Source organism: Nocardia sp. CA-120079 (genome assembly GCF_050955745.1).
Lineage (GTDB): Bacteria > Actinomycetota > Actinomycetes > Mycobacteriales > Mycobacteriaceae > Nocardia.
In genome coordinates, this window is the sequence record NZ_CP192088.1 from 7,893,455 (window position 1) to 7,951,125 (window position 57,671).

General features: G+C 64.4%; 53 protein-coding genes and 1 pseudogene (2 of these 54 running past the window's edge). 27 read left to right on the forward strand and 27 right to left on the reverse strand.

Annotated elements, in window-relative coordinates:
- Positions 1-823: the 5' portion of a zinc-dependent alcohol dehydrogenase gene (locus tag ACQPYR_RS35980; RefSeq protein ID WP_433623522.1), read on the reverse strand. 278 nt of this gene lie to the left of the window's left edge; 823 of the gene's 1,101 nt are visible here — the first part of the coding sequence; the start codon lies at positions 821-823; its stop codon lies off the left edge, out of view.
- A gap of 237 nt (positions 824-1,060) precedes the next feature.
- On the opposite strand from ACQPYR_RS35980, the gene ACQPYR_RS35985 reads away from it, so the two are divergent.
- Positions 1,061-2,407 carry an amidohydrolase family protein gene (locus ACQPYR_RS35985; RefSeq protein WP_433623524.1) on the forward strand — a complete coding sequence of 449 codons (1,347 nt, stop codon included), beginning with the start codon at positions 1,061-1,063 and terminating at the stop codon, positions 2,405-2,407.
- Positions 2,404-4,542, forward strand: coding sequence for a bifunctional 3-(3-hydroxy-phenyl)propionate/3-hydroxycinnamic acid hydroxylase (locus tag ACQPYR_RS35990; RefSeq protein WP_433623526.1), 2,139 nt, complete (start codon positions 2,404-2,406; stop codon positions 4,540-4,542). Before ACQPYR_RS35985 ends, ACQPYR_RS35990 begins: the two co-directional genes overlap by 4 nt.
- 14 nt (positions 4,543-4,556) lie before the next feature.
- Here ACQPYR_RS35990 and ACQPYR_RS35995 read toward each other — a convergent pair whose 3' ends face one another.
- Genes ACQPYR_RS35995 through ACQPYR_RS36005 form a run of 3 tightly spaced genes read right to left on the reverse strand, consistent with a single transcriptional unit; the run spans position 4,557 to position 7,263 of the window.
- Positions 4,557-5,462 carry a LysR family transcriptional regulator gene (locus ACQPYR_RS35995; protein WP_433623528.1) on the reverse strand — a complete coding sequence of 302 codons (906 nt, stop codon included), beginning with the start codon at positions 5,460-5,462 and terminating at the stop codon, positions 4,557-4,559.
- Between the two features lie 45 nt (positions 5,463-5,507).
- The gene (locus tag ACQPYR_RS36000; protein ID WP_433623530.1) at positions 5,508-6,443 is read right to left on the reverse strand and encodes a dihydrodipicolinate synthase family protein; all 936 of its coding nucleotides are present in this window, start codon (positions 6,441-6,443) and stop codon (positions 5,508-5,510) included.
- A gap of 34 nt (positions 6,444-6,477) precedes the next feature.
- Positions 6,478-7,263, reverse strand: coding sequence for an SDR family oxidoreductase (locus tag ACQPYR_RS36005; protein WP_433623532.1), 786 nt, complete (start codon positions 7,261-7,263; stop codon positions 6,478-6,480).
- Between the two features lie 265 nt (positions 7,264-7,528).
- Here ACQPYR_RS36005 and ACQPYR_RS36010 point away from each other — a divergent pair, with 265 nt between their 5' ends.
- Together ACQPYR_RS36010 and ACQPYR_RS36015 are read left to right on the forward strand one after the other, a co-directional pair.
- Positions 7,529-8,608: a zinc-dependent alcohol dehydrogenase gene (locus ACQPYR_RS36010; RefSeq protein WP_433623534.1), complete on the forward strand. Its 1,080-nt coding sequence runs from the start codon at positions 7,529-7,531 to the stop codon at positions 8,606-8,608.
- The gene (locus ACQPYR_RS36015) at positions 8,595-9,752 is read left to right on the forward strand and encodes a DUF3500 domain-containing protein (RefSeq protein ID WP_433623536.1); all 1,158 of its coding nucleotides are present in this window, start codon (positions 8,595-8,597) and stop codon (positions 9,750-9,752) included. The genes ACQPYR_RS36010 and ACQPYR_RS36015 overlap by 14 nt, the downstream gene beginning before the upstream one ends.
- 58 nt (positions 9,753-9,810) lie before the next feature.
- On the opposite strand, the gene ACQPYR_RS36020 is transcribed toward ACQPYR_RS36015, so the two are convergent.
- Genes ACQPYR_RS36020 through ACQPYR_RS36035 form a run of 4 tightly spaced genes read right to left on the reverse strand, consistent with a single transcriptional unit; the run spans position 9,811 to position 13,468 of the window.
- Positions 9,811-10,086 carry a hypothetical protein gene (locus ACQPYR_RS36020; RefSeq protein ID WP_433623538.1) on the reverse strand — a complete coding sequence of 92 codons (276 nt, stop codon included), beginning with the start codon at positions 10,084-10,086 and terminating at the stop codon, positions 9,811-9,813.
- A 51-nt stretch (positions 10,087-10,137) separates the two neighbouring features.
- Positions 10,138-11,724, reverse strand: a complete 1,587-nt coding sequence (locus tag ACQPYR_RS36025) for an FAD-dependent oxidoreductase (protein WP_433623540.1) — start codon at positions 11,722-11,724, stop codon at positions 10,138-10,140.
- Entirely contained in the window at positions 11,721-12,617 is an 897-nt protein-coding gene (locus ACQPYR_RS36030) for an alpha/beta fold hydrolase (RefSeq protein WP_433623542.1), read from the reverse strand. Before ACQPYR_RS36030 ends, ACQPYR_RS36025 begins: the two co-directional genes overlap by 4 nt.
- Positions 12,617-13,468 carry an alpha/beta fold hydrolase gene (locus tag ACQPYR_RS36035; RefSeq protein ID WP_433623544.1) on the reverse strand — a complete coding sequence of 284 codons (852 nt, stop codon included), beginning with the start codon at positions 13,466-13,468 and terminating at the stop codon, positions 12,617-12,619. The genes ACQPYR_RS36030 and ACQPYR_RS36035 overlap by 1 nt, the downstream gene beginning before the upstream one ends.
- Positions 13,469-13,545: 77 nt before the next feature.
- Here ACQPYR_RS36035 and ACQPYR_RS36040 point away from each other — a divergent pair, with 77 nt between their 5' ends.
- Positions 13,546-14,289, forward strand: coding sequence for a TetR/AcrR family transcriptional regulator (locus ACQPYR_RS36040; RefSeq protein WP_433623546.1), 744 nt, complete (start codon positions 13,546-13,548; stop codon positions 14,287-14,289).
- A 144-nt stretch (positions 14,290-14,433) separates the two neighbouring features.
- Complete coding sequence (locus ACQPYR_RS36045; RefSeq protein ID WP_433623548.1) at positions 14,434-14,865, forward strand: type II toxin-antitoxin system Rv0910 family toxin; 432 nt, start codon at positions 14,434-14,436, stop codon at positions 14,863-14,865.
- 17 nt (positions 14,866-14,882) lie between these two features.
- Here ACQPYR_RS36045 and ACQPYR_RS36050 read toward each other — a convergent pair whose 3' ends face one another.
- The 14 genes from ACQPYR_RS36050 to ACQPYR_RS36115 all read right to left on the reverse strand — a co-directional run bounded on the left by ACQPYR_RS36050 (position 14,883) and on the right by ACQPYR_RS36115 (position 27,362).
- The gene (locus tag ACQPYR_RS36050; RefSeq protein ID WP_433623550.1) at positions 14,883-15,500 is read right to left on the reverse strand and encodes a hypothetical protein; all 618 of its coding nucleotides are present in this window, start codon (positions 15,498-15,500) and stop codon (positions 14,883-14,885) included.
- Positions 15,501-15,538: 38 nt separating this feature from the next.
- A complete protein-coding gene (locus ACQPYR_RS36055; RefSeq protein WP_433623552.1) occupies positions 15,539-16,507 on the reverse strand; it encodes an MlaD family protein in 969 nt (322 codons plus the stop codon).
- On the reverse strand, positions 16,504-17,541 hold the full coding sequence (locus ACQPYR_RS36060) for an MlaD family protein (protein ID WP_433623554.1): 1,038 nt from the start codon (positions 17,539-17,541) through the stop codon (positions 16,504-16,506). The genes ACQPYR_RS36055 and ACQPYR_RS36060 overlap by 4 nt, the downstream gene beginning before the upstream one ends.
- A 68-nt stretch (positions 17,542-17,609) precedes the next feature.
- On the reverse strand, positions 17,610-18,683 hold the full coding sequence (locus ACQPYR_RS36065; RefSeq protein WP_433623556.1) for an MlaD family protein: 1,074 nt from the start codon (positions 18,681-18,683) through the stop codon (positions 17,610-17,612).
- Positions 18,684-18,712: 29 nt separating this feature from the next.
- On the reverse strand, positions 18,713-19,756 hold the full coding sequence (locus tag ACQPYR_RS36070; RefSeq protein WP_433623558.1) for an MlaD family protein: 1,044 nt from the start codon (positions 19,754-19,756) through the stop codon (positions 18,713-18,715).
- The gene (locus ACQPYR_RS36075; protein WP_433623560.1) at positions 19,744-20,751 is read right to left on the reverse strand and encodes an MlaD family protein; all 1,008 of its coding nucleotides are present in this window, start codon (positions 20,749-20,751) and stop codon (positions 19,744-19,746) included. The genes ACQPYR_RS36070 and ACQPYR_RS36075 overlap by 13 nt, the downstream gene beginning before the upstream one ends.
- Positions 20,748-21,824, reverse strand: coding sequence for an MlaD family protein (locus ACQPYR_RS36080; RefSeq protein ID WP_433623562.1), 1,077 nt, complete (start codon positions 21,822-21,824; stop codon positions 20,748-20,750). Before ACQPYR_RS36080 ends, ACQPYR_RS36075 begins: the two co-directional genes overlap by 4 nt.
- Positions 21,825-21,829: 5 nt before the next feature.
- Complete coding sequence (locus tag ACQPYR_RS36085) at positions 21,830-22,696, reverse strand: ABC transporter permease (protein ID WP_433623564.1); 867 nt, start codon at positions 22,694-22,696, stop codon at positions 21,830-21,832.
- Positions 22,696-23,493 (reverse strand): MlaE family ABC transporter permease, encoded by a 798-nt coding sequence (locus tag ACQPYR_RS36090; RefSeq protein WP_433623566.1) that lies wholly within the window; start codon positions 23,491-23,493, stop codon positions 22,696-22,698. Before ACQPYR_RS36090 ends, ACQPYR_RS36085 begins: the two co-directional genes overlap by 1 nt.
- 66 nt (positions 23,494-23,559) lie before the next feature.
- Positions 23,560-24,258: a TetR/AcrR family transcriptional regulator gene (locus ACQPYR_RS36095; RefSeq protein WP_433623568.1), complete on the reverse strand. Its 699-nt coding sequence runs from the start codon at positions 24,256-24,258 to the stop codon at positions 23,560-23,562.
- Between the two features lie 384 nt (positions 24,259-24,642).
- Positions 24,643-24,840 carry a ferredoxin gene (locus tag ACQPYR_RS36100; RefSeq protein WP_433623570.1) on the reverse strand — a complete coding sequence of 66 codons (198 nt, stop codon included), beginning with the start codon at positions 24,838-24,840 and terminating at the stop codon, positions 24,643-24,645.
- 13 nt (positions 24,841-24,853) lie between these two features.
- On the reverse strand, positions 24,854-26,038 hold the full coding sequence (locus tag ACQPYR_RS36105) for a cytochrome P450 (RefSeq protein ID WP_433623572.1): 1,185 nt from the start codon (positions 26,036-26,038) through the stop codon (positions 24,854-24,856).
- 20 nt (positions 26,039-26,058) lie between these two features.
- Positions 26,059-26,415: a DoxX family protein gene (locus ACQPYR_RS36110; RefSeq protein WP_433623574.1), complete on the reverse strand. Its 357-nt coding sequence runs from the start codon at positions 26,413-26,415 to the stop codon at positions 26,059-26,061.
- Between the two features lie 278 nt (positions 26,416-26,693).
- Entirely contained in the window at positions 26,694-27,362 is a 669-nt protein-coding gene (locus tag ACQPYR_RS36115; protein ID WP_433623576.1) for a TetR/AcrR family transcriptional regulator, read from the reverse strand.
- A 324-nt stretch (positions 27,363-27,686) separates the two neighbouring features.
- On the opposite strand from ACQPYR_RS36115, the gene ACQPYR_RS36120 reads away from it, so the two are divergent.
- The 16 genes from ACQPYR_RS36120 to ACQPYR_RS36195 all read left to right on the forward strand — a co-directional run bounded on the left by ACQPYR_RS36120 (position 27,687) and on the right by ACQPYR_RS36195 (position 44,034).
- Positions 27,687-28,208 (forward strand): flavin reductase family protein, encoded by a 522-nt coding sequence (locus ACQPYR_RS36120; RefSeq protein ID WP_433635335.1) that lies wholly within the window; start codon positions 27,687-27,689, stop codon positions 28,206-28,208.
- Between the two features lie 53 nt (positions 28,209-28,261).
- Complete coding sequence (locus tag ACQPYR_RS36125) at positions 28,262-29,113, forward strand: fumarylacetoacetate hydrolase family protein (protein WP_433623578.1); 852 nt, start codon at positions 28,262-28,264, stop codon at positions 29,111-29,113.
- Between the two features lie 43 nt (positions 29,114-29,156).
- Positions 29,157-30,353, forward strand: coding sequence for an acyl-CoA dehydrogenase family protein (locus tag ACQPYR_RS36130; protein ID WP_433623580.1), 1,197 nt, complete (start codon positions 29,157-29,159; stop codon positions 30,351-30,353).
- 170 nt (positions 30,354-30,523) lie between these two features.
- Positions 30,524-31,120 carry a TetR/AcrR family transcriptional regulator gene (locus ACQPYR_RS36135; RefSeq protein ID WP_433623582.1) on the forward strand — a complete coding sequence of 199 codons (597 nt, stop codon included), beginning with the start codon at positions 30,524-30,526 and terminating at the stop codon, positions 31,118-31,120.
- A 341-nt stretch (positions 31,121-31,461) separates the two neighbouring features.
- Positions 31,462-32,709, forward strand: a complete 1,248-nt coding sequence (locus ACQPYR_RS36140) for an MFS transporter (protein WP_433623584.1) — start codon at positions 31,462-31,464, stop codon at positions 32,707-32,709.
- A gap of 262 nt (positions 32,710-32,971) precedes the next feature.
- The gene (locus tag ACQPYR_RS36145; protein WP_433623586.1) at positions 32,972-33,820 is read left to right on the forward strand and encodes a glycoside hydrolase family 27 protein; all 849 of its coding nucleotides are present in this window, start codon (positions 32,972-32,974) and stop codon (positions 33,818-33,820) included.
- 3 nt (positions 33,821-33,823) lie between these two features.
- The gene (locus ACQPYR_RS36150; RefSeq protein WP_433623588.1) at positions 33,824-34,204 is read left to right on the forward strand and encodes a hypothetical protein; all 381 of its coding nucleotides are present in this window, start codon (positions 33,824-33,826) and stop codon (positions 34,202-34,204) included.
- A 415-nt stretch (positions 34,205-34,619) separates the two neighbouring features.
- Entirely contained in the window at positions 34,620-35,570 is a 951-nt protein-coding gene (locus ACQPYR_RS36155) for a fumarylacetoacetate hydrolase family protein (protein ID WP_433623590.1), read from the forward strand.
- A 71-nt stretch (positions 35,571-35,641) separates the two neighbouring features.
- The gene (locus ACQPYR_RS36160; protein ID WP_433623592.1) at positions 35,642-37,420 is read left to right on the forward strand and encodes an FAD-dependent monooxygenase; all 1,779 of its coding nucleotides are present in this window, start codon (positions 35,642-35,644) and stop codon (positions 37,418-37,420) included.
- Positions 37,421-37,576: 156 nt separating this feature from the next.
- Positions 37,577-38,920 (forward strand): PucR family transcriptional regulator, encoded by a 1,344-nt coding sequence (locus ACQPYR_RS36165; protein WP_433623594.1) that lies wholly within the window; start codon positions 37,577-37,579, stop codon positions 38,918-38,920.
- 321 nt (positions 38,921-39,241) lie between these two features.
- Positions 39,242-39,367, forward strand: coding sequence for a hypothetical protein (locus ACQPYR_RS36170; RefSeq protein WP_433623595.1), 126 nt, complete (start codon positions 39,242-39,244; stop codon positions 39,365-39,367).
- Positions 39,364-41,271 (forward strand): acyl-CoA synthetase, encoded by a 1,908-nt coding sequence (locus ACQPYR_RS36175; RefSeq protein WP_433623597.1) that lies wholly within the window; start codon positions 39,364-39,366, stop codon positions 41,269-41,271. The genes ACQPYR_RS36170 and ACQPYR_RS36175 overlap by 4 nt, the downstream gene beginning before the upstream one ends.
- Before the next feature lie 36 nt (positions 41,272-41,307).
- Positions 41,308-41,622, forward strand: coding sequence for a hypothetical protein (locus ACQPYR_RS36180; RefSeq protein ID WP_433623598.1), 315 nt, complete (start codon positions 41,308-41,310; stop codon positions 41,620-41,622).
- A 334-nt stretch (positions 41,623-41,956) separates the two neighbouring features.
- The gene (locus ACQPYR_RS36185; protein WP_433623600.1) at positions 41,957-42,928 is read left to right on the forward strand and encodes a fumarylacetoacetate hydrolase family protein; all 972 of its coding nucleotides are present in this window, start codon (positions 41,957-41,959) and stop codon (positions 42,926-42,928) included.
- Complete coding sequence (locus tag ACQPYR_RS36190) at positions 42,925-43,563, forward strand: VOC family protein (protein WP_433623602.1); 639 nt, start codon at positions 42,925-42,927, stop codon at positions 43,561-43,563. Before ACQPYR_RS36185 ends, ACQPYR_RS36190 begins: the two co-directional genes overlap by 4 nt.
- Positions 43,564-43,566: 3 nt before the next feature.
- Positions 43,567-44,034: an FAD-dependent oxidoreductase gene (locus ACQPYR_RS36195; RefSeq protein WP_433623603.1), complete on the forward strand. Its 468-nt coding sequence runs from the start codon at positions 43,567-43,569 to the stop codon at positions 44,032-44,034.
- On the opposite strand, the gene ACQPYR_RS36200 is transcribed toward ACQPYR_RS36195, so the two are convergent.
- Complete coding sequence (locus ACQPYR_RS36200; RefSeq protein WP_433623605.1) at positions 43,970-44,452, reverse strand: Lrp/AsnC family transcriptional regulator; 483 nt, start codon at positions 44,450-44,452, stop codon at positions 43,970-43,972. The genes ACQPYR_RS36195 and ACQPYR_RS36200 overlap by 65 nt on opposite strands.
- 262 nt (positions 44,453-44,714) lie before the next feature.
- On the opposite strand from ACQPYR_RS36200, the gene ACQPYR_RS36205 reads away from it, so the two are divergent.
- Together ACQPYR_RS36205 and ACQPYR_RS36210 are read left to right on the forward strand one after the other, a co-directional pair.
- Entirely contained in the window at positions 44,715-47,057 is a 2,343-nt protein-coding gene (locus tag ACQPYR_RS36205; RefSeq protein ID WP_433623607.1) for a transketolase-like TK C-terminal-containing protein, read from the forward strand.
- A gap of 30 nt (positions 47,058-47,087) precedes the next feature.
- Positions 47,088-48,146 carry a 2-oxo acid dehydrogenase subunit E2 gene (locus ACQPYR_RS36210; RefSeq protein ID WP_433623609.1) on the forward strand — a complete coding sequence of 353 codons (1,059 nt, stop codon included), beginning with the start codon at positions 47,088-47,090 and terminating at the stop codon, positions 48,144-48,146.
- A gap of 400 nt (positions 48,147-48,546) precedes the next feature.
- Here the strand turns inward: ACQPYR_RS36210 and ACQPYR_RS36215 are convergent, their stop codons facing one another.
- Positions 48,547-49,281: a TetR/AcrR family transcriptional regulator gene (locus ACQPYR_RS36215; RefSeq protein ID WP_433623611.1), complete on the reverse strand. Its 735-nt coding sequence runs from the start codon at positions 49,279-49,281 to the stop codon at positions 48,547-48,549.
- On the opposite strand from ACQPYR_RS36215, the gene ACQPYR_RS36220 reads away from it, so the two are divergent.
- Together ACQPYR_RS36220 and ACQPYR_RS36225 are read left to right on the forward strand one after the other, a co-directional pair.
- Positions 49,261-50,628 carry an FAD-dependent oxidoreductase gene (locus ACQPYR_RS36220; protein WP_433623613.1) on the forward strand — a complete coding sequence of 456 codons (1,368 nt, stop codon included), beginning with the start codon at positions 49,261-49,263 and terminating at the stop codon, positions 50,626-50,628. The genes ACQPYR_RS36215 and ACQPYR_RS36220 overlap by 21 nt on opposite strands.
- Before the next feature lie 67 nt (positions 50,629-50,695).
- Positions 50,696-50,937: pseudogene (locus ACQPYR_RS36225) on the forward strand (cyclohexanone monooxygenase); the annotation flags it as partial.
- A gap of 427 nt (positions 50,938-51,364) precedes the next feature.
- Here the strand turns inward: ACQPYR_RS36225 and ACQPYR_RS36230 are convergent.
- Both ACQPYR_RS36230 and ACQPYR_RS36235 read right to left on the reverse strand, forming a co-directional pair.
- Positions 51,365-53,200, reverse strand: a complete 1,836-nt coding sequence (locus tag ACQPYR_RS36230) for an acyl-CoA dehydrogenase (RefSeq protein ID WP_433623615.1) — start codon at positions 53,198-53,200, stop codon at positions 51,365-51,367.
- A gap of 207 nt (positions 53,201-53,407) precedes the next feature.
- Complete coding sequence (locus ACQPYR_RS36235) at positions 53,408-54,619, reverse strand: TetR/AcrR family transcriptional regulator (protein ID WP_433623617.1); 1,212 nt, start codon at positions 54,617-54,619, stop codon at positions 53,408-53,410.
- A gap of 294 nt (positions 54,620-54,913) precedes the next feature.
- On the opposite strand from ACQPYR_RS36235, the gene ACQPYR_RS36240 reads away from it, so the two are divergent.
- A complete protein-coding gene (locus tag ACQPYR_RS36240) occupies positions 54,914-55,828 on the forward strand; it encodes an alpha/beta hydrolase (RefSeq protein ID WP_433623619.1) in 915 nt (304 codons plus the stop codon).
- Positions 55,829-56,782: 954 nt separating this feature from the next.
- Here the strand turns inward: ACQPYR_RS36240 and ACQPYR_RS36245 are convergent.
- Positions 56,783-57,671, reverse strand: partial view of a cytochrome P450 gene (locus ACQPYR_RS36245; RefSeq protein ID WP_433623621.1) — the 3' portion only. Its footprint extends 335 nt past the window's final position; only the last 889 of its 1,224 coding nucleotides appear in the window; its start codon lies off the right edge, out of view — the gene reads right to left on this strand; it ends in the stop codon at positions 56,783-56,785.

A 57,671-nucleotide genomic window follows, 5' to 3' on the forward strand; every position in this document is an offset into this window, starting at 1 on the left:
GCACGACTTTGCCGGACCGCTTGGCCATATGGATCGCCTGATCCACTGCGGGCCCGGCACCCGAACACTCGAGGACGATATCGGCGCCGAACCCGCCGGTGTGGTCGCGTACCGCGGCAACGGCGTCCTCCGCGCGCGAATTGAGCACCAGGTCGGCGCCGAACTGCTCACCGAGTTTCAACCGGCTTGCCCTGGTGCCCACCAGAGCCACCTTGTCAGCGCCGAGTTGGCGTGCGACCTGAACAGCAAGCAGCCCGATGGGCCCGGGACCGATCACGGCGACACTCGCGCCGACAATGAGAGAACCGAGAACATCGAACGCGTGCATGACCGAGCCGACGGTGGTGAGAACTACCGCCGCATCGAAATCCACCGAAGCCGGAAGCAGATGCAGCGTGGACACATGGTTGTTCACATATTCGGCGAAGCCGCCGTCGACCGTCATCCCCTGCGACCTGTGCCCCTTTTCCCGCTTCCCGGAATTCAGGCAATCGGTATATGAACCCGCCAGGCAATTGACGCATCGCATACAACCTCGATGGGCCTCGGCCACGACCCGATCACCGACCGAGAACTCGTCGACATTGCCGCCCACCGCAGCCACCACACCCGCGTACTCGTGGCCGGGGACAAAGTTTTCAGCAGGCGGCCCGCCACCGCCGAAGAACTTGTGACTGCGAATTTTTAGGTCCGAACCGCACAGCGACGCCCGGCGGACGCGGACCAGGACGTCGTCCGGTCCCACCTCGGGCACAGGCAACCGCGTGGTTGCGATCGTCCCCGGCTCGCCGAGTACGGCAGCCAACATTGTCTCAGAGGGCATCTGCAGCCTTTCAGTTCGAGCAGAACACCAGTTGGTCCTTGATTGTGTTGGCCCCGTAGTCGGCAAGTCCAAGACCAGAAGCGCGAGATACGCATAGGCAACGCCTATAGAGGTGCAGATCGCCGTCACCCGCTTCCGGCTCTTCCACCATTGACAGCGGGCATAATAACGGCAACACTGTGTCCATTATGGTGGATGTGCTCTACACCTCACCCCAGGTTCCGATTGGAGGCGTTCATGAATTCTGACGGTCGCTTGCTGCTTCGCGGCGGAATCGTCCTCACTATGGACGAAACACTGGGTGATCATGAACGCGGCGATGTGCTTATCGAGGACGGCAAGATCGTCGAGGTGGGTCAGGATTTACAGGCCGATGCCCAGGTGCTCGATTGTGCGGGCAAAATCGTGCTTCCCGGCTTCGTGAACTCCCACCACCACATGTTCCAGACCGCCTTGCGCTCGTACTGGGCCGATGCGACAGATCTGGACTATTTCATGCAATCCCGGACGGGGGCCGACGCACTGTTCCACCAGTACACGCCCGAGGACGTCTACTGGGGACAATTCGGCGGAGCACTGGAGAACCTGGCCGCGGGCACCACGACCGTCGTCGACACATCACAATGCTCATACACCCCCGAACACACCGACGCCGCGCTCGAAGGAATCCGCCGATCCGGCATTCGGTGCGTCTTCAGCTTCTCGCCTTCGCTCGGCGATCACGAGCCGGACCCGTCCTATGCCCATCCCGAGGACATCCATCGCCTCATCGATAAGGCCGGTGCGGTCGACGACGGAACACTCGTCCGCCTGGCACTGGGCTATCACATCGATGAGGATTTGTTCGCGCTGGCCCGCGACCTCGCTCTGCCCGTGTTCGCGCACGTCAACGAAGCGAGCTGGGGTTATGTGCTAGAGGAGTTCGAGAAGGAAGGACTGCTCGGTCCCTGGATCACCTACATCCACTGCCTCGGTATCGGGGACCCCGCATGGCGAGCCATCGAGCGGACCGGCGGCAAGGTATCGATCTCGACCAGTGCCGAGCAATCGCTCACCATGGGCCAACCGGCCTTGCAGACGGCCCTCGAACATGGCGTTCCGACGAGTTTCGGCACCGACACCGTGGGCATCGCACCCGTGGACTTCTTCTCCCAGATGCGGGCGGCCTTCTACTGGCAGCGCAGTCGCATCCAAACGGCGATGCAGAATGACTCACCTACGGTGCAGCCGATTTCGGTGCGCGACATCCTCCGTATGGCAACACTCGGCGGAGCCCAGGGGGCTCATCTCGACCACCTCGTCGGTTCTCTCACCCCAGGCAAACGGGCAGACGTCATCACGCTCAACGCCCGCACCCTCAACGCCGGTCCGGTGAATCACGCGGCCGGCGCCATTGTCCAGCACATGGACACCAGCAACGTCGACACCGTGATCGTGGACGGGCGCATCGTCAAGCGCGACGGGCACCTACTCGACGTCGACGTCGAAGCAGTACTACAAGAACTCGAACGTTCGGCCTCCGGCCTCATCAGCCGTTCCCGAGCGACCGACATCCTTTTCACCGGTTGCCGACACCTGTCATGACGTTCGACGTTGCCGTGATCGGCCTGGGTCCGGTCGGAGAGTTGGCGGCGCTGCTGCTGGCACGTGCAGGGTTGACGGTATTGGCGCTCGAGCGCGAGGGCGACGTGTACCCCCATCCGCGTGTCGGTGTTCTCGACGGAGAAGCGCTGCGCACGCTTCAGAAAGCGGGAGTGTACGAGCGCACGGTTCCCGACATGCTCCTCGGGGCCGGTGCCCAGTGGGTGTCGGCTCGCGGCAAGGTTGTCGCGACGACGCTGCCGACGGAGAAACCGCAGGGGCATCCGTGGATATCGGCGATCTACCAGCCGTTGCTGGATACGCAACTTCGGGCGGCCCTCGCGGAGTACCCGGAGGTCGATATCCGACTGGGGCACCGGCTCACCGGGTTGACCCAGGACGACGAAAGCGTCGAACTCACGTTTCGTGACGTCAACGGCGGGACCGGCAACGCGCGCGCACGCCTCGTCGTCGGCTGCGATGGTGCCAATAGTGCGACCCGCGAAGCGATCGGCGTCCAGCTCGTCGGATCCACGTACACCGATACGTGGCTCATCCTCGACGCGAAGCTGCCGGAACCGGTCACCCATCTTCCGTATTTTCAGATGACGCTGGACCCGGCGGCGCCCAGTCTGACCGGCCGACTCGCCGCTGGTGGGCACCGCTGGGAACGCAAGGTAATGCCGTGGGAGGACCACGACGAGATCCTTACCCCACGGGCTGCGCGACGGCTGATCGCTGAGGTTGCGGATCCCGACACCGCGGAGATCTTGCGCCATCTCATCTACACTTTCCGAGCCCAGAGCGCCGAGCGCTGGCGGGTCGGAAGGGTTTTGCTGTGTGGCGACGCCGCCCATCTGATGCCTCCGATGATCGGCCAGGGTCTGAATTCGGGAATCCGGGATGTCACCAACCTGACCTGGAAAATCGCGGCCGTGGTGAATGCCGGTGCGCCGCTGCGGATCCTCGACTCCTACGAGGCCGAGCGCCGTCCGCACGCCGACGCGATAACCGCGATGTCGGTCCGGGTCGGCCGTCTGGTCACCATGCAATCGCGGTGGGCGGTGGCGATTCGCGACGCGGTGGGTGTGACGCTGCTGCGGGTACCGCCGTTGCGGGAACACGTTCGCCAAGGCCGTTGGCGCCCGCCAGCCCGGTACCGACGCGGTTTGCTGTTGGCGCGCCCATCGCTGCGCTCGCCGGTTGGCCGCCTGTTTCCCCAACCGCTCGTGCGGACGTTCAGTGGAGCGGAGCATCGACTCGATGACGTCTCGGGCTCTGGCTGGCGCCTCATCGGCTGGGATGCCGATCCGCGCAAAGCGCTGAGCACACACGGCCGCCACATCGCCGAAGACGTCTTGGGCGCGACCTACGTAACGCTGACCTCACCGGGGCAGCGCCCAGTCCATCGGGGCGCCCCGACCCAGATCCTCGAAGACCTCCATGAGCTGGCCCGTCCATACTTCAGGCGGCAACCATTCGTCGTACTCCGTCCGGACCACTATGTGTGCGCAAATCCCTCGTCGACTGCGCTCGACAGCACTGTGCAGACGTTGGCGCAGCAGATATCGAACGAATCGTCTTGGCCCTCGCAGGCACACACCACCGTCGACCGAACCGGTGTCTGGAAACTCGATCCCGCAACCGCGGACATCAGGTTCTTCGCCCGTGGGCTCTGGGGGCTCCTCCCGGTATCCGGCCGCTTTCGTCGAGCATCCGGCTCGTTGACCTGGGGCCAGAATGGAACAGCCATGGTGCTGCTGGAACTTCACGCTGCTAGCGTCGCGACCGGTATCGGATTACGAGACCGCCATCTGAGCGCGCCCGACTTTCTGCACGTCCGAAAGCACCCGGTGATTTCGTTCCATGGCGACGCCATCAGTCGCGGCCCGGCGCGACTCGAGGTGGCCGGCAAGCTGACCATTCGCGACGTCACGACCGAAATGCAGCTCGATGTCGAACTAACACCGGACGGCCCCGAAGTCGTCGCCGCGACGACAGCGCGAATCGACCTGTCCGCCTATGGCATCGCACCGCCGTTCGGCATCGTCCGCCCCGAGGTCGAGCTCGAGCTTCGGGGCCTCCTCATCCGCGTCCACCGGGGAACCGATAGCACCGACCTACTTACGTCCAGTTGACTCGGCCGGGGACACTAACAGCGCAGCGCATCTGCCGGTAGGTCCCCCGCCGCTGTGAGTGGAAGCTCGAGGGTGACGAGGAGGTCTCGATACCGTTGCGCCAGTTGGGTCGGCGCGCTGCGACTGTAGGCGACGATCTCGCGGTAGACCCCCGGACCGATCCGTCTGGTGTGCTGTACCCAGCCGCCGGGCACGACATTATTGGGCACAAGTGCTACACCGAGGCCTTCCATCGCGAACAGCAGAGCGGCGGTCACCTGCCCGGTACGCGCCACGGCACGAGGGGTGAATCCGAGGCTGGTGGCTATCCGGTCGGCGATTTCACTCATGCCCTGCTCGGGCTCGTAAAGGATCCAATCGGCTGCGGCGAGTTGCTCCGGTCCCACCGAGGAACCCGTGTCTCGTCCCGCCGGGCCGACCAGCACCATCTCCTCGTAACCGAGTGATTCGACCGGTCCGTCCCACGGTTCGGGCCGCGGGCCGACCGCGATATCGCCCTGTCCGCTGCGCACGGCGTCCTCGAGGGCACGGCGATGCGAGAAGTCGTGCACCCGAAGGACAGCGGTCGGAAACAGCGCGTGCCACCGCACCGCGCTCGGGGGCAGTATCCCGGAGGCGACCGACCGCACGGTGAGCACGTGCACGTCACCGCTTCGCCCCTCGACGACCTGATGTACCGCGGCCGCCGCTTCCTCAGCAGCCTGCAATACTCGCTGGGCCTGGGGGAGGAAGACGCGTCCGGCGGGTGTGAGGGCAAGACCTTGTCGTCCGCGTTCGAGCAATATCGCGCCGAGCTCTTTCTCCAGCAAACGTATCTGCTGGGACAGTGACGGCTGCGAGACATACAGCCGTGCCGCGGCGGCGCTGAAAGACCCGCTTTCCCAAACGGCGAGAAAATACTCGAGTTGACGCAGTCGCATCAGTCGAAATTACCGCCGCCTACGGCCATTGCAAACGTACCTGAATCATGCGACCAGTTTCATTCGACTATCCCGGTGACCGAGGCGGGCGAGCAGATAGTCGATTTCGGACCGCGCTCGGCTCGACAGCACGCCGCGTGGCGCCCGCTGAGCATCGGAGGCGAGCAGTCCGCGCCGCTTCATGACGTACTTGCGTACGGCCAGTCCAATACCCGGTTGCTGTTCGTACCGCAACAGCGGCAGGTGTGCGTCGAAGATGTCATGGCCTTCATCGAGGCGGCCCGCAGCGGCATGACCGATCACATCGACCAACATTTCCGGAAAACAATATCCGGTCATGGCGCCGTCGGCCCCGCGCTCGACCTCGAAATCGAGGAAGAGACCACCGTTACCGCACAGAATCGAGAGACGGGGCATTTCACCGGCGGCTTCGAAGTCGCGTAATGCGCTGATCTTCTCCAGCCCGGGCCAGTCCTCGTGCTTCAGCATTACACAGCTGGGGACTACGCGGGCGATGCGTGCGACGACCTTGGGGCTCATGACAACCGAGAACGACAACGGGTAATCCTGCAAGACAAGGGGGACCGAGTCGCCGAGCGCGGCCGCGACGCCCTCGTAATAACCGACGATCTGGTCGTCGGTGCGCAATGTGTTGGGCGGAGCGACCATGACACCCGCCGCCCCTGCCGCCATGACATCGGAGGTGAGTTCGCGCATCGCCGCGTAACCGGGGGCGGACACTCCGACGACCACCGGCAGCCGGGTCCACTGCAGCACTTGGCCCACGATTCTTGTTGCTTCGTCGTGGGACAGTTTCGGTGCCTCGCCCATCTGGCCGAGCAGGGTAATCCCGGTGACACCGACTGATTCGTAGAAATCGACGAGTCGGCGCAGTGAGTCGAAGTCCACCGCGCCGTCCTCGTCGAATGGTGTGGGCGAAATGGCGAACACGCCCTTTGCCTCGCGGGTGAGCAGGGCCATGGTTGGAATCCTTGTGGCTGTGGAGGTTTCGGGATCAGAGGCTGGGGATGAGTCCGCCGTCGACGCGCACCACCGAGCCGGTGATGTAGGACGCTGTGGTGCTGGCCAGGAACGCCACGGTCGACGCGTACTCGTGCGGTTCGCCGTAGCGACCGATCGGGATGGTGGCCGCACTGTCGGCGGCGATCTGTTCGACGGTTCTGCCCAGCGCCTCGGCCTTGATCTGGTCGAGACGTTCGACGCGCTGGGTGCCGATGCGTCCCGGCACGACGACGTTGCAGGTGACCCCGTCCGCGGCCACCTCACGGGCCAGTGTCTTGGACCAGCCGAGCAATGCGGCACGAAGGCTGTTGGACATGCCGAGGTTGGGAATAGGGGCGATGATCCCAGAACTGGTGCTGGTGATGACGCGCCCCCACCCCCGTGCCTGCATACCGGGGAGGAGTCTGTCGCTGATAGCGATCACAGACAGCACCATGGAACGGAAATTGTCGAGCCACAACGCAGCGGGCTGGCCGAGGACCGGTGCGGGTGCGGGCCCGCCGGTGTTGTTCACCAAGATGTCGACCGGTCCGAAGGTCTGCTCGATCGCGGCGGCGTTGCCTTCGATGACATCGAGGTCGGCGATATCCCAACGCACTGCCATGGCCCGGCCACCCGCGGCAACGATCGCGTCACGGCGTGATTCGGCCGCTTCGAGATGGATATCCGCGACGACCACATTGGCGCCCTCGCCCGCGAGCCTTTCCGCGATCGCACCTCCGAGGCCGCCGCCTCCGCCCAGAACCAATGCCGTTCTGCTGTCTATTCCAAGATCCAACGTTGACTCCTCGACCGCAGGCCCGATGAAATTCCGGTGTTTTCATGAATCCGGCATTCACATATGCTCCGAACCGTACATGATGGAGGAGAGCGCACCCAATAGGAATAATCCACGATGCCTATAGGACAGACTTATACGCCCAGTTCAGCACGTCGTCGGCGCAGAGAGCTACGTGGTCGGCGCAAAATGACACTTGGACAAAGGAGATTTCTTTCACGTAGCCTCCTGATAATTCATCAATAGCCAAGCGAAAGGCGGTGCTGTGTCTATTCCGGATACTATGCTCGCGGCCGTAATCGGCGAGCCGGGAATTATCGGGACCACAACTTTGCCGGTGCCCCGCCCGGGGCCGGACGACGTTCTCGTGCGAGTACACCGAGCGTCGTTGTGCGGCACCGACCTCAAGGTCCGCAGCCGACGCTTCTTCGGTGGCGCAGGCCCGGCGCCGGGCACATTCGTTCCCGGCCACGAATACGCCGGCGTCGTGGCAGCCGTCGGCAGTGCCGTCGACGAATTCGCGGTTGGCGATCGTGTCGTCACGGAGGCACATCGGGGTTGCATGCGCTGCGCCAACTGCCTGTCCGGTTGCTATACGGACTGCTTGAACTACGGCAACCCGACCAAAGGCCATCGCACACTGGGCATGACGGTCAACGGCGGCTTCGCCGAATATGTCGTCAACCACGTCTCGACGCTGTATCGGCTGCCCGATCACATCGACTTCGACTCGGCGGTAATGCTGACCACCGCCGGCACCGTCATGCACGTCTACGACGTGCTCGATTCGCTCCTGGTCGGCGCCACTGTCGCGGTGATCGGCCCCGGCCCCATCGGGCTGTTGGCAGTGCAGGTAGCCTGCCAGCTAGGGGCGGACCTTGTGACGCTTGCCGGCACCCGCGCCGAGCGGCTGGAAATCGGAAAGCAGTTCGGGGCCGATCACCTGTTCAATGTCCGCACCGAGGATGCTGTCGCCGCTGTCCGGGAAGTCACCGGCGGCCTCGGCGCCGACGTCGTCGTCGAGTGCTCGGGCGCTGCGAGTGCGGTCGACGACGCGATCCACATGGCCAAGCGTTCCGGCAAGATCGTTTTGGCCGGATTCTTCGAACAGCCGGTATCTGCCGACCTCAACCACGCCGTCATGAACGGGATTTCGATCCAGACCGTCCGCGGCGAAGGCGCCGGCTCGGTGGCCAGGGCCCTGTCGCTGGCATCCCGCGGCCGACTGCACACCGCCGACCTGGTGACACATCATTTTCCGCTCGAGAACATCGCCGAGGCTTTCGACACCTACGCCGAACGACGAGACAACGCCATCAAGGTGATGCTCGATGTCGCCGAATGACGTCACCGACCTTTCCGTCCGCGAGCTGATCGCCGCCGACATGGCCGAGCGTGCGACAGCGTGGCTGGCGACCCTGACCCCCGAACAGCGACTTCAGGCACAGTTCGCCTCCCCACTGGTTCCGGACGCCGAGGCCGAACGGCTCCGATGGTTCTACACCCCGACCGACCACGGTGGACTCGCCCTTCGCGACCAGACCGCACGCCAGCAAGGCTTGGCAATGCAACTGGTCGCATCGGGCCTGTCGGAGGCCGGATATGCCACGGTCGCAACGGTGATGGGCTTGGAGAATGTCCTCGATCAGGTCGAAGGATGGCATGTTCATTGGGGGCGCGAACGAGGCCGGGATCCGGGTCTGTACTGGCTCAGGTTGTTCGGCCGACCCGGTGACCCGGTCTGGGCATGGCGCTTCGGGGGCCACCACATCTCGCTGAACAACCTGGTCGTCGGAGGCCGTGTCGTCTCGACGACCCCATGCTTCATCGGAGCCGATCCGGCCAGTACCGCACTGCTCGGTGAAGCGCTACGGCCACTGGGTGGACCGGAGGAGGCGGCACGGCAATTGGCCCGGTCGCTGGACTCGGACCGATACCGTGTGGCCTTATTGCACGAAAGCGCGATATCCGACATCGTCTCCGGTAACCGACCGGCCATCGCACACGGCGACACGATGATGCACATGCAGGATTTGTGGCGCGGCAGTTTCAGCGATCCGACGCTGCGGCATCTGGTCGACGATATCGACCGGCGTGCCGAAGAAGGCAGCGGATACACCGAAGCCGACCATGCGGCTATGGCCATCTACCTTCCGCCCACGGGCCTGTCCGCGCGCGATCTCGACCTGGGACAGCGCCACATTCTGCGGCAATTGATCGCGCTGTACAGCGGACGTGCACCGAGCGCACTCGCCGAGGCCCATGCCGCGCACTATGCGGCCGACAACGTACTCGACGAGATCCACTTCGCATGGGCAGGCAGCCTGCGCGCGGGAGACCCGCATTACTACCGCATCCAGGGCCCGGATCTGCTCATCGAGTACGACAACACCCAGCGCAACGCCAACCACGCACATTCGGTCTGGCGTAATCCGCGTTCGGATTTCGGGCTGGACAGTCTGGCCGAGCACCGCCGACGCTCGCATTGACAAAACAGCCGAAATGCTGCCCCGGTGCGGCAATTCGCCGGGGCAGCACCTCGTTTCTCTAGAACATGCCCGCCGTATTCACGGTCGGCAGCGAAAACAGACATTGGCACGGCATCGCCGGATAGCTCTGGTCCACTCGATCATCGACCGCGACGGCCCGAGCCCAGCCCCCTTCGATGGCCTCCCGCGCGAACGTTATGGCCGCCTCGTAGGAGGCAACGAAATGCAATGGTGAACCGATACCGAAATCGACCATCAGATGCCACATCATCGCATTTCCAAACTGACAAACGCCTTCAGCAGCGCTGACGGCGATCCGATCTGCTTCGAGCACTCGATATCCGCAGCTCGCCAGGTCGCGACGTAGCCGTTCCACCCAGAGGATTCACGCTTTCCTCCCGGCGTTGGGTACGGCAGGGGCGACGACGGCTGGAGTCATCGCAGCGGCATATGCCAGCGTCACCCGAGTCATCTCGGTAGTCGCGATGGAGCCGATATAGCCGTCGGGGCGGATCAACAGGAGCGCGGAGTCGGTCAGACCGTAGATCCGGGCAAAAGAACCGGTGATGTCGGCGAGCGCCACGTCGGTGTCGACATGATCTCCGCCGTTCACAGCGACCTTTCTCAGTTCCGCGCCCGCTGTCGGCCACCGCAACGCGGCCAGTTCCTCGGCCGCCGCCGCGCCGTAGGCGATTGCGGTGAAATGCGGTCCGCAAAAGAGATCGAACAGGCGCTGCCCTCCCCTGGCCGCGTTCAGCAGTTTCGCATCCGGTGCGCGGTCGCCGACTCGCAGCGTCGCGGTTCGTTCGGCATCGGTTTTCGCCAGTGGGCCGCCGCGGTAATGGAGGCCGAGCTGGCGTTCGTCATCACCGCGCTTGATCGACGACGGGTCCAGTTTGGCCAGACCCTCGTACTTTTTGGTCGCCAAGCCCAACACCCCGGCCGCGATCGGCTGCCGCTCGGCCTCGTAGGTATCGAGCAAGCTGTCCGGCGCACCAGCGAGCACCTGGCCGAGTTTCCAGCCCAGGTTGTAGGCATCCTGCAGACCGGTGTTGAGCCCTTGCGCACCCGCCGGGGGATGTACATGAGCGGCATCACCGGCGATGAATACCCGGTCCAACCGGTACCGTTCCGCCAGCCGAATGTTGGGGCGAAACACCGACTTCCAGCCGATTCGCGTCAAGCGCAGGCCCTTCTCACCGGTCTGAGCACGGAAGCGCGCATCGAGGTCGGCCTCGTCGAGAGCGGGCTCCTCACCAGGCTGCAGACGGATCATCACCTGAAACCGATCGGAATGCGGTAGCGGGCACGCACCGACGAACCGACCACCCGGACGCGGCCACACATGCCAGCGGTCCCGGGAAAGACCGTCCACCACGGCATCGACGATGATCATTCGGTCGGCTTCGTCGGTCTTGCCTTCGAACCCGATGCCCGCTGTTTTGCGGACCATGCTCGCACCGCCGTCGGCACCGACAAGGTAGCGAGCGGAGATCTCGGCGACACCGTCGGGACCCGAGACCGTTGCCACGACACCATTGGGGTATTGCTCGAATCCGACCAATTCACAGTTCTTTGCGACGGCCACGCCCATCCGCAAGAGCCCGTCGCGCAGCGCGGCGTCGGTACGGAACTGGGGAATCAACCACGTATTCGGGTGCGGCACATCGGATGTCACCTTGTTGCGGGAAACCATATGCCAGGGAACAGTCACCGGACCGGCGTGGACGCCCAACGGCGGGTAGGTGGCTCCAGCGGCGAGGATGTCGTCGAGGATGCCCAAGTCCTCGAGTACCTCCAGGCTGCGCGGCTGGACTCCCTTGGCGCGCGAACCGTCGAAGGACTTCGCGGCTTTGTCGATGATCCGCACCGCTAACCCGCGGCGGGCCAGATCGATCGCCAAGGCGGTGCCGGTCGGACCGGCACCCACGACGAGTACGTCGATCAGTTCGGGCTTCGGCTTGGTCTTCATCGTGAGGACTCTTTCTTGGCAGCTTCGACAAACGCGGTGAACAGCAGACTCATCTGGGCTGGCTCCTCGTAGGGCACCATGTGCCCGCATGGCGAGACAATGTGCGACTGGGTCGGCATGAACAACGCGGATACCTCGTCGAAGCTCGTGATCGGGGTCACGTCGTCTTCGTCGCCCCACAGCAGCATCTTCGGAAACGGCAGGCGCCCGGTCTGTCGATAGAGGTCCTGACGGCCGGCCAGCGGGAAGTCGGCGATCGTGGAAGTCAAGGCGTAGATCGAGCCTTCGAACTGGTAACACTCGCGCACCATCGCCGTGAGCGTCGCGGACTGCTGGGGATCCCGGACATTGTGCGACAGGTGCCGGTCGAGCATTTTGCTACCCAGCTTCTTTGCCAGAAAGGCGCCCAACATCTCGTGGCGCAGCAAGGGGGCGAAGGCGGGCGCGGGCTGCAGTCCAGCGGGGCCAGCCAACGTAAAGGTGGCGATGCGGTCGGTGTGCTGTTGAGCGAAAGCCATAGCCACCAATGCACCCATCGAAGCTCCGACGAGGTGGAAAGGTTCGGCCAGATCCAGCCGCTGAGTCAAGTCGGCGATTTGCCGCACGAACAGGGCCTCATCGTAGGCGGCCTGCACCCGATCGGAATAGCCGCGTCCGTAGGCACTGAAGGTAACGGTACGGAACCCGCGCGAATGCAGCTCGCCGACGAGTTGATCCCAGTAGAACAGCGGCGTGGTCAGACTGCCTGCGAACACGACGATCTCGCCGCCCTCGGGCCCGGCCATCTCGTAATGGGTTATCCCGTCACTGCATTCGATGAAGTCACCGCGCAGCTCGGCACGTGTGGCCTGGTCCAAGTGGCGGGTCTCGCCGGGCACCACGAAGTACTTCATCACTTTCCCTTCTTCGACGAGTTCGCCTCGGCGGTCAAAAAGTTCAGTAGCGCGCTGGCCACCCATTCCGGATCTTCGTCGGGGAGCAGGTGGCCAGTGCTGGGGTGAATCCGTTCGAGGCTGCCGGGGATGTCGCGAGTGAAATACTGGCCGTCGATGGACGCGCTGCGCAGCACCAGCGTGGGTGCTGCGATGGCCGGAGTCTCGGCGGTGCGGTCGATCTGTTCGGTGTTGGAGAAGTCGATGAACGCCTCTTGGTTGCCGGGCCTGGTCAGCATCGCGTATACCCGGTCGACCATCGCGTCGTCCACCACCGACTTGCGCGACCCGACCGCCGAGCGCAGATTGCTTGCGGTGGCCGACCTGGACGACAATTTGCGCATCAGCACGCGACCGGCCGGATTACGTGCCAGGCGCATCGCCAAGGGCAGCGACTTGCCTGGATAGCCGGTGGCATTGATCAACACCAGTCGGTCCACCCGCTGCGGGTAATCCAGTGCGAAGTTCCAGGCGATATTGCCGCCGAGTGAATTGCCGACCACCGACGCCTTGGAGACCGCGATGGAGTCCAGGAAGGCGGCGACTGTCTTGGCGTATGTCTGAATCCGGTAGTCCCGGTCGGCGCGCGGACCCGTGAGGCCGAAGCCGGGCAGGTCCGGGCGAATCACATCGAACGACGACGATAGCGCCGCGGCCACCGGGTCGAAGCAGTGCAGCGAGGAGCCGCTGCCGTGCAGAAGCAACACCGAAGGCCCCGCCCCGGCCCGCTTGTAGTGGATGTTGTGACCATCGACGATCGCGAAGCGCGAATCAGGGTCGATGTAGTCATCGGCAGCGGCTCGTCTACTCATAGTGGTTACAGCGTTGCCGATACATGACCCCAGGTCAAGTGATAGTGGCAACATTGTGACCAATATATAATGATCACGTGTCCAGTCTGTCGATGCGCAACAATGCGAGTGTGACCACTGCCGATTCAGACGCCGCCGAGACCCCGGCTCGCCGATCCCCTGGCCGTCCACGGGTCCCCTTCGACCGGATCGTGACGACCGCACTACGCATCGTCGACGAGGAAGGTGCCGACGCGCTGTCGATGCGCACGCTCGCCCACCGTCTCGAAACGGGCACCGCCGTGCTCTACCGAGCAGTCGCCAATCGCGCCGAACTCATCGCCCACGTGGTCGACTGGGTGCTCGGCGAGATCGAAATCGACGACGACGCGCCCGACGGCGACTGGCAGCGCGCGTGCGTCACTGCCGCGGAGGCCATTTTCTCGGTGCTGCACCGTCACCGCGGGATCGCGCCTCTGCTCATCGAGCAGGTGCCGGTCGGGCCCAATTCGCTCGTCTTGCGCGAGCGAGTCTTGGCCACACTGCTCGCCAACGGGTTTCCGCCGGAGTCCGCGGCACTCGTCTACGCAACCATTGCCCGCTATGTCGTCGGCTTCGCCGCACAGCTGCAGGGCCACGACACCGAAGCCAACATAAACCCCGCGACAATCACCGCGCTCTATCGTCAGCTCGATCCGGCGCAATTCCCCGCCACGATCGCCGTCTCCGATTGCCTGCCGAGGCAAACTCTGGAAAGCGAATTCCGCTTCGGCCTGCAGCTGCTCGTCGCGGGACTCGCGCCGCTGCACGACGCCGTGGCCGGCGCGGCCGGCTCCGCCTGATTCGTTCGGGTTCCGCTGCTTTCGATCCACCTTGGCGGCGAGTGTTAATTCGGCTACGCTGTATCCGAATTAGTCACCCGAACTCCGCGCGGCGACAGCCGCCGTTGCGCGAGATCGCGAGTGTTCCGAGAACAGGAGAATTGCATGCGTACCGTGCAAACCAGCGCCAGCTACCAGGCCAGTCCCGACGAGGTCTGGAAGGTTATCGGCGATCCGTCGCGCTGGGGCGAGTGGCTCGTGATTCACAAATCGTGGAAGAGCGCCGTCCCAGCCCAGCTCACCAGTGGCGATACCGCTACTGCCAGTGCGAACGTGATGAATATGCCGGTCACCATCGACTGGACTTTCGAGAATGTCGACGCGCCACGCTCGATCGCCATGGGCGGAACCACAAGGGCCGGAGTCAAATTGGCGCTCGCCATCAGCCTTCGAGACGAGGCCGCGACCACCACGGTCGACGTGACAGCCAGTATCGAAGGCGGGATGATCGACGGCCCCATGGGCGGGGTCTTCAAGAACTCCGTCGTCGGCGCCTTGGATAAATCGCTGAAGAAGGTTCAGGGGCTCGTCGCCTGATCATTCAGTGGCCCTGATCATTTCAGTGGGAGAGCACCGTCCATTCCGCCGACGTCGGTAATCTTCCATCCCGCACCCGAATCGACGGTGACGTTATACGTCACCGTCGTTTGGCCTCCGTCGGGAGTCTGGGCGTTGGTCGAGTGGACATTCAGGAAAACGTTTACCTTGTATACGCCGCCGGTTTCCGAGATGACCACCGCACTGACCGGCGTTGCGGTCGAGGACCACTTCAACGGCACCAAGATTTCCTGCAGTTTCGGTGCGGTGGCATCGAATTTATTGGCCAACTGGGGGCTGGTGTTCGCCTTCAGCTTGGCAACCCACGCGTTGTAGTCCTGAAAGTTGATGGTCGAAGCGCCGACCGCATAATCCGTGGCGACCTGCTCGGCACGATGGTCGGCGGCGACCGCGGCGTCGCGGTCGCTGAGCTGACCGCGAGCCGAAAGCCACAGCGCGGCGAATACGCCCGTTGCCGCCACCAGAGCGATAATCGCGGCTCCGAGTGCGATTGCGGACAGTCGTATCGACACCGTCCCCGATGCCTGCCCGGCCGCTACGGATCGCTCCTCTGCCCGCACCGGTCGGTCAGTTGTCTTTCCGTCGTCGATTCGGTCGTTGGTATCGATTGTCATGTGTACTCCTGGGGTGTTGTTTTCGATCTGTGCGGCCGCTATTTGACGTTGATCTGCAAACGCAAGGCGCCGTCCCCGGTTTCGGCGAGTGCTTGCGAAATCAGCGCACTGAGGTCGACGCGACTCAGCTGCCCGGCGGCGTGCGTGGCCAATGGAGTGAGCACCGGCACTAGCTTCGCCATGTCGGGACCCATCTGCTCGAGGTAGTCGGTGAATTCGGCGGTGAACGGAATGAGGCCGGTGCCTTCGACATACATGTCCGGCATCCGTCCGATTCGGACGAGTCGCTCGATGGATTGCGCGAGGTTGTCCGCCGATGTTCCGATTTGGTTCCAGCCGGGGGCGGCGGCGCTCATCGCCGGACCGGTCCAATCCATATCCGCGCCCAACGCCTGCAGGTTGGTGAGCATGCTGTGGATGGCATCGGTGCGGGCCAGCAGGGTGGCCGCGAGCAGGCTGGTGGATCGAGCCAGCTGCGGCACTATCACCTCGGTGCCGGCCAGCCCTCGGGTGAAGGTGTCGACGATGTCACCGATCGCCTGTGGGTCCAACTGTTCCATCAGATGGGTCACCTGACGGGCGACCTCGGGTATCGAGGTCGGCGTCCGAATGGTCCGGGTATCGATATGCTGTCCGTCGCGCAGATAAGGGGCGGTGCCGCCTTCGGCGGGAGTGAATTGGACCTGTGGTTCGCCGAGCGCGGAAAGGTTTTCGATGGTGACCGTGCTTGCCACCGGGATGTGGTAGTCGTCGCGTACTTGCATGCTGACCTGGACGCCGCCGTCGCCGTTGCGCACGGAGACGACCTTCCCCACCCGAACCCCGGACAGCAATACCGGTGATTCCGGACCGAGGCTGCCCGAATTGGTCAGTGTCATCGTCAGTTTGGTATAGCTGGTGAACCAGTCGACGCCGACTACCTCGAACGTAAGGTAGGCAAGAGCGACCAGTGCTACCAAGGCGATACTGCTCAACGACACCGCGGGACCGAGGATTCGTGATTTCAACGCACTGCTCCGATCATGCGCAAGGTGTCGATGATCCGACCGGTTTGTTCCTGCGCGGGGACCCCGTTTCCGGCGTCGACGCCGGTGATATCCACTTTGGGCCCATGCTCGACGAACGGGATGATCTGGTCTCGAAGCAGTGACACGAGCCGGTTGAGGTTCGATGGCGCGTTCAGGTCCAGTGGCCGATCGGTGAACAACAACGGCACGAATGCTTTTGCGGCGGCATCGCCCGCCGTCACCAGGGGCGTCATCCAGGTCAGGGCGTGGGCGATGTCGCCCATCGAACCAGCCAGCCCGAGCACGAGGATCAGGGATTTCAGCGCCGAGGTGACGTGTGTGGCGCCTTGCTCGTTCAGCAGTCCGTTCATTGCTCGATCGCGGTCGAGCACCATGGCCACATTGGCTTCCATACCGTCGAGGAAGTTGTCGACCTCGCCGAGATGCTGTGCGACGTCGGTGAAATCGGCACCGATGACCTGCGCGATATGAGCGCTGTCGGAGGGCTGTTCGGGCAATACCGCGTTCATGCGATTGACCAGGTCCTGGAACTGCTGCACCGCGCCGCCCTGAACGAATGTTGCCAGGCCGGCCATGACGTCTTCCACCTGTACGGCTGGTTTCGTCTGTGCGATCGGGATGGTGCCGCCGTCGGCGATGGTTTTGTCGAATCCGTTCGCCGGTGTGGTCAGCTCGATGAAAACGTCACCCAGCAGGGTGTTCTGCCGCAGTTGTGCGGTGGTGGCGGTGGGCAGTTTCACCGCGCGATCGATGTCGAGGTCCGCGATCACGTGGCCAGGGCCGGTGGCCGCGGGATCCACCACGCTCACTTTCGCGAGGTCACCGACCTCTACGCCGTTGGCCATCACCTTCGCCCGCCCCGGCAGATTGAGCGCATTGGCGAACTCGACACGCACCCGATAACCATCGCCACGGCCCGTGCCCGGGACCGTAATGGCCGACGGATCGAGCGCGCAGCCGCCCAGCGTGCATCCCGTCACTGCGAGCGCGAGCAGCTTTGTCGTGAGTTTCATTGCACCCCAGTGCTTTGCGCGGTTGCCGAGCGGAGTTTTCGACCGCAGTAGCACCGCGTACCCGTTCTTCATTTCGTTCCCGCCATGGCAAGTACCAGCGGAACCAGATCGATGTCGGCCAAACCGTTTGCGCTGGAGCGACACCGGCCGGGAAGAGCGGCATTGATCGCCGCACACATCTGATCGGCGTCAGGTTGGGCGAGCGCCGCTTTGGGCGCGGCGTAGGCGAGTGCGACCTGTCCGGTGCTGGGATCGACCGACCTTCGGAAGGCATCGGTGAGTGTCGGAATCATATCGACCAACTGCTCGAGTGTGCCGACATTGGCGCCGACCCATCGGACCAACGGCACGCTCGCTCGCACCACGTTCAGCAGTGAGCGCCCGAATTTCGTGGTGATGTCGTTGAACCAGGGCAGTAGTACTCGCAGCGCGTCGATGATGCCGACGAATGGCGCGATGACCTCGTTGTTGGCTTGGTCCAGCATGCCACTGAGTCGCGTGAGCATATGTTCGACGTCGCCCCAGTTGTTCTTCATCGCCGCGCTGAGTGTATTGATCGCATCGATCAGTTCGCCGATGCGTCCGATGGCCGCGTCCGGTGATTTCAGCGCATCGCCGAGCTCGAAGAGCAGCTTGTTGAGCGAATCGCCGGTACCCGACACGGCGCTATCCAGGGCCGAAACGCCGCCGCTGACGGTGCTCTGTCGGGCTGGGTCGTCTGGCGTGCTCATCTCGGTCGCGAGCTTCGACAGGGCATCCAGTGTCTGGGTCATGCTCTTCGGGGTGAGTGCGCGGGTGATGCATCGACCGGGGTCCCACATGGGTGCTGGTTTCGGCGCCGACAGCATCGCGAGGTTGCGGTCGGCGACCAGGGTGTCCGACAGTGTCACCGCCGAAACGTCGCCGCGCAGTGGGTGATCGGACTCGACTCGAAAATCGACCCGCACCCCGTCACCGGATGGTTCGATCCGGCTCACCGAGCCGACCGGGATGCCGAGCATGGTGACGTGGCTGCCCAGGTAGAGCCCGGCCGCGTCCGGCATCATCGCGCAATACGAGCGCATCGGCTTATCGGCGCCGGTCAGCACGACGTACCCGGCGGCGGCGATCACGACGATGACCAGGACTGCCGAAACCGACATGAATCCGCGGGAAGCAAGAAATCGGCGCATCAGCAAGACCTCCCCGGCACTGGAATGCACAGTGCGGGCGCGGGCACAGTTGTCGCGGATCGGTCTACGGCGGGACCACTCGGTCCACCGGCGATCTGCTGCAACTGCTGCCCCAGGTGCTCGACGGTGGCCACGACCTGGTCGAGTCGGCCGGCGAGCCGATTCAGCTCGGGGACCAGCTCGGCGAGCTTGTCGAGCATGGGTTTCAGCGAGCTGTCGTAAGCAGGCTCGGCCGCCGCGAGGCGCGAGAGCATCCGTTCGGTCAGATCCAACGACGCGCGTAGCTCGGCCCGCTTGCCGACGAGGATGTCGGTAGTGAGGTTGAGTTCGCGATTGAGTCGACCGTACAGCGCGGTGTTGCCGCCCATCGCACTCAAGTACTCCTGCGAAACCGCCAGTGCCCGTGAGACATCCGCGTTCTGTCTGTCGAGGATATCGACGATCGAATCCACCGCACGTCCCAGCTGTCGCAGGCCGTCCGGGCTCCGGACGAGTGCCGTCTGCAGCTCGCCGAGATTCTGCCGCAGGGTTTCCCCATCCACCTCGCGGATCGGGGTCACCGCGTCCTGGAATGCCTGACCGAGCGTATATGGAAGGCGCACCCGCTCTTTCGCAATCACTTTGTGGCGCAACGGTTTCGAACCAGCCGATGTCAGTGCCACATAGTGGCCGCCCGCGATGGTGAGCATGCGGATGTCGAGGGTGGACTGATCGCCGACGAAGACATCGGAATCCACCGTGAAGGTCATGTGCACCCGGTCGTCGTGCAGTTCGAGCGATTTGACCGTTCCAACGGTGATGCCCGCCATGCGTATGTCCTCACCGGCGCGGATGGCTCCGGCCTCGGTCATATCGGCGCCGTATTCCGCCTGGCCCGGTGGCATTGCGTACAGGACGCCACAGGCAGCCAGTACCAGCACCACCGCGGCCGCACCGATCAGGCCCAGGCGCAGTTCGCGTCGGCGCACCGATCGGTCGTCGGCGACGGGGCGATCGCCGGCAAGGCGAATCCGTTTGCGAAGTCCAGAAATCAACGGTTGCATAGCTCGATCCTCTGACCGCCGATGAATACCCGCAGCTGCGCTGGCACCGACGCATTTCCTTTCGAACAAGTCCCGTTCATGCCCGGTCCGGCCGTCGGCAACATCGCATCGAGCGCCTGCAGGAGTCCGGGGAGTTTGCCCAATACTTCGGTCGCCGCCTGCGGATCGGGAAACGCGGCGTGCAGGGCATTTTCGAGGTCGGGATTGGTGTCGGGGGTGAATCCGAGGGTCGCGAACATGTCGTCGATGGGACCGAGCACCGGCGGTGCGGTAAGGGCATAGTCGACGAGGCCTTTCAGTTTGTCCTCCAGCACGGTGAACAGATCGGTCAGGCCCTGGATCAGAGTTTCCAGATACTGCGACTTGCCCCCGATACGGTCGTCGATGTCGTGCAGGTTGCGGACCAGCGTGGAGATCACGGTTTGCCGATCGACGGCATAGCGGCTCAGTTGTTCCACGGCGTCCAGCGCGGGTCCCAGGCCGGTGCCGTTGCCCTGGATCACCGCGAGGACGCTTTCGGCGAGTTGGTTGAGTGCGCTGGGCGAAAATTCCCGAAGTACCGGTTGTAGCCCGTTGAACAGGGTGGTGATGTCGAAGGACGGGATCGTGTGCTCGGGCGCGACGGTCGCGCCTGCCGCCAGCCTGTCCCCCGGCGCGGCGGGTTGGCGTAGATCGATATACCGCTGGCCGGTCAGCGTCTGGTAGCGGATCGCGAAGGTGCTCGTCTCGAACACCGGGTGGTCGCGCTGCACGCTGATATCTACCGAGGCTCGTCCATGATCCAACGCGATTGTCAGTACCTTGCCGACTTGCACGCCGTACATCCGCACATCGTCGCCGGGCTTCAAACCATTGGCGTCAGTGAAAATGACGCGGTACGAGTCGGTGTCCCCGGAGACGGGCCGCTCGATCGCCGCCACCACCGTGGCCAACAGCACCGCCATCACGGCCCCGAATGTCACGAGCCGCAAAACCACACCGATGGTCGATTTCATCGTGTACCTCCCACAATCGCAGCCGGACCGCCCGGTGCAGGGGTCACGCCAGCGGCGCCGAACAGTGGGGCGGCCAACACCGGAAATCCGCGCAAGGTGAGCTCGAGTCGCAGAACCGGTCCCTCGGGGGTGTCGACGAACGAATTGTCGATGCGTTCCAAAAGGGTTCGCAGTTCCGCACTCGACCGCTGTGGGGTGGGCACCATCTGCGCCATGACGTTCAGCAACGGTGACAGCACGTCGCTGTAGCCGGCGTAATGCCGCTGCCCGGTGAGACCCAGGTTTGTGATCGCGGGGAACAACTGGTTGGCGATCATGTCGACTCCGGAGTCGAACAGCGGCTGGTCGGTGCGCAGGACTTCGATGTTGTTGATGTGGTCGAGCAGATCGACAGTGGCACCGGCGAATTCGGCCGTTCCATGCAGTGTGGAGGCGTACTGCCCGATCAGAAAGGACGGATCGTAGCGCTGGGTGTCGGCGACCGCACGGCCCAGCATCACGACGGCTTCCAAGATCGGGGTGAAGGCCTTGGCATCGGTGGCCAGAGCGGTCAGCACATCGGCCAGTTGTGGCGTCAGTACCCGGTCGGTGGTTTGCCCCAGCGACCGAATCAGTGTGCCCAGCGTGGCATTCGAGACTCGAGACGCCGATGCGCCGGTGAGATCGACATTCCCGCCGTCGTGTAACGGGACACCGCCCTGGCCGCGGCGCAACTCGACCTCGCTGATGCCGAACAGGTTCGACGGCGCATAGTCGAGGACGAGCGCGTCGGTGAGTCCGGTGAGCTGGGACCCATCCAACCGCAGCGTGATCTGCTGCTGCCCCGCCCCGGCACTTTCGATGCCGGTGACTTCGCCGATATTCACCCCGTCCAGCCGCACTCGCGCTCCGGTGACAATGCCGTCGCCGATCTGCTCGGTGCGCAGCGTTACCCGCATTCGCTCATCCGCACGCACCGCCTGAGACCCGGCCCAGACCGCGACAACGACCGCGACAACGGCCAGGGCGATCACGCCCGTCCGCCGTGCGGACTTCCCGGTGGTGGCTGCCCCTGGCAAACCATACGTTGGCATTCTCGCTACCCCGTGAATGTGATCGTCGCGCTGAAACCCCAGATGACCAGGCTCAACAGCATGTCCAAAGTGATGATCGCGACGAAACTGGCTCGCACCGCCCGTCCGGAGGCGATACCGACGCCTTCCGGTCCACCGGTCGCGAAAAACCCCTGATAGCAATGGATCAGGATCACCGCGATTCCGAAAACCATCACCTTCAGCACGGCAGCGGCAATATCGGGACCACTGACGAATTGGCTGAAATAGTGCTGGTAGACCCCCGATGCCTGGCCGTGGACGCCGACGACGACCAACGTGCAGGACAGATAGCTGAGGATCAGTGTGATCAGAAAGGTGGGCACGATCGCGACGACACCGGCGATCACCCGGGTGGTCACCACGAACGGAATCGACCGCAGACCGAGGCATTCGATCGCGTCGATCTCCTCGGATATCCGCATCGACCCGATCTCCGCGGTCATCCGGCATCCGGCCTGCGCCGCGAATCCGATACCCGCGATGATCGGCGCCAGCTCCCGAGTGCTCGCGAACGAGGAGACGATCCCGGTCAGCGGGCCGAGCCCGATCATGTTCAAGGTGCCGTACGACTGGATACCCACAGCCGCCCCGAGCACCATACCCAGCAAGATCAGCATCGGCACCGTGCCGCCGCCGACGATCAGCGAGCCTCTCCCCCAGGTCGTTTCGCTGACGGCACGAATAGTTTGCGTCCGATAGTGCTTGAGCGTCAACGGGATCGCCGACAGGACCTGCCAGCAGAACGACAGCATGAACCCGATCGAGTCGATCGGCAGCAACAGCCGTTGCCGCCGGCGGACCACTCGATACGCCCAGCGCAGTCCCCTCGGCGCGTACGGCGTCGCGGTCATCAGGCCATCCTCGTCGGTACGAACATCTGAACCAATTGGCTGACAACGAGATTGACGACAAGCACGGACACCACCGACAGCACCACCGAGGCATTCACGCCATCGGCCACGCCGCGGGGACCGCCCCTGGCCTCCAGCCCCCGCTGGCAGCCGATGACCGCCACGATGAACCCGAACAGGATCGCCTCCAGCAGCGAGATCCCCACATCGGTGACCGTGGTGAAGGAACCGAAAGTGGCCCAATAGCTGCCCGAGGTCACGCCCTGCGCGCTGATCGCGACGATGTAACCCGCGGCCACACCGGTGAAGATGATCAGCACGTTCAACAGCGGTGCGACCAGCACCATCGCGACAATGCGCGGAATCACGAGCCTGCGAACCGGACTCACTCCCATCACCCGCAGCGCATCCACTTCCTCGCGGATAGTGCGCGCGCCCAGGTCCGCGGCGATCGCCGCGGCGCCGGCACCGCCGAGTAGCAGTCCCGTCGCGATCGGGGCGCCCTGCTTGATCACCCCGAGCCCGCTCGCCGCCCCCAACAGCGAGTCACCGCCCAATTCTCGGATCATGTTGCCGATCTGCACCGAGACGATGACACCGAACGGAACCGCCATGAGGATCGCGGGCAATGCCGTGACCGTGACCATGTACCACGCCTGATGCAGCATCTCGCGCCACTGGAAACGGCCACGCACCAGATCCAGCAGCCCCTCCCGAACGGATTCGATCGCGAGATCGACCGTCCGTCCCCAGGTGCGTAGGCCCGATACGACGGTATCGGAGAAATTTGTTCGCACGATCCGCAGCGCGGATGAATCTTTGCGCTGTGCGGTCGACACTTTGGGTGCCAGAGTCAAACCAATCTATCTTTCGCTCGGGATGCTCTCGCATACCGGATGTCCCAGGGTGAAGAGCACCTGCTGGGCGAGGGTCTCGATCCACTCGGCCGTCACAGCGGCCGGATCACGCCGCGAAGTTCGCAGGATCGCCAGAACGACCCCGCCGGTCAGATCCAGAGCGGCTCCCACATCGTGGACGTGGAAGCACCCCGCCGATAGCCCGGCACGAATGCCGAACGATAGGCGTGAGCCGATGTCGGGGCTATCGAGAATCCGGTACCGCGCGGCAAGGACAATCGCGGCGGTGTCGGGATCGGTGACGCCGAGCGCACCCAGTGCCCGCAACTGCGCCCGGACGAACTCGACGGGCTCATCGACGCCCGTGACAGCGTTGTCCAGGATCCGGGCCAGCTCCTCGACCACCTCGGCGATAACCGCGGCGAACAACTCGTCTTTGCCACGGAAGTGGTTGTAGAAAGATCCGGTCGCGACACCGGCGTGACGTGCCAGATCGGCGATCCCGAGACTCGCGGCGCTGCCGCTACCCAATGCCCGACGGCCTGACCGCATCAGCGCCGCGCGCGTGCGCAGTCCGCTCCGTGTCCGGGCATTCACCGCCTCGACATCCTGCGACTCCCCCCGCTCGGGGCTGCCGTGAACACTGTGGTCACGAAGAGCGGATTTAGGGTCGATCTGGTCCTCGACAGTAGCTCGTCCACGCATAGTGGATACAGTGTGACCGCTATCACGACAGTCGTCAACAGGTTTCAGCAACATTGTTGCCGTTATTTTTCCGATGCAATTCGGCTACGGTATAGCCGAATTAAATGCCAGGTAGAACAATGTTTGTGCATGAATCCAGCTCGGTGCCGCACTGCTGGGGAGTACCGACGCAAGGCCGTCCCCGGATGGTGCGTACGACCTCGCTGCGGTGGGTTACTGATCCAGCGTGACGTCCGGTCGCAAAAACAAGACCGAGGATTGACTCTCGACGAACCTCAGGCTGCGGGAAAGCGATCCCGCACATATTCCTCGCCACGATCGATCAAGCCCGAGAGCGCGCCCTTGAAGCGGGCAACCCACTTCGAGAGCGCGGGCTGAGCTGGTTCACGAGATCTCCCGCAGCGCCGCGACCGGACAGGAGCCCACGGCCGCACGGGCGTCGGTCACGAGATCGCCGGGCACCTCGCCACCATCGAATCGGTAGATGAGCTCGGCGTTGTCATCGAGGGTGAACACCTCGGGGGCCTGCGCGGCGCACAGACCGTGTCCCTCGCACCGGGGGTAGTCGACGGAAATCTTCATGGTGGCTCCTCTATCAGGCTGGAATGAGTTGCAGCGGAAGGCGTTCGAAGCGGTGGATGATGTTGTTGATCGCCCACTCGGGTTCACCGACGATCTCGATACGATCAACACGCTCGACGAGCGCGGCGAGCATGGCCTGTGTTTCCAGCCGCGCGAGACCTTGACCGGCGCAACCGTGTACTCCGTGGCCGAAACCGAGTTGACGCGTCGCGTCCCGGCCGATGTCGAAGGTGTCGGGAGCATCCCATTCCAGCGGGTCACGATTGGCCGAGGAGTAGATCACCACCACCCGCGAGCCCGCCGGGATGCTGGCTCCGGCGATGTCGGCATCACGAATTGTCTTGCGGGAGAACGCACGTAACGGTGATTCGAATCGAACGACCTCGTTCACCGCATTCGGTATGCGGGTGGGATCGTCCTTGAGCAGCTGCCACTGCTCGGGGTGGCGTGCGAAAAGGTACATGGCACTGGCGATAGCGCTGATCGTGGTATCCAACGACGGGGCCAGGTAGTCGACCAGCAGGGCGGGGCATTCAGCGCGGGAAAGCTTGCCGTCGTCGGTGGCCTGCAGCACGTCCTGCCCCACGCTGCCCGGCAGCAGGTCCCGCTCGCGGGCGAGCTGTCGCGTGAAGTGCATCATCCCGATCGCCGACGGTGCGGTGCACATCGACTGTCGATTGAGTGGCCCGAGGGCGTCGAATGTTGCTCCCGCCCACCGCAATAAGTGTTCTCGGCCGTGCTGGGGCCAGCCGATCAGATCCGGCACGACCGAAAGCGGCAGCGCGGCCGCCAATTCGGCACCGTCGATATGCCCCTGCGCGACGGCCTGCTCGACGGCCGCGACCGCCTGCTGGTCGATCGATTCACGCATCGCGCGCAGTGCCCGCGGGGCCAGCCGACGAGCGAGCAACGCGCGGCGGCGGTTGTGATCCTCGCCGTCGCTATTGAGAGTGGTGCCTGTCGAGAGCCGGTTGGCCACCGGATTCAACGCGACCCCGGCTCCGGAGATGAATGTCCGATCGTCGAGCAGGGCGGCTTTGCATTCGCCATAGCGGGGCAGCGCATAAGCGCGTTGCTTGGCCAGCCACACGACAGGCCCCAGTTCGCGCAACCGCGCATAGTGCGGGTAAGGGTCGAGAATGCCCTGGCGCGAATAGATGTCGGGGCGATAGACGGGGACGTGGGCTCGATTACGCATCGCAGTTCCTCTTCGAACAGTCACAGGTGTGCGCCGAACACAGTCACGACATAGGCGACCGCCAGCACACCGACGCCGATCGCCGGTGCGTACTCGGCCACACCGTCACCGACCCTCAGATGGGAGATGACGGCGCCGATCATGAACAGCACCAGCCCGATTCCGGCCGCCGCTCCGAGCGGCCACCAGACCATGCCGGCCAGCACGCCCAAGGCCCCGGCAATCGCCAGCACACCGACGCCACGGTAGGCGGTCACCGAATAGTGCAAATGCGCGGCACGCTGACGCATCGACGCCACGGCCAGCGCCATGGCCACACCGGCCGGCAGAAATACGACCGCCAACAACACGGCGAACACGATGGATGCGATCGTCATCGACCCACACCTACTTTCCATTCGATTGCGTATGGACCCATGGGATGGCCGGTGTCCAGCCAGCCGCCAGTTCTGAAGTTATCGTCACTCATGATGACATGACCAGTCAAGGATTCTGAATATTTCGTCAGTAGCACTCTCGACAGCACCGACCGCCGCGGCACCGATCTCGTGCACACACCCGTCGAGGAATTGCACCGAGGCCGCGGCCGCGCAACTCACCCCGTCATGCGGGATAACTCGCTCGACGAGCTATCCGCGAAACCCCTTGCTGGACTTCAGGATCCATAGAACTCGTCGAGCAACGGCCGAAGCGGCGTCTCTACGTCGAGAGTGGGGTCCAGTGCGGCGGCCGAACGCAGCGCCGCGACAGTCAGTTCGATCAGGGATTCGACCACGGCGTCGACGTCGAACGGCTCATTGTTCTGCAGCCAATAAACGGCGGCCTCGTCGATCGCGCCGACAATCGACCGGATCATCATGCGCAAGGCCTGATTCTGCGGGTCGAGCCCGAGCAGCGAGATCCAGGCCTCGATGGTCTGCCACCGGCCTGCCTCCAACACTTCCCAGGCCTCGGGATCGGCGCCCCGACCACCCAGTACCAGGCGTAATGCGAGTCCCCGATGTGCGGCCAGATACCGGAACTGCGCGGTGAACGCGCTGCGCATCTGCGCGGCCGGCGATATTTCGGGACGCAGCACATGGGTCTGCAAGATGCGATTCGACGTGTCCCGTATCGCCTCCAAATAGAGGCCACGCTTGGTGCCGAAGTAATGGAACACCAGCCCATGGGCGGCATCGGCGGCCCGGCAGATATCAGCCACGGCCACCTCGTCATAACTGCGCTCGGCGAACAACTCGACCGCGGCATCGACTAGGCGCTGCCGAGTTTCGGCGGCCTGCGCGGCGCGCGAGATCGGTCGGCTCTTATCGGTCGTGCTAGTCATTGCGCCCTCCATCGCCGAACACCTCTGTGCCCGATAGTGCCCGGTGACCTGGGAAAAAACAAGTTGATTTCAAGTCATTGACATGAAATCAACGAAATGGTTACGCTGCTGGCAGGGCGCACGATGTGACCCGACTCACCCATCCACCGCGGTAGCAGGACTGGTACGTCGCACCGTTGCCGTGCGTTGTTCAGGGCGGATCGCAACAAGGAGGCGACCATGGAGGCCCGGAAGAAACTGGCCCGCATCGGCGGGCACCTCGCCAACCCCGCGGCCCCGGTGCCCGGAGAAACTCAGCCCCCCGGGTTCTCGCGGAGTTATTGGATGAGCAACAGCTTCGGGACCGAAGCCACGCCGTCAGCGTTGACCACGCCCAGCGGTCCGGACCAACTGCGGCTGGCCTTCGGTTGTTTCCCCAGTGGCGTTATCGCGGTCTGCGCAATGCGCAACCAACGGCCCGCAGGCATGGTGGTCAGCTCGTTCACCTCGGTGTCGCTGGACCCAGCGCTGGTGTCGATCTGCATCATGAACAGCTCCCGGACCTGGGCGTCGCTGCGCGATGCGCCCAGGCTGGGGCTCAGCATCCTCGGTGACGAGCAGGAGCCGATGTGCCGGCAATTGGCCTCGCGCTCCCCGGATCGGTTCGCGGGCGTGGAATACGAGTGCACCGCCGAGGGCGCCGTGCTGCTATCCGGCGCGGCAGCCTGGCTGGACTGCGCCCTGCACGACGAGTTCCGCGCAGGCGATCACACAATCGTCGTGCTCGCCATCCGCAGCCTCTACGCACATCCCACCACACGCCCCCTGGTTTTCCACGGCTCACGGTATCGGCGTCTCGTCAGTTGACGGACTGTCGAATTCAGCAGTGCTACAACATCTTTCAATCCAAGGAGCGACAAATGAAGATCGGTAATCTCGGTGATCGCCTGGTCATCGTGACGGCAGCCGGAGCCGTCGACGTCGAACGCGCCAGCGGCGGCCGCTTCACCGCCGAGCCCCAGGCGATCTACGAGCGTTGGACCGCGTTCCGGGAGTGGGCCCACAGCGCCGACCTGCCCGCCGCCGAGCCGTTGGACCCCGCGCTCCTGCGACCTCCGGCGCCACGCCCACCACAAATCTTCGCCATCGGACTGAACTACCGGCAGCACGCCGCCGAGTCCGGTCTCGACCTGCCGAGCGATCCGCTCGTGTTCACCAAGTTCGCGAGCTGCCTGACCGGTGCGCACAGCAGCATTCCCGTGCCGACCGACGGAACCGCCGACTGGGAGATCGAGCTGGCGGTCGTGATCGGTGTCGGTGCCCGCAACGTCTCGGCCGACCGCGCCTGGGAGCATGTCGCCGGCGTCGCCGTGGCCCAGGACATCTCCGAGCGATCCGTCCAATTTCGGGGTCCCGCACCGCAATTCAGCCTCGGCAAATCTCTTCCCGGCTACGGCCCGATCGGCCCCTGGCTGGTCACCCCCGACGAGCTGCCCGATCCCGACGACCTGCACATGACCTGCACGCTCAATGGAGAGGAAGTGCAGAAGACAAGTACCAAAGACATGATCTTCCCAGTGCCGCAGCTGATCTCACAGTTGTCGGCTTTGCTCCCGCTGCTGCCCGGTGACCTGCTGTTCACCGGCACCCCCGCCGGCATCGGCAGCGCGATGAATCCGCCGCGCTTCCTGGAGCCCGGCCAGACCCTGATCAGCCGGATCGACGGTGTCGGCGAACTGCAAAACCCCATCGTTGCCGCCGATCCAGCGTGAACCCTGCCGAATTTTCAACCATCACAGTAATTTTGGAGTACGCATGACCACCGTAGACAATTCCCGGACCGAAACCATCGAGGATGTGCTCGCGCGCATCGACGAGCTGGCGCCACTGATCCGGAGGAATGCCGCCGCAAGCGACTCGGACCGGCGAGTACCCGAGGAGACAATCGATGCGCTGAAAGAAGCCGGAGCGTTCCGTATCGTGGTGCCACGGCGTTTCGGTGGCCTGGAGACCAGCCTGCGGTCGCTGCTGGATGTGACCTCGGCGATCGCCGAGGCCGACGGCGGCGCGGCATGGGTAGTCACACTGTCGAACACGAATGGGTGGCTGTGCGCCCTCCACCCCGGTCGCAGCCTCGACGAGGTGTACGCCAACGGCCCCGACGCGATCGTTACCGGCGTTCTGGCACCGTCGGGCAAAGTCCGCAAGGTGTCCGGCGGTTACCGGGTGAGCGGACGGTGGCCATACAGTTCGGCCAGTCTGCACGCGGATTGGAGCACCGATGGGGCACTTCTGGTCGACGACGACGATCAGGTGCTCGATCAGGTCGCGGTGCTGGTCCCCCGGGCAGACTTCCGGGTCGAGGACACCTGGTATGTCGCGGGGATGCGCGGGTCCGGTAGCAACACCGTCGTCGTCGAGGACGCGTTCGTCCCCGAACATCGCGTGGTCTCGCTCGGTCCGTACATGGCGGGTGAGTACATCGCCGATCATCCCGACGCGCCCCTGTACCGGGGGGCCATGACCCCGTTCATGAACACCTCGATCATGGGAGCTCAACTGGGTCTCGGCCGGGCCGCGCTGAACCTGGTCCGCACCAAGGCCGCGGAAAAGGCACTGGCCTACACCACGATCACTCGGCAAGCCGACTCCGTAGCCTTCCAGATGCTGGTCGCCGAGGCCGCTATGAAGATCGAAACCGCCCACCTGCACGCCTACCGGGCAGCCGATGACGTCCAGGCGTACGCGGAGGCCGGCGTGTTCCCGGACCTCATGGCCCGCGCCCGGATGCGCGGCGATACCGCGATCACCCTGCGCAGTATCAACGAGGCGCTGAACATCTTGCTCAATGCACACGGCGCCGCAGCGTTCGCCGAAGTCAATGCCATGCAGCGGATTTGGCGCGATTCCAACGTCGGCGCGCGGCACGCGGTGACCCTGCCGCACGTTTCGATGGAAACCTACGGCAAGGCCCTGCTCGGCATCCCCGAGCACATCACACCGCTTATCTGAGCAGCAGGTCGATCCAACGGTCGTATAAGTAATCCCGCCGAGGGCGTGCAGGCCACGCCCTCGGCAGCGGTGACGCTGCGCCGAATGCCGCTCGGACCAGGCGCACGTCCCCCGAGCCAAGCGGACCACTATGGTAAGTACTGAACCGTACTTCCCAGGGAGGATCCGCCTTGACCGAGAACGCGCGCATTCGGCGGCCTCGCATGACGCCTGCTCGCGAGTACGAGTTGCTGACCGCGGCGCTGGATCTGCTTCGCGAGGTCGGCTACGAGGCGCTGTCGATGGATACCCTTGCGGCGCGGGCACATTGCAGCAAGGCGACGCTGTATCGGATGTGGCCGACCAAACCACAGCTGATCGCCGCGGCCCTGCGCGCCACCGGGCCGACCGACGCAAAAGATATCGATACCGGAAGCCTGCGGGGCGACCTGGTGGCCATGGCCGAACGGTTCGTGCCGCGGGCACAGCCGGACACCGCACTGATCGCGGCCCTCAATCACGCGGTATTGACTCATCCCGATTTGGCAGCCACGCTCCGAACCGTCCTGCTCGAACCCGACACCGCCGATCTCGCCCGCTTCATCGACCGAGCGGTAGAACGCGGAGAATTGCCCACCCGGCCCCCCGCCGCAGAGTTGCTGTCCCCCTTCTTCTTCGGCATCTTCGTCACGCGACCGGTCTTCGACGGTTCCTTCGCCGACACCGATTACCTCATCCGGTTCATCGACGACATCGCGCTACCCGCGTTGCACTACGGCTCTCATTGACCCGTCTCGCAGCCGCAGCGGTGAGACGCACCCCACACTTCAAATAGTACGGTTGCGTTTCTCCCACACTGCTGCCAATCTACGTATAGAACGACTTCGTACTATACGAGAGGCACGGCCAATGCCGGAGCACACGACTATCACGCTGTCCAAAAACGGCCCGAGCTTTCCCGAAGGTTCATCCCGAAGCCCTAGCGGCACGCGGTGGCTGCTACTCATCGTCATCGCGCTCGCCCAGCTGATGGTGGTCCTCGACGCGACCATCGTGAACATCGCCCTGCCATCGGCGCAGCACGACCTCGGTTTCACCGACGGTCAGCGCCAGTGGGTGGTCACCGCATATGCCCTCGCGTTTGCTGCTGCTCGGCGGCCGCATCGCCGACCTGTTCGGCCGCAAAGCCACATTTCTCGTCGGCCTGATCGGCTTCGCCGTCGCATCCGCGGTCGGCGGTGCCGCACCCAGTTTCGAAATGCTGGTCGCGGCCAGGGCCGGACAGGGCCTCTTCGCCGCACTGCTGGCCCCGGCCGCGTTGTCGCTGCTGACGACCATCTTCAGTGAGGGGAAGGAACGAGCGACCGCTTTCAGCGTGTACGGCGCGGTGTCGGGTGCGGGTAGCGCGATCGGGCTGCTGCTCGGCGGTGTGCTCACCGAGACATTGACCTGGCGGTGGACGCTGTTCGTCAACCTGGCCTTCGCGCTCGTGGCCGCCATCGGCGCGGTCGTGATGCTCCCGCGTACCCGCCGCGACCGCACCGCACGGCTCGACTTGCCCGGCATCGCATTGGTGTCGACAGGTTTGTTCAGTCTCGTCTACGGCTGCACCAGAGCGCAGACCGACGGCTGGGCGGACGTGTCGGCCTGGGGATTGCTGGTGGCCAGCGCCGTCCTTTTGGCAGGCTTCGGGTGGTGGCAGACCAAGACCGACCACCCCGTCCTGCCGTTGCGAATCCTGACCGACCGCACCCGCGCCGCCTCGCTGGCCGCGATCTTCATCAGCGGCGCGGGGATGTTCGGCATCTTCCTGTACTTCACCTACTACCTGCAGATCAACCTTGGGTACACACCGATCCGTACCGGGCTGGCGTTCATGCCGATGGTCGTGGGTCTGATGATCGCCGCCATGGTGGCCAACAATGTTCTGATCCCCCGGATCACCCCCAAACTCGTCGTGCCACCCGGTATGGCGATCGTCGCGATCGCACTCGTATGGATGACCACCTTCGACGTGAGCAGCGCGTTCCTCACCCACGTGCTGCCCGCACTGTTCGTCGCCGGTTTCGGAATGGGCTTGATCGTGGCACCGTCCATGAGCGCCGCCACCCTCGGAGTGGCGGCCGCCGACTCCGGTGCCGCGTCCGCGACCGTGAATGCCGCCCAGCAGGTGGGCGGCTCGATCGGAACCGCGTTCCTCACCACCATGTCGACCAGCGCAGCCAACGACTACCTGGCATCCCACGGCCCCGTCGATCCCGGTGTGCTCACCAACGCTCAGCTCACCAGCTACGCCACCGCCTACTGGTGGTCGGCCGCCATCCTCGTCGCCGGCATGGTCGTCACCGCTCTGCTGTACCGCCGCAGTGTTCTCTAACAAAGCGATTCGGAGACGCCGACGGTCCACATGTGACCACGACCCGAGAGGAGACAGTCATGGTCAGCAGTACCGCGGGCATCTACCAGCGGGTTTCCATGGAAGTATCGGAGCGGTGATGCGGCGGCGAATGACTTTCGCAGCATTTGTTGCAGCTACAATCCTGGCCGGGGCGGCGGCACCGGCGCTCGCGTCCCCGGCCGAGCCCGACGCCGTCCCAACGCCGACGATGGGCTGGAATAGCTGGAATTCCGGAATTCCATTGAACGAGAACACAATCCGGGAAACAGTCGATGCCATGATCGCCTCCGGTATGCGCGATGCCGGCTACCGGTATATCAATCTCGATGCCGGCTGGGCGGCACTCCAGCGAGATTCGCACGGCGACCTACAGGCCGATCCGGACAAGTTCCCGCACGGCATCGCCGCACTCGCCGACTACATCCACGACCGCGGTATGTCCCTGGGTTTGTACTCCAGTCCCTACAACCAGACCTGCGGGCAGACACTCGCCACAGCCGGCCTCGGCCACGAGGACCAGGACGCGCGCCAATTCGCCACATGGGGTGTGGATTACCTCAAGTACGACTGGTGCCGCGCCGACGCCGACCACAACGAACAGGTCAGGGTATTCACCGCGATGCGAGACGCGTTGCGCGCCACCGGCCGCGCGGTGGTCTACAGCATCAACCCCAACAGTTCTGAGGACACCGACGCAGGCACCACCTACGACTGGTCACAGATCGCCGATCTGACGCGTAGCACCGGCGACCTGATCCCGTTGTGGCGCAATGATCTACCGGCAACGAAGATCGGCGACTTCGATACCCGCGGATTCGTCGGCGTCATGGATGAATTCGCGACGACAATCGCGCACGGAAGTCAGACGGGTCGCGATCCGGACATGCTGGTCGTCGGGATCACCATGGCCGAGTTCTTGGGCGCGCACACCGACGGCATGCCCGCCATGGCGGCGAAACAGGGTGCGTTGTCCGCCGAGGACGCCGCACGTCTCGGTACCGGTTTCCGCATCTCCCCGCAGTTGCTCGACCTGCTCCGCCGACAGGACAGTCTGACCATCGCCGAACAACGCGCCCACTTCACGCTGTAGGCCATGCTCGGCGCACCACTGATCGCTGGCAACGACGTGCGGACCATGTCCGCCGAAACCCGCGACATCCTCACCAATCGCGAGGTCATAGCCATCGACCAGGACCCGACGCACGCGCAGGGTGCCGCCTTGCCGGATGACCATCGCATCATCGTCAAACCACTCGGCGACGGCTCCGTCGGGGTGGCGCTGTTCAACGACACCGATAGTCCCGCCACCATCGAAACCACCACCGCGGCAACGGGACTCGCACCGTCAGAGCGATACCGGGTCCGCGATCCATGGGCACACACGACCACAACGACAACGGGCCCGATCACCGCCCACGACATCCCGCCACACGGGGTCGTCTTGGTGCGGGTAGGACCCGAGAGTTCGAGCTGAACACCGTGGTTCTGCCCGAAACACTCTGCGACGCTTGGACTCCGGTCTCGGTGATGGTGTCTTCCGGGTCAGGCGTCGGGCAGGCGCCCCGGGCGCGCAACCCCGCGAAGACAATATCGGCGATGAATTCCGCGTGGGCGCGGACCGAGGCCGGATCGAGTGGGTCCAGCGGATTCAATTTCTCGGCGAACAGCGTGCGGCCGAACGACGAAGTGTTGGCCGTGCGCGACCAGGAAGTGCAGGCTGCGGACCTCGGCCGCGGTGAGCACACCCGGTCGGCCAGCACATTGGACGACCGCATGTCCAGCACGACCCAAGTGCCGCCGATCGATATTGCATCAGAGTCCAAATCGGCGGCTTCGATTTGGCGTGCGGTCCAAGCGCGGGGGCGGCCGGCGCGGGTTGACTCGCCGGGGTGAGCATCAACCTCCTCCGCTACTCCACCGAATCGAGCGCCGCATGCTGGGGCGTCGTTCGCGGCGAGCGGGTGCTGCCGCTGCCCGGCGCGTACCCGACGCCCACCGACGTGCTTCGGGAAGGCGCCGCGGATGCTCGACGCCTGCTGACAGAATCAGGTGATCCCGGCATCGAGTTGGCAAGCGTCACTCCGCTCAACCCACTGCCCGGAGCGAAGGTCAACTGCCAGGGCACGAACTATCGAGCGCACATGGCCGAGACCGGAATGGACCCCGACCGACCGTTCAACCTGTTCTTCACCAAATCCACCGGATCGCTCACCGGGGGGCACGACGACATCGTCACTCCGCCGAATGTGCGGCTGCTGGACTACGAGATCGAACTGGGCATCGTCATCGGCAAAGCGATCACCGGCCCGGTGACGGTGACCGCGGACAACCTCGCGGAGTACCTCGGGGCCTTCGTCGTCGCAAACGACGTCAGCGCCCGCGATGTTCAGCTGTCTCAGGGCCAGTACTACAAGGGCAAGAGCTACCGCACCTTCTGTCCGGTCGGCCCCTACCTCTGCGTACCGGACCCCGGCGAGATGCACAGGTGGAAGGACCTTCGGCTCACCCTCGCGGTCAACGGCGAGACCCGGCAGACGGCACTGGCCAGCGACATGGTCTTCGCACCCGCGGAAACTCTCACGGAGTTCTCCCTGCTGGAGGACTTCGCGGTGGGTGACCTGTTGCTCACCGGCACCCCCGGCGGGGTGGCCCTTCACCCGCCCAAGCGCCTCGTGCAACGCCTCGCCGGCCTGCTGCCCGAGGCAAAGAAGTGGGACCTGTTCATACGGATCCAGTCCCGCAACCCCGCCTACCTCACGCCGGGAGACGTCGTCACGGCGTCCATCCGCACCGACGATGGCGTGCTCGACCTCGGCACGCAGCGCAACACCGTGCGTTGACCGAGAAACCCGGAGAACGAGCGATGTCCGAGACCACACCACCAGCGCGCCCCCGACCTCACGGCGCTGCCGTGGCCGAGGTAACCATCGTCGGCGCGGGCGCGACCGGATGCACCCTGGCGCTGCTGCTGTCGCGCTACGGCATCGCCAGCACCGTACTGGAACGCCGGACCGACCCGCTGAACCATCCGGCCGCGCATGTCATCAACGCTCGGTCCCAGGAAATCTGGCATCACGCTTCGCCGGCTTTGGCCGAACAGCTCAGCGCGCTGGCGCCACCGGCCGAGAAGGTCAGTGTGATCCGCTGGTTCACCGACCTCAGCAGCGACCCACTCGGCGACATCGACCTGCTGGCCTTCCCCGAGCAGGTGGAACGCGTGCAAAGCCACAGCCGGTACCTCATCTCGCACATCGGCCAGCACCAGCTCATGCCGGTGCTCTGGGATGCCCTCGAAGCCGACCCACACGTCGAATTCCGTCGCGGCGTCAACGTACGCGACGTGACGATGACGCCATCCGGTGCGACGGTGCACGCGACCGACCTGCGCAGCGGCACGGCCGAGATTTCCTCGCGATTCGTGGTCGGCGCCGACGGCGCCAACAGCCCGGTGCGTGCGGCGTTGGGTATCGCGATGCGCGGGCCGGTGCTGGCCAACATGGGCAGCGTCTTCTTCAACGCCGAACTGTTCACCAACGGCACCCGCCCGCTGCTGAGCTGGATCTACTCCCCCGCGTTCTGCGGGGTGCTGATAGCCCATGCCGACGACGACTACGTGCTCATGACCCCGTTCCTGAGCGACCACCAGGAAATCGCTCGTGACGGCCGCGCATTCTGGGCCCGGACGCTACCGCAAGTAATCGGAAAGCACGTCCCCTTCCGAATACATTCCACCGGCACCTGGACAATGACCAGCCAGACCGCCGAAACCTTCGCCAAGGGCAACGTGATCCTCGCCGGCGACGCCGCCCACCGGTTCCCGCACACCGGCGGTTTCGGACTCAACAGCGGCGTGCAGGACGCACATAACCTCGCCTGGAAACTCGCCGCCATTATCGAAGATCGCGCGCCGGCCACACTGCTGCACAGCTACGAGTCGGAACGGCGACCTGTCGTGGAGCGCTTCGCCGAACAAAGCGTCGACAACCACTTCCGGCTCGACGAGGTCATGGCTGGGCTGGCCCCAGGCAACCGCGCTCTCGCGCGGGTCACCCACGCTTTCGCGCAACCTGTCGTCGACCGCCTCCCGGCGCGGATCGTAAGGCAGGTCGCTGACGCCCTGATGAACCTTGCGATGCGACCGACCGCGAAACTATTGGGAGACAACGCGTCCGCGCGCGGCCGACGCGCCGCGGTCAAATCCCGAATACCGGCCCAATTACAGCATTTCGCCTCCACCGGACTCGAATTCGGCTACGCCTACTCGGGCACGCTCATCCGGACCGAGCCGACGCCGCAGCCGATGAACGACGACGGCGTGGTGGACTACGTGCCGACGACATGGCCCGGTGCGCGCGTGCCGCACGCGTGGCTGGCCGGGGACGCCGTGTCCACGCACGACCTGCTCGACCTGCGTGACTACACCCTGTTCACCCCCGACCCGCAGGCCTGGCGTACCGCCGTCGCACCCACGATGCCCGTCACGGTGGCGGGTCTGGAGGCCGCGATTGCCTCGGACCGACAGCAGGTGTTCGACCTGTTCGCGGTCGGCGAGCACGGCGCCGTCCTGGTCCGACCCGACGGGCACGTGGTCTGGCGCACCACGGCCGACGCCACCTCCGCCGCTGCGGAACTGGAGCGGACGGTCAGCGGCTTCGCGAGCTCCACCGCGAAGGAAGGCGCCGCACCGTAAACGCCCTCGCCACGCCGCCATACACCGGTCACGATGAAGTAGCCGAATAGGTTGTCGAGCCTCCATGGTCATAACCGACCCCCTTACGCCCTATTTCTAATGCGGCACGAATGTGCTGGCTAGGAGGGTCGCCGTGGGTGACGATATGTTCGGTCGGTGGAAGGAGATACCGACACGGGCGACGATCGTGCGGCTGTGGCTTGGATTCGGGCGCTTTCGCCGGTTGATCCGACGGCGTTGTCGCGGTCGGTGCTGTCTGGTGCCCAGGTGGAGGAGCTGACGGTTCGTCTCGGTGCCGGGCCGGTTGGGTGGGCGGTCGAGCTGGGCGTGGCGATGACCGATCGGATCGTGGCCGAGGTTCCCGAACTCGCTGCCGATGGGATTGTGGAATGGGTGCGCGGCGGTTGTGAAGCGGTGGCCGTGGAGGCCATCGGCGCGCTGGCCGACGAGCAGGACTTCGTGGTGTCCGCGGCTCCGGATGTGCTGGTGGGTCCTGCAGAGATCGTTAGCCGCGGAGTCGGTGTCGAGCATATGCTGCGCAGTATCCATATCGGTCACGCTGTGGCCGCCGAGTATGTTCTCGACGCCGCCGAGAGACTGATGCCCGCACCACAGCGGTTCGCCACGATGCGGCGTGTCACCGAAGTGCTTTTCGATATCACCGACCGGCTGACCACCGCGATGGCAGCCGAATACGGCCAGGCCCAGCGCGTGTGGCAGGCCAGCTCGGCGGCGTTGCGTGCCGAGGTTATCGGGGAAATCCTGCGCGGTGAAGCCGTCGACCTGCACCGTGCTCAACGCATCCTGGGCTACGACCTGACCCGCCAACATCTGGGCCTTGTGGTCTGGACGGACCACCGCGCTGCCGAGAGCGCCGCACGCCTGGATGACGTCGCCGCGTCGCTGCTCACTACCTGTGGCGCTACGGCCACACTGATTGTGCCGGTCGGCGGGCGCCGCGTGTGGGCGTGGGGCGCGAGCACCCGTCGGCCGCCGGCGCTTCCCACCGGTTCAGTGCTGGGGCCGATCCCCGGTGTGCGGGTCGCGGTAGGGCTGCCCGCGCCTGGTGTGCTCGGATTCGCGGCGACGCACCGGCAAGCCAGCGATGCCGCCGACCTCGGCGCGATCGCGACCTCGCGACGGTGGTTGTTCGACTACGGCGAACTGGACCTTGTGGTGATGCTCAGTGCCCGCCCGGAGCAGGCGCGTGAGTTCGTGCACCGCGAACTCGGCGATCTGGCTACTCCTGGCGAGTTCCGCACGGCCGTGCGCACGACGCTGAAGTGCTATCTCGACAACGAACGCAGCCTCGCTGCCACCGCTGCCCAGTTGCGGATTGCCCGCAATACCGTCGCCTACCGCGTCCAGCGTGCCGAAGAACTGCGGGGCCGCAAGATTCACGACCGCCGCACCCAGCTGCAAGCAGCGCTCGCGCTCGCCGAAGAACTCGGCGCCGCGGTCCTGGATGTTGATACCGCCTTTCTCGAGCCCGATCGCTGACACATTCCTGGCCTGGCGCCCACGGTCAGAGTCCCGCGTCGGGTGTCACGCGGGCCGATTTCATGTCGGTTGGGGAGGTGCTGGGACGAATCCCGCCTTGGGTTGGAATCCAATCTCAGCGTCCCGGTTTGGATCGTCGTCCAAGCGGTCCGGTGTCCGGAAACGGTTGTCTAGGTGGAGTTGAGCTTGGCCGCGCTGTCCCAGCGCTGAACCACAGGAGTCGTTAGCCATGGTGACCCACCTCGTTCGCTACCGGGTGCGTGGCTCATCACAACGAATCCACCTCCGCCGCTGGTGCGGCCTACTGAAAGTGACCTCTTCATGGGTACTGCCGTTCACCCGAACAACAAGTATCTGTCGGACAATATGCTCGAAGTGGCCGTGGCCATCGACGGCGGCAAGATCGACGTGGGCCGTCGGCGCACCGCTGTGAGGTACGCGCGATGACCGACAAAGTGATCAGCTCCGAGCTGCTCTGGCCGCGCTACACCGAACCCGGTGACCTGGCCGGTATCGAAGCGGTACCGCTGAACGAACGTGGCCTGCCGGAATCGACCTACGCGCTGCTGGTCAGAGCAGCCGACCTGTGGCCGGATCGGACGGCGCTCACCGTGTTGCCGGAGGCTGCCCGGTGGCGCGAACCGTGGCAGTGTACCTACGCCGATCTGTTGGCCCGAGTCCATCGATACGCGAACCTGCTGCACCGGCTCGGTGTCCGCCGTGGCGATGCGGTCGCTCTGATGGCACCCAATTGCGCGGAATTGATCCCGGCGACTCTTGCCGCACAACTGGCGGGTATCGCCGCCCCGATCAATGCGGCACAGTCGAGGCAGCATGTCGCGGAACTGTTGAAGCGTTCCGGCGCGCGGATACTCATCGCCGCTGGCCCCGAACTCGACGCCACCACGTGGGCGTCCGTCCGAGAATTGGCCGTAGAGGGACTGCTCGACGCGATCCTGGTCCTGCGCCCTACAAGCGCGATCTCGACCCCGGATCCGTTATCGGTGGTCGATGGTTTGCGCCTCGGCTACCTCGATGAGTTGGCCGTCGTCGAAGACGCCGTCGAATTCGCCGGGCGCCCACCGCAATCGCACGACCTCGCCGGACTGTTCCATACCGGGGGCACCACCGGTGTGCCGAAGCTGGCCGCCCACACTCACGAGGGTGAGGTCGCCAATGCGTGGATGATCGCGGCCAACACTTTGCTCGACGAGAACGCGGTCGTGTTCGCCGCGCTGCCGTTGTTCCATGTCAACGCGTTGGTCGTCACGCTGCTGGCGCCACTGTTCAAGGGTCAAGCGGTGGTGTGGGCGGGCCCGCTCGGATATCGGGACTTCGCGCTGTACGGCGAATTCTGGAAGATCGTGGCGCACTACCGGATTGCGGCGATGAGCGCGGTGCCGACCGTCTACGCGGTGCTGGCGCAATTCCCGGTCGACGCCGATATCAGCAGTCTGCGGTATGCGATGGTCGGCGCGTCACCGCTGCCCGCCGCGGTCCGCGAGAGTTTCCAAACCCATACCGGTGTCACCCTTGTCGAAGGTTACGGCCTCACCGAGGCCACCTGTGCGAGTGCACGCAGCTTCCCGGACCGACCGCGTCCAGGTGCGGTCGGGCAACGCATGCCCTACCAGCAGGTCAAGATCATCGGTGTCTGCGACGACGGCACCTGGGCCGACCGGCCGATCGGCGCGACCGGAGTCCTGGCTCTCAGCGGGCCGACGGTTTTCGCCGGATACGTCACCGGCCGCACCGAGCGCGAACCCGTCCTCGATGGTCTCGGAAAGGTCGTCGACGGCTGGCTCGACACCGGCGACCTCGCCCACATCGACGACGAGGGTTTCATCTACCTGCACGGCCGCGAGAAGGACCTGATCATCCGCGGCGGGCACAATATCGACCCGGCGATGATCGAGGACGCCTTGCTCGCACACCCCGCGGTCACCGCCGCAGGAGCGGTCGGACGTCCAGATGTCCACGCAGGGGAAGTACCGGTCGTCTACGTGACCTTGGCAACCGGAGCAACTGTCACCGAAGCGGAACTGCATGCCTGGGCCAGCGCACGGGTGGCCGAACCCGCCGCCGCACCGAAAACGGTGATCGTGCTGGATGCCCTGCCGGTCACCGATGTAGGAAAGCCCTACAAGCTGGGATTACGCGCTGATGCCACGCGCCGAGAAATCAGTGCTGCGTTGGAGCAGGTCGCCGGTGTGCGCAGCGTGGCCGCCGTGATCGACGACGGTGCGATCGTGACGACCGTCGAGCTCGAACCGGGGGCCGACGCTGCCGGTGCGCGAGCAATCCTTGGTCGGTACGCGATCGAGTGGAAGGTCGTGTCGGTCATGACATAGCTCTTGACTGAAGATGTCTTCACTAGTGATTCCAGCTTGCGTGGCGGGATCGCCGCTCTGTCACCCCAGACGGGCGAAAGCAAGGCCGACGATGCAGCGTTCGGCGGCTGGACCCATGCACTCGTCGCACCCACTCCTGGTATTCCGGGTGACAGCGGGAGCGCGTTCCTCGACCGTGACGGACATGCCCTGGGCACCCTGTCGACGCTGGGCTTCGCACTGCCGATCGTCAACAACATCGGCGATATCGCTCACGAACTCGCTTATGCCCGAGCACATTCAGGCATCGCCGGACTCCGTCTCGTGCTGGGTACCGAGCCGTTCAAATCCAACCGCTTAAGGCGGATCTAGATATGGCCGTCTCGAGGAAAGCGCTGACGAGGGTAGCGGTCGGAACCGCGGTGCTGCTGGGTGTGGTGCCCGATCCTTGATCGCGATATCAGCCTGCCCGAACGCAAGATGTAACTGCGGCCGGGCTTTCGTGCGTGCCGACATTACGGAATGCGCCTCGGCCGCCGGTTTGACCTTTCGGTGCCTGTCCCCGAGGAGACGCCCGGACGGCTTTGGATCAGAGTCCAACCTCGATGCCTGGGTTTGGATCGCCGCCCAAGCGGGACCGACGCCTGCAACGGTTGTCTTGGTGTTGTTGAGCTTTTGCCGCGCTGACACCAGGAGGCCCTACCGTATGGTCACGCACCTCGTTCGCTACCGGATCGATGACGATGAATGTCGGTGGGGCGTGGTCGCAGGCGAATCTGTCAGGCCGCTGAGCGACAACTATGCGAGTACCGCCGATCTCATCGAGCACGGCACTGATGACTGGCGTGCCGCTCGTAGTCGACCACCGGTACACCAGCTCGACAGGGTGGACGTGGTGTCACCGGTGACCACGCCGTGCCGGGTGATCTGTCAAGGTGCGAACTACCGCCAGCATGCCATCGAATCCGGCATGGATCCCGACGCTCGCACGTTCAATCTGTTCTTCGACAAGACCGACGCCTCGATCACCGGCCCTCATGAACCGGTGCTGCGTCCAGCGCATGTGCGCCTGCTGGACTATGAGATCGAGCTCGCACTGGTTTTACGCGCTCGCGTCGACGAACCCCGCACGATCACCGCCGATACTTTGCACGACTATGTGTTCGGCGTGACGATCGCCAACGATCTGTCAGCGCGTGATGTGCAGCTGCCCCAAGGGCAGTTCCTGAAAGGCAAGAGCTATCGCGGCTTCTGCCCGATGGGCCCGCTGCTGGCCGTCCCAGAGCCCGACGAGATCGGACTCCTGGCCGATCTCGACCTGTCGCTGAAGGTCAATGGTGTGCGCCGTCAGCACGACAACACCGCCAACCTGCTGTACGGACCCGCGGAAACCCTGACCGAGCTGACCGAGTTCTGCAACCTCGCACCCGGTGATGTCGTACTCACCGGCACCCCGAGCGGTTGCACCGCCACCACCCCACCCGCTTTGGTTCGGCGCCTGGCCACCGCGCTGCTGCCCGAACAGCGGCTGTGGTCGCTGTTCATCCGCCAGAACCTGCGCAAGCCGTACCTCGCACCGGGCGACCTCGTCACCGCGACCATCACCAATGCCGATGGCTCCATCAATCTCGGTACCCAGACCACCACCATCACCGCCACGCCAAGGGATACACCATGACTCACGACCCCACACCGACCGTGCCCGACCACGCCGGCGCCGCACCCGACCTGCTGGCCCACTGGGTCGTCAAAACCGCCCGAGCCAAGGAGATGATCGCCTGGTACAGCACAGTATTCGGCGCTCACGTGGTGCATGAGGACTCCCAGATCGCATTCCTGACCTGGGACGATGAAAGTCACCGGCTCGCCTTGGTGAAGGTCCCGCGGGTGTTGCGCTACCTTTTCCCCTTGGCGCATCTACGTCGCAAGATCTACGGCGTCGACCATCTCGCTCTGACCTTCACGCCCTTGGAACGGCTACTCACCAACTACGAGCGCCTCAAAGCGCTTGGTATCACGCCGGTTTGGTCGATCAACCACGGACCTACCACGTCGCTGTACTACGAGGACCCCGACGGAGTCCGGCTGGAATTGCAGACCGAGAACTTCGCCACTGCCGCCGAGACAGCCGACTACTTACACAGCACCGCTTTCGCGGCCAATCCCATCGGCGTCGAGTTCGACCCCGACTACTTGCTCGAACGGCTCCGCCGCGGCGATGACCCCGCCTGCCTGCTCGAGCGGGGGGCCGGCACCCGGCCCGGCACTACATCGCGCGCCAATAAACGCACCATCACCTGGAAGACCCTGTAAACCATGACCGACCCGCCGATCGTCATCGTCGGGGCGGGCGCCACCGTTGCCCTATTATTGGCCCGCCGTGGTATCGCCACCGCGGTCCTGGAGCGTCGTGAGCAGACTCTCGTACATCCCGCGGCGCACGTGTTGAACGCCCGGTCGCTCGAGATATGGCGCCAGGCTTCACCGGAACTGGCAGGCGAGATCGCCGCTTTGTCACCGCCGATCGAGAGTCGTCACCGGCCTGCTGTACCGCCGCGATGTCCACGAACTCACAGATCCGGGCACGCCGACAGTCGACCTATAGGTTCGACTAATCCGAAACACTGTGCGGCGCTTGCGCTCCGGCCTTCGAGATCGCGTCTCCGGCATGCCGGGGCCCGTACATCACTGGCCAGGAGTGCCTGGTCGAGGGCCTACCTCACTCCTCGGCGGCCAGTTCACGTACGAGCGGATGCAGGCGGAAATCGACCAGCTGGCGCATGACCAGGGCCGTCGTAGTCTGTTCGACTCCGTCGATATCGAGGATGCGACCCGCGATGCGGTACAAGTCGTCAGCGTCGCGGGCGACAACCTGGATGAGCAGATCGGTGACACCGCTGAGCCCCTGTACCTCGGTTACTTCGGGGATGGCTTCGAGCGCGACCGCGATATCGGACAGTTTGCGCTGGGTGACACCGGTCATGATTACCGCATTCAGCGGATAGCCGAGCGTCGCGGGATCTATACGTCGCTCGAAGCTGCGCAGCGTGGAGTTCTGGTCGAATTTATTGAGCCTGGCCTGGACCGTATTGCGGGATAGGCCGGTCCGGGCCGCCAGCGCGATCACTGTCGCACGCGGTTCCGCACTGAGCGCGTCGAGGATCGAGGCGTCGATGGAGTCGACGGTGGGTTTCGTGGGCATTCTGCCAACCTTCCAAGAGCAGTAGATCGCGAGGCGCGTGCATAATGATCAAATTTCTACAGCAGCATTGTCATTAGTCGAGACCAATGGTCGACTATCAGTGCGATATGCACAAGGTGTCGCAATCGGCAAGGCGCCCGCTCCTCGGCACGGAGGTTTCCATCAGAGCCTCAGTTGCCCGGCAACGACCGATCCGCTGATACCCATGACCTGAGCCTCAGCGGGTCGCTCGGTCCCGAGATTCGCAGCCAAGGAAGCAAGGATGAACGACACCGTGACCATCGACCACTTTTTCAGCGGGATGGCGTCCGCGCCGCGGCCTAGCGCGCTCGCCGACATCGAGCAGAAGGTGTTGTGGCTGTCGACGGCGATGATCCACCATGCCAACCGCATTCGCCCCAATCCCTCCGGACTCAAAGTCGGCGGACATCAGGCCTCGTGCGCGTCGATGGTCTCGATCATGACCTCGCTGTGGTTCGAACAGCTTGCGCCCGGCGACCGCGTTTCGGTCAAACCGCATGCATCGCCGGTCCTGCACGCGATCAACTATCTGCTCGGCGAGCTGGACCGGAAATATCTGACCACCCTGCGGGAATTCGGCGGTCTGCAGTCCTACCCGAGCCGCACGAAAGATCCCGACCCCGTGGACTATTCGACCGGGTCGGTGGGCATCGGCGCGACGGCCCCGATCTGGGGGGCCATCGCCCGGCGCTACATCAATGCCCGCCACGGCGGGGTTGCCGGTACCGGCCGGCAATATTCGCTGGTCGGCGACGCCGAATTGGATGAGGGCGCGGTGTGGGAGGCGGTGCTGGACCCAGCCGTCTGCGAACTCGGCGAAATCGTGTGGATCATCGATCTGAATCGTCAATCCCTCGATCGAGTGGTTCCGAATATTGCCGCCGGACGGCTCGAATCCATGTTCACCGCCGCCGGTTGGCAGGTGATCACGGTGCGGTTCGGAAGCCTGCTGGAATCTCTGTTCCGCCGTGCGGGCGGCCCCGCGTTGCGCGCCCGGATTCTGGACATGCCCAATCCCGAATATCAACGGCTGCTGCGTTGTTCAGCCACCGAGGTGCGCGACCGGCTACCCGGGTCCGGCCCCGAGGCCGCAGCGATCGCCACGCTGATCCAAGAATTGGACGACGCCACCCTGCTGCTGGCGATCCGCAATCTGGGCGGACACGATCTCGATGCGTTGCGAGACGCCTACGCCCGGATCGACGACACGCGACCGACCGCCATCATCGCCTACACGATCAAAGGCTGGCGCCTGCCGACCCAAGGGCACCCCCAGAACCATTCGTCACTGTTGACCGTCGAGCAATTTGCGCAGTTGGCAGCCGAATTGGGTGCCGATCCGCACGACCCGTGGGCGGGGTTCGCAGCCGACAGCGAGGCGGATCGTGTTTGCCGCGCGGCGGCTCAGCGGTTGGCCCGAGCACCGATCGACGATGTCGAACCTCCCACGCTACCAACGGATTTCGGCCGGACTCCGTCGGGAACATCCACCACTCAGGCCGCATTGGGCCGGACCCTGCTCGACATCAGCCGAGCGGCACCCGAGGCCGCCGAGCGGATCGTCACCGTCAGTCCGGATGTCAGTTCCACCACGAATCTGGCGGGCTGGTTGAACAAGGTCGGCGTGTGGTCACCGAACGAGCGACACAATTGGTTCGCCGACGACACCGAGACAATCATGCACTGGCGGGAGAAACCGACCGGGCAGCATATGGAATTGGGAATCGCCGAAACGAATCTGGTCGGCCTGATCGGCGAGCTGGGCGCGACGTGGAGCCGTTGGGGTCAGCCCCTGTTCCCGATCGGGGTGCTGTACGACCCCTTCGTCGAACGCGCCTTGGAGCCGTGGTCCTACGGCATCTATGCCGGCGGGCGCTCGATACTGGTCGGAACACCCTCGGGTGTCACCTTGGCCGCCGAAGGTGGTGCGCACCAGTCGATTACGACACCTTCGGTCGGACTCGAGCAGCCCGGCTGTGTCAGCTATGAGCCGGCCTTCGCCATCGATGTGGAATGGACCCTGCTGGCGTGTATCGGGCTGCTGGGACGGCCGGACGGGAGTTCGTCGTATCTGCGATTGTCGACGCGGCCCGTCGACCAGACCGCTGCCGCGGTCCCCGCGGACGCGGCCGCCCGGGAACGTCGCCGCCGCCAGGTCGTCGCGGGTGCATACCTGTTGCGCCGTACCGAGCGACCAGTCGTGACGCTCGTCGGTATGGGTGCGATGATGACCGAAACGCTTTGTGCCGCAGACCGGCTCGCTGAGCAGGGAGTGGCCGCCGATGTCGTCTGTGTGACCTCGCCCGGCCTGCTGTTCGAGGCATTGCAGGCGCGTCGCGGGCTCGGTGCCGGTCCGTCCTGGATTCTCGATCAGGTGTTTCCAGCACAACGGGCCGTGCCCATGGTCACGGTCCTCGACGGCCACCCCCACACGCTCGCGTTCCTGGCCGGTATCAACAATGTTCCGGCATCCGCCTTGGGGGTCACCGGGTTCGGTCAGGTCGGTTCCATAGACGACGTCTACCGCTATCACGGCATCGACACCGACAGCATCGTCCGGGCCGCTCTCAACCTCGTCCACTGACCAACCTACCGAGCGAAGAGCCGAAAAATCATGTGCGCAAACCCGATCAGCGCGACCACCGTCATGCTGCCGTCCCTCGGTGAGAATGTCACCGAGGCCACCATCAGCCGCTGGCTCGTGCAGCGCGGGGACCAGGTCGAGGCCGGCGAGCCGCTGCTCGAAGTCGCCACCGACAAGGTCGACACCGAAATCCCCAGCCCCGTAACCGGCATACTCGTCGATACCCTCGTCGCCGAGGACACCGTGGTCGCTGTCGGCGCGGCCCTGGCAACAATCGGCACCCCTGTCGAACCCGTCGCGTCTCCGGAGCCACCGGCTCCGGCTGCTGATGATCCCGTCGAAAGCCGATCCCAGCCGCTGGCCGCACCAGCCAGCGACCGGGTGGTGACGCTGCCGCGCATCCGCCGGACCATCGCCCGGCGGATGCGTGAATCCCTCGACACCGCAGCCCAACTGACCACCGTCGTAGAGGTAGATCTGACGGCGATCGCGCGACTGCGCGATGCGGAGAAACAGGAATTCGCCCGGCGTACCGGTGTAAAACTGTCGTTCCTTCCATTTGTCGCGACCGCCGCGGTCGGTGCGCTGGGCGAGCATCCAATCGTCAACGCATCCGTCGACGACGCCTGTACGGAGCTCACCTACCACGACGCCGTCCACCTGGGTATGGCGGTAGACAGCGCCAAAGGTCTGATGGTGCCCGTCATCCGCCACGCCGACGAGCTCGGAATCGCCGAAATCGCCATCCGCACTTCGGCTCTCGCCGACCGGGTTCGTGCCGGGACGATCGGCGCCGACGACTTGACCGGTGGCACCTTTACCATCACCAACACCGGCAGCCGCGGAGCCCTCTTCGACACCCCGATCATCAATCGCCCGCAATCGGCGATCCTCGGCGTCGGCGCAGTGGTGGAACGGCTGATTCCGTTGCCCGACGCCAACGGTGCCCTGCAGATCGGCGTGCGGTCGATGGCCTATCTGTCGCTCACCTATGACCATCGCATCATCGACGGAGCCGACGCGGCCCGCTATTTGGGCGCGGTCCGTGGCAGGCTCGAAACCGGATTCGATCCTGCGCAGCTGCGCTGAAACGCCACGGAGGAGGCATCCCACCGCCCCACCGGCCAGACCACCGGCCAGCGTGCCGACAGTGGCACCGGTCGTGATGGTCGTGACCATCCGGTTCCAGGCGGCCTGCTCTCGGTCGTAGGGTTTTTTTACCGGTGCCTGGTCCTCGAACGGCAAAGCCACTGGGCGGTAGATCGCACGCGCCGGATCCAAACGCGGCGTCGATGTCGCGGTGCGTCCGTCGATATCGGCGGTGATCGGGAAGACGAAATCGTCGACGCGAAAGGACAATTCGGCACCGGCGACTGTGCGCCCGTCCGCGGCCGCGATCGTGAAAACGCCGCCGTCGACATGGATCGCGACCCGGAGTACAGTTCGCTCGCTGCGACTAATTGCGTGATCCGTCGCAGTGTGGGATCTGTTAGTGGCTGATGGCGCGGGCTACTGCTTCGCCGACTTGGTCGTCGGTGAGGTTGCTGCGTTCGATCAGTACGTGCGAGAGCGCGGTGCGGACGGCGATCTCTGCTGCTTGCGCTGGTGTGACCGTGAGTGATGCGCTGTCGTCGCGGGCGGCGAGCAGTGGTGCGATGAAGGCGCCGACGGTTTCGATCAGGTTGAGGTTGGATCCTTCGTGCTCGATCGCGACGTTGAGTAGCCATGCTGGTTCTCGGTCGCGCAGTCGGGCGATCACCGGGTGTCGGCGCAGGTAGCGGATGGCAAAGACCACAGCGTCTTTCGCCAGTTGCCGCACTGGCGCGAACATGTCGATCTCCAAGTAGGCGGTGCTCATCATGCGGGCTACCTCGATTTTGCTGACGGCGCCGATGAGACCATTCTTGTCTCCGAACTCACGGTAGGCCGTCGCGCGTGAGACGCCGGCCTGGCGGGCGACCGCGGTCAGCGTCAGATCGTCGAGGCCGATCTCGGCCATCATCGCCAAGGCGGTGTCCATGAGTAGCGAGGACGACTGCGTCGCGTTGGTCATGCCGGTCATTCTGCACGCTGTTCGATCTGAGACTCCTCGACTGGTTGCGCCAGCTTCATCTCTGAGACTACATTCGCAATCAGTCTCAGTGATGGATCTTTGATTCGATCCACGCGCAGGACTCGGAACATCGACGTTCGGAGGTAGGGCATGCGGAAAATCGGCGATCATGCGGTCGTGTTGGGTGCGGGCATCGGCGGGCTGCTGGCCGCTCGCGTGCTCAGCGAGGCTTACGCGAAGGTGACGGTGATCGAACGCGATGCTCTGCTCGACGATTCCGAGGCGCGGAAAGGCGTCCCGCAGGGGCGACACGTGCATGGGTTGCTGCCGCGGGGTAAGGACATCCTCGAGGAGCTGTTTCCGGGGTTCGGGCAGGACCTGCAGGCCAGCGGTGTGGTCGAATGCGACGCGCTGTCCGAAGTCCGCTTCAGTATGGCCGGTCGCACCCTGAAGCGAATACCGACCGGGCACAGAGCATTTCAGGCAAGTCGCCCACACCTGGAGTATCACCTCCGCAGGCGGGTCGAGGCGCTGCCCAATGTCACCATCCGCGACAGATGCGATGCCGGGGCGCCGGTCGTCAGCGCCGACGGCACCCGGGTTACCGGCGTCGCGATCCTGGACCGCACCGACGGCACCCGTGAGACGCTCGATGCGGATCTGGTCGTGGCGTCGATGGGTCGTGCCAGCGTCGTGCCGTCATGGCTGGACAAGCTCGGCTACGAGCGGCCGGCCGAAGAAGGCACCACGATCGACATCGTCTACCGCAGCACCTTCATCCAGCTGCCGCCCAACGCGCTGCCCCGCGACAAGCTGATCACGATCGGTGTGCGCGATCTGCCGCCGCGTGCGCTGGCCTTATTCGCCGTCGAAGGCGACCGCCACATCCTGACGCTGATCGGCCACGACGGCGAGGAACCACCGAAGGACCCGGCAGGATTCCTCGACTTCGCCGCAGCCATCGCCCCACCCGATGTGCTCGATGCCATCAAGAACGGTGAACTCCTCGGCGAGATCTCGGCCTTCCGATACAAGGCCAACTTGCGGCGGCGCTACGAACGGCTCGACCGTTTCCCCGAGGGCCTGCTCGCGGTCGGCGACAGCGTGTGCAGCTTCAGCCCCGTCTACGGCCAGGGAATGACGGTCGCCGCGATCCAGATGACCGTGCTGCGCGACTGCCTCGCCCGAGGTGGAAAGGACCTTGCCACAAGGTTTTACACGGCGGTCACGCCCGAGATCGACAACGCTTGGCAGCTCACCGTGATCGCTGACGGCGCGATGCCACACGTCACCGCCAGCGCCTCACTGCCGGTCCGAGCCGCGGTCGCGGCTCTGGATCCGGTGTTGATCGCCGCCGAACGGGACTCCGCGGTCGCGACAGCTTTGTACCGGGTGATGGGACTGGTCGACAAACCCAGCGCCCTCCTGTCACCCGCCGTCGTCGCGCGTATCGGCATCGCCAATGCCCGTACGGCACTGGACAGCCTCGGTGGCCTGCTGAAGGTGGGTCGCAAATGATCGAGAGTCCCACCGCAACAAGTGATTCCTCCGTGACCGTGACCCGGGTCAAGGTGGTTTCGGCGGCCTGTGTACCGCGATCAAGCTAGAGGCCAGCGGCATCGATGATTTCGTGGTGCTTAAGCGAGCCGACGAGGTCGGCGGTACCTGGCAGGCGAACACCTATCCCGGCGCACAGTGCGACATTCCATCGTTCCTGTACTCGCTATCCTTCGCCCCAACCCGCGATGGACACGCCTGTATCCCTTACAACCCGAGATCAAGGACTATCTGCACCGCTGCGCCAACGACTTCGGCGTCACCGACCATCCGATTCGGACGCGACTTCGAACGCCTTCCGGTCCCCCAGCGACTGGCCCCTGCGGGCCGGTCTCATCGCCGGCTTCACTTCCGGCACAACAGCCCTGATCAGTGGTGGTCTCCTGTACACGGCCGCTGTCGCCACGATCGCTGCGACCACAACCCAACTCCGGCGATCCACCATGGACGGCGTCTCCCACAAGGAACTCCAGATACCATCGGCACCTGCCGAGACCGGTGCGCAGGCCGATTCTGGTCACGAGTGATGCGGAACCGCCAGGAGACGCTCAACGGTATTTTCGGACGTCGCCACCGATGTCGCTGCGAGCGGTGCCATGAGAACTTCCGAGCGGCCAATCACCGTCCAGGGCAGGTCGATTGGCCCACCACATCGGAAACCGCTCTCGCCGCCGCGCCCGACCTGCTGCTGGCCGACTCAGAACACGCTCTCGGCAGCGGTCATAATGTCGGTGTCCAGGCCAGCGATGACCGCGTGGTCGGCACTCAGTCGCGGCAGCACCTGCTGAGCGAAGAACCCGGCCACCGCGACTTTGCCTTCGTAGAAGGCTCCATCGGCGCCGTCCGGATCGGAATCCAATGTTGCAAGCGCGATTTCCGCGGCGACGACCAGGCGCCATCCCACCAGGAGATCGCCGACGGCCAGCAGAAAGCGAACCGACCCCAGGCCGACCTTGTACAGCTCAGACGGCTGTTCCGGGGCCGTGAGGAGGTAACCGCTCAGCGCGGCGACCATCTGCTGCACCTGTTCGACCGCGGTGGCCAGCAGTTCCTTGGCCATCTTCAGCCGCGCCTGACCGTGCTCGGATTCCGCTGTCTCCCGGACTTTGTTGAGCAGGTGTGCCAGCGCGACACCACGATTGCGTGCGATCTTGCGGAAGATGAAGTCCTGCGCCTGGATTGCCGTGGTGCCCTCGTAGAGCGAGTCGATCTTCGAGTCGCGGATGTACTGCTCGATCGGGTAGTCCTGCAGATAACCGGATCCGCCCAGCGTCTGTAGCGATTCGGCAAGATATTGATAGGCGCGCTCGGATCCGACGCCTTTGACGATCGGCAGCAGCAGATCGTTGACCTGCGCCGCCAGCTCCGCGTCCGCGCCCGACAGGTGCCGGGCCACTACATCGTCCTGATGGCCCGCGGCGTAGAGGTAGACCGAGCGTAGACCCTCGGCATACGCCTTCTGTAGCAGCAGGGAGCGGCGTACGTCCGGGTGGTGGATGATGGTCACCTTCGGCGCGCTCTTGTCGGCAGTCTGCGTGAGGTCGGCGCCCTGCACTCGGGTCTTGGCGTACTCCAGAGCCGTCAGATATCCACTGGACAGGGTGGCAATCGCCTTGGTGCCCACCATCATTCGCGCTTCCTCGATGACCTTGAACATCTGCGCGATGCCGTCGTGCCGGTCGCCGACCAGCCAGCCGACGGCTGGCACGCCGTGCCCGCTGAAGGTCAGCTCACAGGTCGCCGACGCCTTCAGGCCCATCTTGTGCTCGACATTGGTGACGAAAACGCCGTTTCGTTCGCCGAGCTCACCGGATTCGGGATCGAAATGGAATTTAGGCACCAGGAACAGCGACAATCCCTTCGTGCCCGGTCCGGCGCCCTCGGGCCGGGCCAGCACCACATGCATGATGTTCTCGGACAGATCGTCCGAATCAGCGCTTGTGATGAAGCGCTTGATGCCCTCGATATGCCACGAACCATCCTGCTGCCGAACGGCTTTCGTGCGGCCGGCGCCCACGTCCGAGCCCGCGTCCGGTTCTGTGAGCACCATGGTCGCGCCCCAGTTCCGCTGCACCATCAGCTTCGCCCAGTGCTGCTGCTGTGGGGTGCCGATACCGTGGATGATGTTCGCCATGATGGTGCCGGTGAGGTACATGTAGGCAGCAGGTTGCGCACCCAGCACGAATTCTGACACGGCCCAGGCGATCATGGCTGGTGCAGGCACGCCGCCGATCTCCTCGGCCTTGCCCACCCGCCACCATTCGGCGTCCTGCCAGGCCCGCACCGCCGTCTTGAATTCTTCCGGCAGCCGCACCGAGTGCGTCTGCGGGTCGAACACCGGTGGGGTGCGGTCGGTCTCGGCGTAGTGTGCGGCCACTGGGCCTTCTGCCAGCCGGGCCGCTTCGGTCAGCATCGACCGCACGGTGTCGCCGTCCAGGTCACCGAAAGCACCCGACGCAAGTACGGCGTCGAGCCCATACACCTCGAACAGGTTGAAAACGAGGTCACGCACGTTGCTCTTGTAATGGCTCACGGGCCAATGCCTTTCGAAAAAAGAGTGAAGTGCCGCAGGCGGTTGCATGGACGTGTCGCCGTCCGGCCACACTCTGCGGCAGTCGCAGGCGGAGCGCAATCGAAAGTTAACAGTCGCTAAGCAGATGTCATAGGCGAACCCAGGCATGAATTCGCTGATAGCACTACCGTTGGCGATCAAAAGTTAATGGCAACTAAGTGGCGCGAATCACTTCGCTATACTCCGCTGTCCGATTGGAGCCGATTGGATGTGCTCCCCCACGGCAACCAGCACATCGGCGAAATCTCCTCGCCGACACAATCGCGGATTACGCACAGCGTCGATGACGACAGTGGCGGCGGCGCGAACCAGTACTCGAGCCACCGGTAGCGGAACCTCGGGCCGCGCGGCCTGCAAAAGCCTGCCCCACTGGGCGATCCCGTCTCGGCGCACCCGGCGATACCGCTGCACCGCATCGCCGGGCAGGTGCCGCGCCTCGCTGACGGTGATGGCGAGTAGATCCGGTTCGTCGACGCCGAAGCGCGCGAAACTACGCATGAGCGATCGCATCGACTCCTCGGCGCTGCGCCCCTCCGCGACCGCCCGTGCCAGCATCAGCCGTAACCATTCGTCCTGTCGGCGCACAATCTGATCCAGCAGGTCGGCCTTGCTCGAAAAGTGGTAGTACAGCGCGGGCCCGGATACGCCCACGGCCGCGCCGATATCCTCGATACCGACCGCGGCGTATCCGTGCGTGCTGAACAATCGCGCAGCCTCGGCCAGCATCCGCTCCGACCGCAGCGCCCGATCCAGTTCGATATTGCCGGTATCCGGACGCACCGGCCGTACCAGGCCACTGCTTGCCGACCTAGGCAGTCGAGTCGAGACCACCGCTGCGACAGCAGCATCGAGCACATGGGCCGTCATAGGTGGCGGCAACTCGGCGCGATGATAGGACGGGCTCATCGCGACCGAGAGCACGCACCAACTCAGCAGCTCGACGTCTGGACCGCTCAGCTCCGGCCGCGACACCTGGATCCAGCGCCGCAGATGCCCGGTGAGCCGGATGACGCGCACCAGCACAGCACTTCGATCGTCAGGCGCGAGATTCCGAAACTCCAACTGCCACAACCTCGGCAGCCCGCGCAGCTCCAGCGCCACCCGCACCAGCTCGAACGGCACCGCGGAGCCGCGGCTGTCGGCACGACTGGCCGCGGCGATCCTCGCCAGGGTGTCATCGAGTCCAACCAACAGACACTGCCCGAGCAGCTGCTGTTTGTTACGAAAATGGCGATATAGCGCTGGCGCCGAAATACCCACGGCCGCAGCGATATCGGCCATCGACGTCCCGTGATATCCGCGGTGGGCAAAGGCATCGACCGCAGCGGCGAGGATCATGGCACGCCGGTTCGGTGGTCGGCTACGGGAGGTGGTGCGCATCGCCACCCAGTCTCGCCCACCGGACCCGGACCCAGGCCGTCAGGTCGACTCCGCGTAACAGCGGCTGCAGCTCACCCGTTACCGACATCGAAACTCGAAGTCCCATCGGGTCGAAGTAGGCCAGCAGTTCGGGTGGCGGGAAACGTCCGGGTGGCACCCGTTATGTTGACACCGAATATAATAACAGTAACACTGTAGCCGTTATTGCGATCGGCGGCTCTCCCGTAGAAACGCGCTGCAGAACGGTGCCACAAGGCAGGAAGCACTGCCTCGCCCCCGGCAGGAAGGTATGTCATGAGCTTCCACCCAGACCTGAGAACTGCACGCTTTCTCCCACGGTCGTTCCTCGCCGGACCGAGAAGCTTGCGATTGACTCGGTGGATGGCCGCAGCGGCGGCGTTGCGCGCAGGCGGCGAGGTTATCGCGATTCCGGACGAACCGGCAGTGTCCGTTCGTGTCTATCGGCCCCAGCTCGTGTCCGCCCCGGCACCGGCGTTGCTGTGGATCCACGGGGGCGGGCTCGTAACCGGGAATGCGGGGTCCGACAACGACTTCTGCACCGAGGTCAGTAACGAGCTCGGTGCCATAGTCGCGGCGGTCGAGTATCGGCGCGCACCCGAGCACCCTTTTCCTACTCCGCTGGATGATTGCTACAGCGCGTTGCGCTGGCTGGCCGAACAATCCGACGTCGACCGAGAACGCATCGCAATCGGCGGGGCGAGCGGCGGCGGTGGTCTGGCAGCCGCACTTGGTTTGCTGGCCCGAGACAAGGGTGAAATTCAGCTGGCATTCCAACTATTGGTCTACCCGATGCTCGACGATCGAACAGCACTGCGAACCGACATCGACGAACGCAGGTTCCGCCTGTGGAATCAGCGCAGTAACCGATTCGGCTGGCAATCCTATCTGGGAGCGGTCTACGGGACCGACGAGGTACCGATGCTCGCCGCTGCGGCACGTTGCGAGGATCTGTCGGGCTTGCCCCCGACCTGGATCGGTGTCGGCGACCACGACCTGTTCCTCGACGAAAACGTCGACTACGCCCAGCGACTGCAGCAGACCGGCATCCGGTGCACCCTCGACGTCGTTCCGGGCGCCTACCACGGATTCGACGTCATTGCGCCGAAGGCGCCCGTTTCTCGCTCCTTCATCGAGGCACAAATAAATGCCCTACGTGGGGCGCTCACGCGCACCACAACCCCCGAGTGAGACCGTCCCGACTTCGATTGACCTCGATCAACGGTTTCGCCCACGCCGCAACATGTTTGCAACCCACACCAGACCGGAACTCGAACCAGTCGACATGTCGCGACGACGCCGTCCTACTCAGCTACTTGAACTCGAGTACTGAAAACTGTTGCAGCTCATTCGCAACATTCCGATCAATGATTCCGCCAATGCCACAACCCGTTTGATGCAGGCAACAGACCGAAACCGAGCGAATCTACAGAACGCCACAACGGTCCCCCACTCAGCTACTTCCACCGCAGTACCGAAAAACGTTACAAATCAGCAGAATACAGAAATTGCAAACATCATCGGCGGCCCTATGCTATGCTTCAGCGAACTCGAATAGCCTCCACTTCCGAGTCCCCGCCGCCCCTGTCGTGGCGCCCCGCGCCGAAGGCGCCCCCTCGCAGCACACATTTACGTCAGAAATGACGCTGCTGCGTATTCGAGTGAACTTCGCCCGGTGCTCTACCACGCACAGCCGCGTAACTGAGCCATCCGCGTGCACGAGCGATCCCTCTATCCCCTTCCACCCCAGCCGCGCGGACGGCCCCGCTAAACGCGTGCTCGTTTCGGACAACCCACCACATATGCTGCACGCGCTGTTCAGCTACAACAGCCAACGCTCCGGACCTGGCTGCTCCTACGCCTGCACACCAAAACCGTTTCCCGCCGCAGCAGCGGAGGTTGTACTGAGCCACGTGAGCACGTCATCTTCGGGCACCGAGCTTGTGGAACAGAGCCCGCGGCGATCCCGCAGCCGTCCACGCCGCGGGCACCCCGTCGGCGGCCCACTTCACTCGGGGGAGGAGAAACGGACCGATGGCATCGGCACTCTTCCGGTCCGCCCCCTACACCAATGTGCCCATATGGTCGGGCCGGGAAGATGTTGCGCACCATACTGATTGGGTCAACCGGGCACGGCATCATCCTTTACGACACGTTCAATGGTCGGGACTTGGGGAAGACGACCGGCAGCACTGCCAGCGCTCGGTGGAACGGCCCCGGCCGCCAGGTCAATTCCTCGGCCGGGACAGCCAGCCGCATCTCGGGTAGCGCATCGAGCAACTGATCGATGGCGTCTTCGGCAATCAGTGACGCCAACCGCGTCGCAGGGCACGCGTGTGGCCCGATGCTCCACGCCAGGTGCGAACGATTGCCGAGGAATGAGCCGGAGATCGCCGGGTCGTTATTGCAGGCGGACAAGCCGATGAGAACCGGTTGGTGCGCAGGCAGCCAGGTATCGCCGATCAGGATCGGCTGCCGCGGGTAGGTGGTCGCGAAGTTTGCTACAGGTGAGTCGGCGAACAGGACTTCATCGAGTGCGTCGCGTGTCGACAGGCTGCCCCCGAGCACATCGCCTGCGAACCGGTCGTCGGTAAGAATCAGCAGCAGCGTGTTGACGATCAGGTTCTGCTGCGGTTCCAATGCCGCACCGTAGAGGCTGATGATGTTCGCCAGGGTCTCTTCTTCATCGAGACCGGCGGGGTGCTGCACCATTCGGGTGACGATGTCGTCGCCAGGCTCAGCTCGTTTGCGCGCGATCAACTCCAGTAATGCTTCGCTGAGCATCGCCATACCCAGACCGGCGTTGTCGTCGACGGAGTTGAACAGGTGCGCCATACCGGCCGCGACCCGCAGGCTCAGCTCCGGTGGGCAGCCCAACATATCGTTCAGGCCCGCGAAGACCAGCGGGAACGCGTACTGGCTGAGCAAGTCGGCCTCGCCTACCTCGCAAAAGGCATTGATCAGCGGGATGGCAATCCGCTCCACAGCGGCGTGTCGACCGTACAAATCCACTCCATCGATCGCCGCGACGTTG

Excerpts from the sequence above, each read along its gene's own strand:
- ACQPYR_RS35985 (WP_433623524.1), top strand. The coding sequence starts at position 1,061 with ATGAATTCTGACGGTCGCTTGCTGCTTCGCGGCGGAATCGTCCTCACT.
- ACQPYR_RS36095 (WP_433623568.1), bottom strand. The coding sequence starts at position 24,258 with ATGCGTGGACGAGCTACTGTCGAGGACCAGATCGACCCTAAATCCGCT.
- ACQPYR_RS36000 (WP_433623530.1), bottom strand. The coding sequence starts at position 6,443 with ATGGCCCTGCTCACCCGCGAGGCAAAGGGCGTGTTCGCCATTTCGCCC.
- ACQPYR_RS36130 (WP_433623580.1), top strand. The coding sequence starts at position 29,157 with ATGACCACCGTAGACAATTCCCGGACCGAAACCATCGAGGATGTGCTC.
- ACQPYR_RS36120 (WP_433635335.1), top strand. The coding sequence starts at position 27,687 with ATGAGCAACAGCTTCGGGACCGAAGCCACGCCGTCAGCGTTGACCACG.
- ACQPYR_RS36140 (WP_433623584.1), top strand. The coding sequence starts at position 31,462 with ATGCCCTCGCGTTTGCTGCTGCTCGGCGGCCGCATCGCCGACCTGTTC.
- ACQPYR_RS36045 (WP_433623548.1), top strand. The coding sequence starts at position 14,434 with ATGCGTACCGTGCAAACCAGCGCCAGCTACCAGGCCAGTCCCGACGAG.
- ACQPYR_RS36150 (WP_433623588.1), top strand. The coding sequence starts at position 33,824 with ATGCTCGGCGCACCACTGATCGCTGGCAACGACGTGCGGACCATGTCC.
- ACQPYR_RS36200 (WP_433623605.1), bottom strand. The coding sequence starts at position 44,452 with ATGCCCACGAAACCCACCGTCGACTCCATCGACGCCTCGATCCTCGAC.
- ACQPYR_RS36030 (WP_433623542.1), bottom strand. The coding sequence starts at position 12,617 with ATGAAGTACTTCGTGGTGCCCGGCGAGACCCGCCACTTGGACCAGGCC.
- ACQPYR_RS36115 (WP_433623576.1), bottom strand. The coding sequence starts at position 27,362 with ATGACTAGCACGACCGATAAGAGCCGACCGATCTCGCGCGCCGCGCAG.
- ACQPYR_RS36035 (WP_433623544.1), bottom strand. The coding sequence starts at position 13,468 with ATGAGTAGACGAGCCGCTGCCGATGACTACATCGACCCTGATTCGCGC.
- ACQPYR_RS36050 (WP_433623550.1), bottom strand. The coding sequence starts at position 15,500 with ATGACAATCGATACCAACGACCGAATCGACGACGGAAAGACAACTGAC.
- ACQPYR_RS36235 (WP_433623617.1), bottom strand. The coding sequence starts at position 54,619 with ATGCGCACCACCTCCCGTAGCCGACCACCGAACCGGCGTGCCATGATC.
- ACQPYR_RS36015 (WP_433623536.1), top strand. The coding sequence starts at position 8,595 with ATGTCGCCGAATGACGTCACCGACCTTTCCGTCCGCGAGCTGATCGCC.
- ACQPYR_RS36205 (WP_433623607.1), top strand. The coding sequence starts at position 44,715 with ATGAACGACACCGTGACCATCGACCACTTTTTCAGCGGGATGGCGTCC.
- ACQPYR_RS36190 (WP_433623602.1), top strand. The coding sequence starts at position 42,925 with ATGACTCACGACCCCACACCGACCGTGCCCGACCACGCCGGCGCCGCA.
- ACQPYR_RS36210 (WP_433623609.1), top strand. The coding sequence starts at position 47,088 with ATGTGCGCAAACCCGATCAGCGCGACCACCGTCATGCTGCCGTCCCTC.
- ACQPYR_RS36105 (WP_433623572.1), bottom strand. The coding sequence starts at position 26,038 with ATGCGTAATCGAGCCCACGTCCCCGTCTATCGCCCCGACATCTATTCG.
- ACQPYR_RS36125 (WP_433623578.1), top strand. The coding sequence starts at position 28,262 with ATGAAGATCGGTAATCTCGGTGATCGCCTGGTCATCGTGACGGCAGCC.
- ACQPYR_RS36110 (WP_433623574.1), bottom strand. The coding sequence starts at position 26,415 with ATGACGATCGCATCCATCGTGTTCGCCGTGTTGTTGGCGGTCGTATTT.
- ACQPYR_RS36170 (WP_433623595.1), top strand. The coding sequence starts at position 39,242 with ATGGGTACTGCCGTTCACCCGAACAACAAGTATCTGTCGGACAATATG.
- ACQPYR_RS36100 (WP_433623570.1), bottom strand. The coding sequence starts at position 24,840 with ATGAAGATTTCCGTCGACTACCCCCGGTGCGAGGGACACGGTCTGTGC.
- ACQPYR_RS35990 (WP_433623526.1), top strand. The coding sequence starts at position 2,404 with ATGACGTTCGACGTTGCCGTGATCGGCCTGGGTCCGGTCGGAGAGTTG.
- ACQPYR_RS36070 (WP_433623558.1), bottom strand. The coding sequence starts at position 19,756 with ATGCAACCGTTGATTTCTGGACTTCGCAAACGGATTCGCCTTGCCGGC.
- ACQPYR_RS36185 (WP_433623600.1), top strand. The coding sequence starts at position 41,957 with ATGGTCACGCACCTCGTTCGCTACCGGATCGATGACGATGAATGTCGG.
- ACQPYR_RS36220 (WP_433623613.1), top strand. The coding sequence starts at position 49,261 with ATGCGGAAAATCGGCGATCATGCGGTCGTGTTGGGTGCGGGCATCGGC.
- ACQPYR_RS36085 (WP_433623564.1), bottom strand. The coding sequence starts at position 22,696 with ATGACCGCGACGCCGTACGCGCCGAGGGGACTGCGCTGGGCGTATCGA.
- ACQPYR_RS36175 (WP_433623597.1), top strand. The coding sequence starts at position 39,364 with ATGACCGACAAAGTGATCAGCTCCGAGCTGCTCTGGCCGCGCTACACC.
- ACQPYR_RS36195 (WP_433623603.1), top strand. The coding sequence starts at position 43,567 with ATGACCGACCCGCCGATCGTCATCGTCGGGGCGGGCGCCACCGTTGCC.
- ACQPYR_RS36025 (WP_433623540.1), bottom strand. The coding sequence starts at position 11,724 with ATGAAGACCAAGCCGAAGCCCGAACTGATCGACGTACTCGTCGTGGGT.
- ACQPYR_RS36075 (WP_433623560.1), bottom strand. The coding sequence starts at position 20,751 with ATGAAATCGACCATCGGTGTGGTTTTGCGGCTCGTGACATTCGGGGCC.
- ACQPYR_RS36060 (WP_433623554.1), bottom strand. The coding sequence starts at position 17,541 with ATGAAACTCACGACAAAGCTGCTCGCGCTCGCAGTGACGGGATGCACG.
- ACQPYR_RS36240 (WP_433623619.1), top strand. The coding sequence starts at position 54,914 with ATGAGCTTCCACCCAGACCTGAGAACTGCACGCTTTCTCCCACGGTCG.
- ACQPYR_RS35995 (WP_433623528.1), bottom strand. The coding sequence starts at position 5,462 with ATGCGACTGCGTCAACTCGAGTATTTTCTCGCCGTTTGGGAAAGCGGG.
- ACQPYR_RS36065 (WP_433623556.1), bottom strand. The coding sequence starts at position 18,683 with ATGTCGGTTTCGGCAGTCCTGGTCATCGTCGTGATCGCCGCCGCCGGG.
- ACQPYR_RS36080 (WP_433623562.1), bottom strand. The coding sequence starts at position 21,824 with ATGCCAACGTATGGTTTGCCAGGGGCAGCCACCACCGGGAAGTCCGCA.
- ACQPYR_RS36215 (WP_433623611.1), bottom strand. The coding sequence starts at position 49,281 with ATGATCGCCGATTTTCCGCATGCCCTACCTCCGAACGTCGATGTTCCG.